We start from the raw sequence: 48,325 nt of genomic DNA on the forward strand, positions 1-48,325 counted from the left end.
CAGGGTTTTGCCCGCCAATGCCGTTCGGTGCTGGGTCAAGGCCGTACGCAACTGCTGCATAGGCACCGAGACCAACAGCAAGTCCGATTGGCACGCCTGATCGATCTGCGCCGTCACCGTGATCTGGGGCGGTAAAGGCACACCGGGCAGGCGTTGTGCGTTCTCGGGCGTCTCCTGCATGGCACGGGCTTGTGCGGCGTCGCGCGACCACAAGGTGACAGGCCCGTTGCCTGCCAAAGAAATCGCAAGGGCGGTTCCGAATGCGCCAGAGCCCAGTACCGAAACGCTCATGCCTTGGCCCCTTTCTTACCGCTGCCCAGCATCGCCGGGCTGGTTTGATCCAAGGGCCAGCGTGGATGTGCGGTCAGGTCCAGACCATCCCGCGCGCCGGTGCGAAAGCGTTCAAGCCCGGCATAGGCGATCATGGCCGCGTTGTCGGTGCACAAGGCCAGCGGCGGGGCGGTGAATGAAACCCCCTGCTCGGCAGATACCGTCTCTAACGCGGCTCGAATGGCGGAATTTGCGGCCACGCCCCCGGCCACTGCGATCACAGGATCGGCAGGGGTTTGTTCCAGATACAGACCAATCGCGCGACGGGTTTTCTCGGCCAGCGTATCCACAACCGCCTGTTGGAACCCGGCGCACAGATCAGCGCGGTCCTGTCGGGTCAGCCCGCCTTTTTCCGCCACGATCTGATCGCGCATCCGCATCAGCGCCGTTTTGAGCCCCGAGAAAGACAGGTCACATCCGGGCCGATCCAACAGGGGGCGCGGAAACCGGAACCGCTTGGGATCGCCCGAGCGCGCCTCGGCCTCGACCGAAGGACCACCGGGCTGCGGCAGGCCCAGCAAGCGGGCGGTTTTGTCGAATGCCTCTCCCGGAGCGTCGTCGATGGTGCCGCCAAGGCGGGTAAACGCCTCGGGGCCATGGGCGATCAGGTATTGGCAATGACCGCCCGAGACCAGCAGCATCAGATAGGGGAATGATACGCCATCGGTCAGGCGCGGGGTCAGCGCATGCCCGGCCAGGTGATTGACGCCGATCAGCGGCAGACCGGTGGCCGCACTGATTCCCTTTGCGCACATCACGCCGGACATGACCCCGCCGATCAGACCCGGCCCAGCGGTCACGGCAATGGCGTCCATGTCGCCCAGACCCAATCCCGCAGCCATAAGCGCCTGCACCACACAGGTGTCCAGCTTCTCGGCATGGGCCCGTGCCGCGATCTCGGGCACGACGCCGCCATAGGCGCTGTGCAGCTCGGTCTGGCCATGCACGACCGAGGACAGAATCTCGGCCCGCGCGCCCTCTGTCTGGCGCACCACGGCGGCCGCAGTATCGTCGCAGCTGCTTTCCAATCCAAGGACGGTAAGTGTTTGCACCATTGGCACGATCCGTTGCATCATGATTGGCAAGCGGGGTATCACCCTGCGCGGATGCAAACAATCCCAAGGCCAAAGGCGCCGATCGTTGTATTTGTTGATGACACGCCCGCGCGCTGCCTCGGAGAGGTTTGTGGCGCAGCTGCCGACCCGCACCAGATCACGGGTGACCGTCATCCATTCCCCCATTCTGGAAATCAAACCGCTGCCGGTGCAGGTTTCAACATCCGACGTGCGGGGGCTTATCTTCTCGTCAGCCAATGCGGTGAACGCGGCGGCATCGATGGGGGTGAGACGCGATCTGCCCGCCTATTGTGTGGGTCCGACCACGACCGGCACCGCCAAAGGCGCAGGCTGGACGGCGCAGATGGTTGGCGGCACGGCCGAGGAACTGGTGGCGGCCCTGCTACAGATCCGGCCGCACAGCCCGCTGTTGCATCTGCGCGGCGAACACAGCCGTGGAAACGTGGCCGAGCGTTTGACAGAACTGGGTGTCACAACGCGGGAACAGGCGGTTTACCAGCAACATCTGCGACCGCTGAGCGCCGAGGCTTTGGCGGTTTGCAACGCAGATCGGCCAATCATCGCGCCGATATTCTCACCCCGGACCGCGCGACAATTTGCCGACATCTGGGCCGGAACCGCGCCCCTTTGGCTGGCCGCGATCAGCCAGGCAACGGCGGAACCCCTTAAATCCTTGGGCTACACGCGCCTGAAGATCGCCAAAGAGCCGACGCCCGTAAAAATGCGCAAAGCCGTTAAAAAGCTTGTGAAACATGCGATGCGGGTTGAGGGCGAGCCGGGTGCAGATTAACTTGAACCAGTCTGTAGTTCTGGTGATTTTAGAATCGATAAGGGGAATGTGACGGTGGCGGGCAAAAAGAAAACCGATCAGGAACCGGTGGAAACCCCGAAATCGGACGACGTAGCCGAAGGCGCAACTGTCGATCCAACTGTCGAATCTGATGACGCGGCTGTTGACCAGAACGACGCCAGCGAAGACCTGACTTCCGAAGCCGAAGCCGAAGCCGAAGCCGAAGCCGAAGCCGAAGCCGAAGCCGAAGCCGAAGCCGAAGCCGAAGCCGAAGCCGAAGCCGAAGCCGAGATTTCGGCGGATACGGCTGAACCGGCGCAGGCACAAGAAAAGCCTGCCGAACCGGCCCCCGAAAAACGCGGCGGTTTTGTTCCGGCGCTGCTGGGCGGCGTAATTGCCGCCGGACTTGGTTTTGTGGCCGGGCAGGGCGGGCTGTTCTCGTCGGGCGGGTCGGACACTGCGCAATCGATTGCCGCGCTGGAATCGAAACTGGCTGATCAATCGGATCAGATCGCAGCCCTGACAAAATCGTTGTCGGATGCGCCGGATGTCTCTGGCCTGTCAGATCAGGTGCAGGCCCTGTCGCAAAAGCTGGATCCGGTTGATGCCGACCTGACCGCGATGAAGTCCAGTGTCGCGGCGCTGAGCGGTCAGATCGCGCCTTTGGCCGATCGATTGACCGAGCTTGAAAAAAACCCGATTGCCGAAAACACCTCACCCGAGGCGAATGCCGCTTTTGAGGCTGAGTTGAAGAAGCTACGGGACTCGCTGGCCGCACAGCGGGCCGAGGTTGAGAAGATGGTGGCCGATGCCCAGGCACTTGAGGCCAAAGCCTCGGCCGAAGCACTTGCGGCGACCAATGCCGCGATCCTGTCGCGCCTGCATGGCCAGTTGGATACGGGTGCGCCATATTCTGATCTGGTGACCGAACTGCAAGCAGGCGGTGTGACCGTGCCGGATGCTTTGTCCGGCCCCGCCGACAAGGGGGTCGAGACGCTGCCAGCGCTCCGCGCCTCATTCGCGCCCGCGGCGCGTACGGCACTGGCCGATGCGCGGGATGCGGACAAAGGCACTGGCCTTGTCGCCTTTTTGCAGCGTCAGACAGGGGCGCGGTCGGTGACCCCTCAGGACGGGGATGACCCCGATGCCGTTCTGTCGCGTGCGCAGGCCGCTCTGGCCTCTGGCGATCTGAGCGGCGCGCTGTCGGAATTGAAATCTTTGCCCGAAGCGGCGCAGACCGCGATGGCCGAGTGGGAGCAGGCGGCTCAGACCCGTGTCTCTGCCGTAGATGCCGCGAATACGCTCGCGTCCAGCCTGAACTCGAACTGAGGGACCTGCCATGCTGTGGTCATTGTTTAAAATCCTTGTTTTCGTTGCGATTATTGGCCTGCTGGCCTTGGGGGCGCAGGCCTTGATGCAAACCAGCGGCGGGGTGCAGATCACTGTTGCGGGTACGGAATACACTTTGGGGCCGCTGCAATCCGTGATCGCGCTGGGTGTGCTGGTCGTTGCGGTTTGGCTGTTCTTCAAACTGCTCAGCCTGCTGATCGCGACGCTGAAATTCCTCAATGGCGACGAAACCGCCCTGTCGCGTTATTTCGACCGCAGCCGGGAAAAGCGTGGTTATGAGGCTTTGGCGGATGGCCTGATGGCGCTGGCCTCGGGCGAAGGGCGCACGGCGATGACCAAGGCCAACAAGGCCGAGAAACTGCTGAACAAGCCTGAACTGACCAACCTTCTGGTGGCGCAGGCAGCCGAGATGACCGGCGACACCAAAAAGGCATCCGAGACCTACAAGAAGCTGGTGACCAACAATGCCACGCGTTTTGTCGGTGTGCGGGGGATCATGAAGCAGAAGCTTGCCGAAGGCGACGACGAAACCGCGCGCAAGCTGGCGGAAAAGGCGCTGGCGATCAAACCGCGTCACGAGGAAACACAGGACGTTCTGCTGGGCCTTCAGACCAAGGCGCAGGATTGGGCCGGGGCGCGGTCGACGCTGACCTCGAAGCTGAAGGCCGGGTATCTGCCGCGCGATGTGTTCAAACGGCGCGATGCGGTTCTGGCCCTATCCGAGGCCAAGGATATTCTGGACGAGGACGCGACAGTTGATCAGCAGGAGCGCGCGATTGAGGCCAACCGCCTGTCGCCCGATCTGGTCCCTGCAGCGGCAATGGCCGCACGCGCCTATATCGAAAAGGGCAAACCCAAAGCCGCGACCAAGATCCTGAAGAAAGCGTGGGAGGTGCAGCCGCATCCCGATCTGGCCCATGCCTTTGCCGAAATTGCGCCGGATGAAACACCAGACCAGCGGATCAAGCGCTTTACCGCCCTGACACGGATTCACCCGGAAAACATGGAAACCCGACTGATCCTGGCCGAGCTGAATATCGTGGCCGAAGACTTCCCCGAAGCGCGTCGCGCGCTGGGCGATGTGGTCGAAAAGCAGGCGGATGCGCGTGGGTACACCCTGATGGCCGCGATTGAGCGGGGCGAGGGTGCAACGGATGCGGTGGTGCAGGGCTGGCTGGCCAAGGCGCTGAACGCGCCGCGCGGGCCGCAATGGGTCTGCACCAACTGCCATGACATTCAGCCGGAGTGGGCGCCGGTCTGCCAGAATTGCGGCAGCTTCGACACGCTCAGCTGGCAGACCCCGCAAACGCCCGAGATCGCCAGCGCCACAGGCGTTCACATGCTGCCACTGATCGTCGGCGCGTTGGAAGACAAAACTGACGAGCCAGATGAGATGGAAGCGACCGAGCCCGAGGGTGCAGACGTCATCGAACTGGACGCCGAGCCGGTTGAGGAAAAGGTCGAAAAACAGGCCTGATCCCCGCGATTGCTGGGCAATTGTCCCGGACAGTTCGGTTTGCTAACGTCGCCCTTACGTCGGGGAGGGCGTACTGACCGAAATGCTGGACTACTCGCATAACCCGTGGCTTGTAGCGGCGTCACTGGCCGTGGCGCTGATGGCCGGGTTCACCGGGCTTTACCTGACGCACGGGGCCTCAAAGCTGGATGACCAAAGGCGCAAGTTCGTGGTGGCGCTGGCGGCGGTCATTTTGGGCGGCGGCATCTGGTCTATGCATTTTGTCGCCATGCTGGGCCTGCAACTGCCGATCCTCTTTTATTATGACGCGCTCATTACGCTGATTTCGGCCCTTGTGGCGATCCTGATGGTGGGACTGGCGTTGCTGTTGCTGCATTTCCGGCCTCGAACGATGCAGACCATGGTTTCAGCCGGGGTCATTGTCGGCCTTGGCATCGTGGTGATGCATTATGTCGGCATGGCAGGGATGGAACTGTGCCGCCCGGTCTACACGGTCTGGGACGTGGCGATTTCCACCGTGGCCTCGGTGGTTCTGTCGGTGCTGGCAATCTGGGTGGCCTATGACAACCGGACCCAGCGCAACATCCTGCTGGGCACCGTGTGTTTCGGGCTGGCCGTCTTCACGATGCATTTCGTGGCGGCGGGGCTGACCGATTTCATCGCCAGCGACAATGCAGGCGGGGCCGGGCCTGCACTGAACAATCAGGTGCTGGCGATGGGGGTCACGGTTTCGGTGTTTCTGATTTGTGGGGCCTTTCTGCTGACCGGGATCACTTTTATCGGGCCTCAGCCCGAAGTCGCACCGTCAGCGTCAGAACCCACGCAAGATCCTCAGCCCACCGCCTTGCGTGCCGGTGTTCCGTTCGAGCGTGAAGGTCAGACCTTCTTTACCGAACCCGCCAGCGTGGCCGCGATCCGGGCCGAGGGGCATTACACCGTTCTTTACATGGGGGCCGAGAAATTGTTTTGCCCCTGGTCGATCACCGAGGCTGAATCGCGCCTGAAACCCGATGGGTTTTTGCGGGCGCATCGCAGCTATCTGGTGAACCCCAAACATGTCTCAAGCTTTGAGCGGCACAAAGACAATGGCACCTGCTACTTCGACGGGGTCGATGCGCTGAGCAAGGTGCCGGTCAGCCGATCCCGCCTGACGGCGATCCGCGACGCGCTGGGCCTTTGATCGCAACTCGTGCAGCCTATTCGCAACTCGTGAAACAAGCCGCGCGCCCCGTTTCACGTGACTGGCGGCACTAGCGCCCGCTCCTCTTTTCTTTTCTCAGGTCCCCCACGGCATACCGCTTGGACCCAGGGAGGAAAAACATGATACCAGCCGGTTTTGAGTATCACCGGCCAGGCGACATCGCCTCGGCCATCGGCATATTGCAGGAACACGGAGATGAGGCGCGTGTGATCGCGGGCGGGCACAGCCTGATCCCGATGATGAAGCTGCGCATGGCCGAGATGGGCCACCTGGTCGATCTTCAGGCCATTGATGAACTGAAGGGTATTGAGGTCGGCGCTGAGACCGTGACCCTGGGCGCGATGGTCACGCAGCACGAGTTGATCACCCATGACGGGCTGGCCTCGGCCATTCCGCTGATCCGCGAAGCGGCGCTGCAGATCGCCGACCCACAGGTGCGGTATATGGGCACTGTCGGCGGCAATGTGGCGAATGGCGACCCGGGCAATGACATGCCGGGGCTGATGCAGTGTTTAAACGCGACGTTTGATCTGTCCGGTCCCGATGGTGACCGCAGCGTCGCTGCGCGGGAGTTCTACGAGGCCGCGTATTTCACCGCGCGTGAAGACGAAGAAATCCTGACCCGCATCTCGATCCCGGTGCCGGGTGCAGGCGTTGGTCAGGCTTATGAAAAGCAAAAGCGCAAGATCGGCGATTACGCGACGGCTGCTGCTGCGGTGATGGTGGGCAACGGAACGGCTTCGGTTGCGATGACCAATCTGGCTGACACGCCGGTCTGGTCCGAGGCCGCGAGCGCCGCTCTGGCAGGCGGCAATGTTGAGGGCTGCGTGGCGGCGATGCTCGACGCGATTGACCCGGTGGCCGACAACCGCGGCCCTGTCGAATTCAAGAAACACGTGGCCGCCGTGATGCTGCGCCGCGCCATCGACCGTGCGCAACGCCGCGCGGGGTGAGGAGGGGAACACATGTCGAAAATGCACGTCAAACTCACCGTGAACGGCAAAGAGGTCGAAGGTCTGGCCGAGCCGCGCACTTTGCTCATTCACTTCTTGCGGGAAGATCTGAAAATCACCGGCCCTCATATCGGTTGCGAAACCAGCCATTGCGGAGCCTGCACCGTCGATATCGATGGGAAATCCGTCAAATCCTGCACCACCTTTGTGGCACAGGTGAACGGGGCCGATGTCACCACTGTCGAAGGGCTGACCAATGACGATGGTAGCCTTGGGGTGTTGCAAGAGATGTTCCGCGAACATCACGGGCTACAATGCGGCTTCTGCACGCCGGGGATGATCACCCGCGCGCATCGCTTGCTGCAGGAAAACCCGAACCCGACCGAGGATGAAATTCGCTTTGGTATGGCGGGGAACCTGTGCCGCTGCACTGGATACCAGAATATCGTCAAGGCGATCTCGGCCTCGGCTGATTTGCTCAATGCGCAAAAGCCCTCAAGTAGCGAAGCGGTAGGGCAAACCAAAGTGGAGGCTGCGGAATGAACGACCAGACCCTGACCCCCGAAGAACGCGCCGCCAACCTAAAAGGCATGGGCTGCGCCCGAAAGCGCGTCGAGGATGTGCGGTTCACCCAAGGCAAAGGCAATTATGTCGATGACATCAAGTTGGACGGGATGCTGTTCGGCGACTTTGTACGCTCGCCCTACGCCCATGCCCGTGTCGTCAGTGTGAACAAAGAGGCGGCTTTGGCCGTGCCCGGCGTTGTCGCGGTTTTGACTGCCGAAGATCTGGCGCCGCTGGGTCTGCATTGGATGCCGACGCTGGCTGGCGACAAGCAGATGGTGCTGGCCGATGGCAAGGTTCTGTTCCAGGGCCAGGAAGTTGCCTATGTCGTGGCCGAAGACCGGTATATCGCGGCGGATGCTGTGGAACTGGTCGAGGTTGAATACGAAGAACTGCCGGTTCTGACCGACCCGTTCGAGGCGCTGAAATCCTCCGTTGTCCTGCGTGAAGATCTGGAAGGTCAGACCGAGGGCGCGCATGGCCCGCGCAAACATCACAACCATATCTTCACCTGGGAACAGGGTGACAAGGACGCGACCGAGGCTGTTCTGGATGAGGCTGACGTAGTGGCCGAAGAAATGGTCTATTACCACCGCACCCACCCCTGCCCGCTGGAAACCTGCGGCTGTGTGGCCTCAATGGACAAGGTGACCGGCAAGCTGACGCTTTATGGGACGTTCCAGGCCCCCCACGCGATCCGCACGGTTGTGTCGCTGATCTCGGGTCTGGCCGAGCACAATATTCGGGTGATCAGCCCCGATATTGGTGGCGGGTTTGGCAACAAGGTTGGGGCCTATGCGGGGTATGTCTGCTCGGTTGTCGCCTCGATTGTGACCGGCAAGCCGGTGAAATGGGTCGAGGACCGGATGGAGAACCTGATGTCCACTGCCTTTGCCCGTGACTACTGGATGCAGGGGAAGATCGCTGCGACCAAGGACGGGAAGATCACGGGTCTGTGGTGCCATACCACGGCGGACCATGGCGGCTTTGACGCCTGTGCCGATCCTACCAAGTTCCCGGCGGGGTTCATGAACATCTGCACCGGGTCCTATGACATCCCGACCGCCTATCTGGCCGTGGATGGTGTCTATACCAACAAAGCTCCGGGCGGGGTGGCCTATCGCTGTTCCTTCCGCGTGACCGAGGCGGCCTATTTCATCGAACGCATGATCGAGGTTCTGGCCATCAAGTTGAACATGGACGCGGCCGAGCTGCGCCGGATCAACTTCATTAGGGCCGATCAATTCCCCTATCAGTCGGCGCTGGGCTGGGAGTATGACTCGGGCGATTATCACACCGCCTGGGACAAGGCGCTGAAGGCCGTGGACTATGACGGACTGCGGGCCGAACAGGCGCAGCGGATTGAGGAGTTCAAGGCCGGCAATACTCGCAAGTTGCTGGGGATCGGCCTGACGCATTTCACTGAAATCGTGGGTGCGGGGCCGGTGAAGAACTGCGATATCCTTGGGCTGGGCATGTTCGACAGCTGCGAAATCCGCATTCACCCGACGGGCTCGGCTATCGCGCGGCTGGGGACGATATCGCAGGGTCAGGGCCATGCCACGACCTTTGCTCAGATCATCGCCAGTGAGATCGGCCTGCCCGCTGATGACATCACGCTGGAGGAAGGCGACACCGACACAGCGCCCTATGGGCTGGGGACTTATGGGTCCCGGTCAACGCCCGTGGCAGGGGCTGCAACGGCTATGGCTGCGCGCAAAATCCGCGCCAAGGCGCAGATGATCGCGGCCTATCTGTTGGAGGTTCACGACAACGACGTCGAATGGGATGTGGATCGGTTCTCGGTCAAAGGCGCGCCCGAGCGGTTCAAGACCATGAAGGAAATCGCCTTTGCCGCCTATAATCAGGCCATTCCGGGGCTGGAGCCGGGTTTGGAAGCCGTCAGCTACTATGACCCGCCGAACATGACCTACCCGTTCGGGGCCTATATCTGCGTCATGGAAATCGACGTGGATACCGGCGAGTGGGAGGTCCGGCAGTTCTACGCTCTGGATGATTGCGGTACGCGGATCAACCCGATGATTATCGACGGGCAGGTTCATGGCGGCGTGACCGAAGCGTTGGCCATCGCGATGGGTCAGGAAATTGCTTATGATGAGATGGGCAACGTGAAGACCGGCACGCTGATGGATTTCTTCCTGCCGACCGCGTGGGAGACACCGAACTATATTACCGACTATACGGTAACGCCGTCTCCGCATCATCCGATTGGGGCGAAAGGCGTCGGGGAAAGCCCGAATGTGGGTGGCGTGCCTGCGTTTTCGAACGCGGTGCATGATGCGTTCCGGCCCTTTGGTTTGGTGCAGAGCCATATGCCGCATGACCATTGGCGGATCTGGAAGATTGCCAATGGGCTGGGGATGCACGGGTAATTGGGTTCGGACCGGCTGTGGCCGGTCCGATCAGGCAAGGGGGCTCTGCCCCCTTGGACCCCCGAGATATTTTTGGCCAGATGAAGATTGGATCCTGGTTTTGACTTTGAGTGACGTGCAGAACGGATTGGCCGCGCAGGGCTATGTTGCCGATGATCGGTTGGCGATGGCATTGCATCTGGCGCAGGCGTTGGGGCGGCCCTTGTTGCTGGAAGGTCCGGCCGGGGTTGGCAAGACCGAGGTCGCCAAGGCGGTGGCGGCTTGGCGGGATACGCGGTTGATCCGGTTGCAGTGTTATGAGGGGCTGGATGCAAACCACGCGATCTATGAGTGGAATTATCAGCGTCAATTGTTGGCGATCCGAGCGAGCGAAGCGCAGGGTGGCACCAGCGAGGCGCAACTGTTTTCCGATGCGTATTTGCTGAAAAGACCTTTGTTAGAGGCCATTTCGGAAGAAGAACCTTCGGTTTTGTTGATCGATGAGATTGATCGGGCGGATGAAGAATTCGAAGCCTATCTGTTGGAAATCCTGTCGGATTTTCAGATCACGATCCCCGAGCTTGGGACGATCAAGGCGCGGGTTCGGCCCATTGTTATCCTGACCGCAAACGGGACGCGGGATCTGTCGGATGCTTTGCGGCGGCGGTGTCTTTACAGTTTCTTGGACTACCCAACGAAAGAAACGGAACTGGCGATCCTGCAGGCGCGGATGCCCGAGGTTGAAGGGGCGCTGGCGCGGCAGATCATCGGGGTCGTGCAGGCGCTGCGGCAGGAAGATCTGGAAAAGAAGCCGGGTGTGGCAGAGATGTTGGATTGGGCCGCCGCCCTGTCGGGGCTGGGGGTCAACGATCTGGCCAAGTCCCGGGACGAGGTGCAGGCGACCTTGGTGTGTCTGCTGAAAACCGCTGCGGATTACGATGCGGCCCCTGCGGAATTGATGGATCGATTGATCGGGAAGGTGGCGTGATGCAGGTGACGCGCTTTCCCTCTCGGGCTGATGGGTTGGCAGATCGCATGTCGGGGTTCATTGCCCATCTGCGCCTGAATGGCTTGCGGGTTGGCCCGAAAGAGACTTGCGACGCGTTGGTGGCTTTGTCCAAGGTCGAGGTTACGGATACCGATCAGGCCCGTCAGGCATTATGCGCGGTTCTGGCTGGGGATGCCGAAGATTGGCGGCGGTTCGACGGCCTGTTTGACGCCTATTGGTTCAATGCGGGCAAGCAGCGGTCCGGCGTCGCGCAGAATACGCATGTTCGCGTTCAGTCGGCAAAGCCGATGATCTGGCAAAGCCATGAACATGGCGCGGACGGCGCTGAGACCGGTTCAGGGGACACCACTCCGGACCCGAGCGACAGGGAGGCCGAGGGGAAGGACGGGAAGCTGATTGCAACCCGCACGGTCAACCTGTCGCGCCGGGATTTGCGTGAGCTGATGGACGAACACTCGTTGAAACAGGCGGAAGAGGCGGCGTTGAAGCTGGCGCGTGCCATACGCGACCGGCGTTCGCGCAGGCGCAAGCGGGCTTTGCGAGGGCCAACGCTGGATATGCGGCGCATTCAACGGGCCAGTCTCGCTCGGGGCGGTGAGCCCATCGATCTGTTTCGCCGCGCGCGGCCCCCTCGTCCGATGCGGATCGTTGCCTTGTGCGATGTCAGCGGATCGATGACCGTGTATTCGCGGGTCTTTCTGGCCTTTCTCAAAGGTCTGATCGGCAGCGGTACTGATGCGGATGCCTATCTGTTTCACACGCGTCTGATGCGGGTCACCGACGCGTTGCAGGACCATGATACGCTGTGCGCGGCTGGTCGGTTGTCGCTGATGGCCGAGGGGTTCGGTGGCGGTACGGATATCTCGGGCAGTCTGGAGCGGTTTCTAAATGGCTACGGCGCGCGTGCGCTGAATGGCCGGACGGTCGTTCTGATCCTGTCGGACGGGTACTGCACTCAGACCCCGGATCGGTTGGCAGACGCTTTGGCACGGATGCGGCGCAAAGCGCGGCGGATTGTCTGGCTCAATCCGCTGAAAGGGTGGAAGGGCTACCAGCCTATCGCGGCGGCCATGCAAGCTGCGGAACCTTATCTGGACGCCCATTTGCCCGCCAACACGCTGGACGCGCTCGCGGCCCTTGAACCTGAATTCCGAAAGCTCTGAAAAGGGTCTAACATGGGAAATTTTGACATATTCGACACCATTGAGCAGCTTCGGCAAACCGGTCAGCCATTCTGTGTCGCGACTGTTCTGCGGACGGCGGATGCGACCTCGGCCAAGGCGGGTGGAAAGGCGGCTGTGACGCGGGGTGGAGAGATTCTGGGCCATCTGGGTGGAGCGTGCGTACAGCGGGCGGTTCGAGCCTCGGCACAGCAGGCGTTGTCCAGTGGGACGCCGCAGATGATCCGCGTGAAACCTTCGGACAAGGTGGTGACGATGACGGACCCGGATGGCGTGCAAACCTTCAAAAGCGGATGCCCGTCCGGCGGTACGGTTGACCTGCTGGTCGAGCCGTATCAACAGGCGCCCCGGCTGGTGATCTTTGGTGCCTCGCCCATCGCATCGGCCTTGGCGGCGCACGGCACCTTGGCCGGGCTGCGCGTCTGTCTTGACGACGGCGCAGAGGCATCGGCTGAATGCACCCGATTCTCGTTGGATCAGGTGTGTGAACTTGGGATCGAGGCGCGGGATTTCGTGGTGGTCGCGTCCCAGGGCCAAAACGATGGCGCGGCGCTAAAGGCGGCGTTGGAGACACCAGCCGCGCGCGTCTCGATGGTGGCCAGCCGTCGCAAGGCCGATACGCTGGTGGCGAAACTGATCGCGCAGGGCATGGACCCGTTGCGCGTTGCGCGGCTGAAATCGCCTGCGGGGTTGGACATTCACGCCATCGATCCGCACGAAATCGCCTTGTCGATCCTGGCCGAGATTGTGCTTTGGCGGAACAGTGATACGACTAAGGAGGTCTCTCATGACGAAAAGCTTGCGTAGATGGTGCGCCGCACTCTGGCCCGCCCGCCCCGACCCCAACCCGGAAGACGCGGCCGAAATGGCGCTGATCGTCTTCCCAAGATGTTGTTGAACAAAGGAAATGCCTGAATGGAACTGAGCGACGAAATCCGTATAACCGCCCCCCGTGACGTGGTGTACCGCGCCCTGAATGATGCAGAGATTCTGAAAGAGTGTATTCCGGGTTGCGAGGAACTGGTTCAGAACTCGCCCGAGGATCTGGAAGCCATGGTTGTGCTGAAAATCGGCCCGGTCAAGGCCAAGTTCGCCGGTCAGGTGACGCTGGACACCTCCAATGCACCGGATGGGTTTTCCCTGAATGGCGAAGGCAAAGGCGGGGCCGCCGGGTTCGCCAAGGGCGGGGCCGAGGTGACACTGACCGAAGATGGCGATGAGACGGTGCTGGCCTACACCGCCAAGGTCGATATCGGCGGCAAGATCGCACAATTGGGCAGCCGCTTGATCGCAGGAACGGCCAAGAAACTGTCCGGTAAGTTCTTCACCCGCTTCGGTGAAATCGTGTCCGAGCAATCAGTGTCGTGAGATTGAAAATGACAGCAAACATCGCCCGCGCACGGGTGGTTTTGGAATAGCATCTTTGGGGGATTTGGTGCCCAGGAGAGGACTCGAACCTCCACGTCCATACGGACACTAGCACCTGAAGCTAGCGCGTCTACCAATTCCGCCACCTGGGCAGGTGTCGTGAGGGGGCGTTTAAGCCCAGTGGCGGGGGGCGTCAACCGGATTCGGGGAGATTTTTGAAAGTTTTTTGAACAAGGCCGATTACGCCCCCAATCAGGCATTGTGCCGATGTTGCCGCGTGGCGAATTAGCGCCTTGTTTCGAAGCGATCTGGGCGCTACGTCTTTTCCCCATAAAGTCAGCAGGAGGTCACCCATGTCCAAACTGGTCACGATTTACGGCGGATCGGGTTTTGTCGGGCGCTACATCGCGCGACGGATGGCGGGTGAAGGGTGGCGCGTGCGCGTGGCGGTGCGCCGGCCGAACGAAGCCATGTTTGTCAAACCCTACGGCGTGGTTGGTCAGGTCGAACCGGTCTTGTGCAATATCCGCGATGATGCGTCGGTTGCGCAGGCTATGCAGGGTGCGGATGCGGTCGTGAACTGCGTGGGCGTCCTGAACGAGCTTGGCAACAATGATTTTGCCGCCGTGCAGGCCGAAGGGGCCGAGCGGATCGCGCGTTTGGCGGCGCAGCAGGGTATCGCGCGTATGGTTCATATTTCGGCCATTGGTGCGGATGCAGATGCGGCCAGCACATACTCGCAGACCAAGGCGCGGGGAGAGGCGGGCGTGTTGCAGCATATGCCCGACGCCGTGATCCTGCGCCCGTCGCTTGTCTTTGGCACGGAAGATCAGTTCTTCAACCGCTTTGCGGGTATGGCGCGTCTGGGTCCGTTTTTACCTCTGGTCGGTGCCGATACGAAATTCCAGCCGGTCTATGTGGACGATGTCGCGCAGGCGGCGGTCAAAGGGGTTCTGGGTCAGGCGCAGGCCGGGGTTTACGAATTGGGCGGGCCCGAGGTCAAAACCTTCCGCGCCCTGATGCAGCAGATGCTGGAGGTCATTCACCGCCGCCGGATCATTCTGGGTGTACCGTTCTTTGTGGCCAAGATCATGGCCGGGGTTCTGGACATTGCGAAATTCGTCAGCTTCCAGCTGTTCCCCAACAACATCCTGACCCGCGATCAGCTGAAAAACCTGCGCCGGGACAATGTTGTGTCAGAGGGTGCAAAAACGCTGGAAGATCTTGGGATCGAAGCCACGACGCTTGCGTCGGTTCTGCCCGAGTACCTGTGGAAATTCCGCCCCTCGGGCCAGTATGACGACATCCAGAATTCCGCCGATAACCTGCGGACCTGATCAGCTGTAGGCAATCACCAGCAGGGTGATGCCCAGAAACACGCGGTAAATCACGTATGGGGTGAAGCTGACGCTGCGCAGCAGGCGCATCATCAGGCTAAGCGCCAAAAGTGCCGAGACAAAGGCGAAGGCAGCGGCAATCGCCCCGTCTTTGGCCAGATTGGTATCGGCCTGATGGATCACATCCGCTGACAACAAGACGCCCGAGGCGATGATCGTCGGGATCGACATCAGCATGGCAATGCGGGCCCCGTCCTCGCGCGTGTATCCCAGATGCCGGGCACCGGTGATGGTAATGCCGGACCGCGATGTACCGGGGATCAGGGCGATGGCCTGCCACAGGCCCATGATCGCCGCGTCCCGCAGGCCCCAATCCTTTGCCACCTTGGTTTGCGGGCCCTTTTGATCCATCCAATACAGCAACACGCCAAACAGCAGCATTGTCCAGCCGATCACAGCGATCGAACGCATCGCATCGCTCAGCCCGGTCAGAAACAGGACAAGCCCGGCAAGAACGGTTGGGATCGTCGCGATGATCAGCCCCAGGGCCAGCCTGGCCTGCGGGGTATCGGTTTGGCCTCTTAGGGCGCGGGGCACGCCGGAGAGGGCAGATTTCACGTCCGTCCAAAAATACAGCACAACCGCGCCCAGCGTGCCCACATGAACCGCGACGTCTATGGTTTGGCCCTGATCCTCCATCCCTGTCAGGCTGGGCAGCAGGATCAGATGGCCCGATGAAGACACCGGCAGGAATTCAGTTATCCCCTGAATTATCGCTACGAGAATCAAGTGAAAAAGACTCATTTAACCTGCTGCACTGCTACCAAATCGTTTTACTTTTTATGGGTATTCCGGTGGCTCTCAAAAGGAAAGTGCGTTGATAGGTCCGAATCGGAACTAAAATCACGCAGTAATTTCCCGAGATTAGCAAGATACCGCAAACTTTTCCAATTTAGGTCAGTACTTTTTACTTTTCATCCCAAACTGCATCTCTTAAACAGGCCCGACCAAGCCAATTCATGGAGTCTGACCCGTGGCCAAGCAACCGATGCTGAAATTTGTGCAGATCGACCGCGTCATGCCGGAAAAGCGTGCCGCTGATGACCGCAAGGAAGACTTTGACGAAATCTATGCCGAGTTCGCGGCGGACAAGGCGGCAGAGCAGGCCAGCCGGTGCAGCCAGTGTGGTGTGCCCTATTGCCAGTCGCACTGCCCGCTGCACAACAATATCCCCGATTGGCTGAACCTGACCGCGACGGGTCGTCTGGAAGAGGCGTATCAGACCAGTCAGGCCACCAACACCTTCCCCGAGATTTGTGGCCGCATTTGCCCGCAGGATCGCCTGTGCGAAGGCAATTGCGTGATCGAACAGTCCGGCCACGGCACCGTCACCATCGGGACGATCGAAAAATACATCACCGACACGGCATGGGACAAAGGCTGGGTCAAGCCCGTGGTTCCGGGGGCCGAGCGCAGCGAAAGCGTTGGCATCATCGGTGGTGGCCCCGGCGGGCTGGCGGCGGCGGATATGCTGCGTCGCGCCGGTGTTCAGGTGACGGTTTATGACCGCTATGACCGCGCCGGTGGGTTGCTGATGTACGGCATTCCGGGCTTCAAGCTGGAAAAGGACATCGTGCAGCGCCGCAACGACCTGCTGGCCGATGGCGGGGTTGAGTTCGTGCTGAACTGCGACGTGGACGCTGCCAAATTCGACGAGATTCGCGCCAAGCATGACGCCGTGATCATCGCGACCGGCGTTTACAAATCGCGCGACCTGTCGATGCCGGGCAGCGGGCTGAACGGCATCGAAAAGGCCATCGACTTCCTGACCGCCTCGAACCGCAAAAGCTTTGGTGACGCGGTCGAAGATTTCGACAATGGCCGCCTGAACGCCGATGGCAAGAAAGTCGTCGTGATCGGCGGTGGCGATACCGCGATGGACTGTGTGCGCACCTCGATCCGGCAAGGGGCCACTTCGGTCAAATGCCTGTACCGCCGCGACCGCGCGAACATGCCCGGCTCGCAGCGCGAAACCCAGAATGCCGAGGAAGAAGGCGTGATCTTCGAATGGCTCAGCGCGCCCAAGGGCTTTACCGGCGACGATACCGTCTCGGGCGTGATGGTGCAGAAAATGCGTCTGGGTCAGCCCGACGCCACGGGCCGTCAGGCCCCCGAGGTGATCGAAGGCGCGGATTATGTGGAAGAGGCCGATCTGGTCATCAAGGCGCTGGGCTTCGAGCCCGAAGACCTGCCCACCCTGTTCGGCCAGCCCGATCTGCCCGTGACCCGTTGGGGTACCGTCAAGGCCGCCTTCCAGACCGGTGAGACCGAGATGGACGGCGTTTATGCCATCGGTGACATCGTGCGCGGGGCCTCTCTGGTGGTCTGGGCCATCCGTGACGGGCGCGATTGTGCCGACGCGATCATCGACCGGTTCAACGCCAAAGCTGCTGTCGCAGCCGAATAAGCCAGATACCAAAGCGAATTAAGCCCCCTCGGAAGAAGGAGACAGCCAATGACCAAATATGATGCCGATTGGGTGCGGGCCGAAGAAGCCAAACGCCAGTGGATGGCGGAAAACGGTCTTTATTCCGAGGATGAGGAGCATTCGTCCTGCGGTGTGGGTCTTGTTGTCTCGGTCGATGGTAAGAAAAGCCGCAAGGTTGTGGATGCAGGGATCGATGCGCTCAAGGCGATCTGGCACCGGGGCGCGGTGGATGCCGATGGCAAGACCGGCGATGGCGCGGGGATCCACGTGCAAATTCCGGTTCCATTCTTCTATGACCAGATCCGCCGCACCGGGCACGAGCCCAATCTGGATCAGTTGATCGCCGTCGGTCAGGTGTTCTTGCCGCGTACCGATTTCGGGGCGCAGGAAAGCTGCCGGACCATCGTGGAAACCGAAGTTCTGCGCATGGGCTATTACATCTATGGCTGGCGTCACGTACCGGTCGATGTGACCTGTCTGGGCGACAAGGCCAACGCTACCCGGCCCGAGATCGAGCAGATCCTGATCTCGAATTCAAAAGGCGTGGACGAAGAGACGTTCGAGCGCGAGCTGTACGTGATCCGTCGCCGGATCGAAAAGGCTGCCCTGGCCGCTGGGATTTCCGGGCTGTATCTGGCGTCGCTGTCCTGCCGCTCGATCATCTACAAAGGCATGATGCTGGCCGAGCAGGTGGCCGTGTTCTACCCGGACCTGATGGATGAACGCTTCGAATCCGCATTCGCGATTTATCACCAGCGCTATTCGACCAACACCTTCCCGCAATGGTGGCTGGCGCAACCTTTCCGCATGCTGGCCCATAACGGCGAGATCAACACGCTGAAGGGCAACGTCAACTGGATGAAAAGCCATGAAATCCGGATGACCTCGGACAGCTTTGGCGACTATGCCGAAGACATCAAGCCGATCATCGCGGGGGGATCGTCGGATTCGGCTGCATTAGACTCGGTTTTTGAGGTTCTGGTGCGCGCGGGCCGCTCGGCCCCGATGGCGAAAACCATGTTGGTGCCGGAAAGCTGGTCCAAGCAGGCGGTGGAACTGCCGCAGGCGTGGCGCGATATGTATTCCTATTGCAACTCGGTGATGGAGCCGTGGGACGGCCCCGCCGCTTTGGCGATGACCGACGGCCGCTGGGTCTGTGCCGGTCTGGACCGCAACGGGTTGCGCCCGATGCGTTACGTTGTGACGGGTGACGGGCTGGTCATCGCGGGGTCTGAAACCGGTATGGTGCCAATCGATGAGGCCACCGTGACCGAAAAAGGCGCGCTTGGTCCGGGTCAGATGCTGGCAGTGGACATGAAGAAGGGCAAACTGTTCCGCGACAAGCAGATCAAGGACAAACTGTCCCGCGCGCTGCCGTTTGGCGACTGGGTGAGCAAAATCAACGATGTGGACGATACGCTGGCAGGTGTGTCCGAGGCTCCGATCTTCTCGGGCGATGAACTGCGCAAACGTCAGATCGCGGCAGGATACTCGGTCGAGGAACTGGAGCAAATCCTCGCGCCCATGGCCGAAGATGGGAAAGAGGCGTTGGCCTCGATGGGTGACGATACGCCCTCGGCGGTTCTGTCCAAGAAATACCGTCCGCTCAGCCATTTCTTCCGCCAGAACTTCAGCCAGGTGACCAACCCGCCCATCGACAGCTTGCGCGAATACCGTGTGATGTCGCTGAAGACGCGGTTCGGCAACCTGAAGAACGTGCTGGATGAAGACAGCAGCCAGACCGAGATCATCGTGCTGGAAAGCCCCTTTGTCGGTAACGCGCAGTGGGACAAGCTGGTTGAAAACTTCAACTCTCCTCTGGCCGAGATCGACTGTAGCTTTGAACCCGGCCGGGGCGCGCTCAGCGCCGCTTTGGCCCGTATCAGAGCCGAAGCGGAAGAGGCCGTGCGCTCGGGCGCGGGTCATCTGGTCCTGTCCGATCTGAACTCGGGTCAGGGTCGTGTGGCGATGCCGATGATTCTGGCGACCAGCGCGGTGCATTCGCATCTGACGCGGCAGGGGCTGCGGACGTTCTGTTCGCTGAACGTGCGGTCGGCCGAATGCGTCGATCCGCATTACTTTGCGGTTCTGATCGGTTGCGGCGCGACCGTGGTGAACGCCTATCTGGCCGAGGATTCGCTGGCCGACCGCATTGACCGCGGGTTGCTGGACGGGACGCTGACCGAAAACGTGGCGCGGTATCGCGAAGCCATCGATCAGGGCCTGTTGAAAATCATGGCCAAGATGGGGATTTCGGTGATCTCGTCCTATCGTGGCGGTCTGAACTTTGAGGCCGTGGGCCTCAGCCGCGCCATGGTGGCCGAGTATTTCCCGGGCATGACCAGCCGGATCTCGGGTATCGGCGTCACCGGTATTCAGGCCAAGGTCGAGGAAATCCACGCCAAAGGCTGGGACAGCGGTCTGGACGTGCTGCCCATCGGTGGTTTCTACAAAGCGCGCAAATCGGGTGAGACCCACGCGTGGGAAGCGACCTCGATGCATATGATGCAAATGGCCTGCAACCGCGCCTCATATGAGCTGTGGAAACAGTATTCGGCCAAGATGCAGTCGAACCCGCCGATCCACCTGCGCGACCTGATGGATTTCAAACCGCTGGGCAAGCCGGTGCCGATTGAAGAGGTGGAATCGATCACCTCGATCCGTAAGCGCTTTGTCACGCCGGGCATGTCGCTGGGCGCGCTGTCGCCCGAAGCGCATAAGACGCTGAACGTGGCGATGAACCGGATCGGTGCGAAATCCGACTCGGGCGAGGGTGGCGAAGACCCGGCGCATTTTGTGCCGGAACCCAATGGCGACAACCCCTCGGCCAAGATCAAACAGGTGGCTTCTGGTCGCTTCGGTGTGACTGCCGAATACCTGAACCAGTGCGAAGAGCTTGAGATCAAGGTCGCCCAGGGTGCGAAACCCGGTGAGGGTGGGCAATTGCCCGGCATGAAGGTCACCGATCTGATCGCGCGTCTGCGCCATTCAACCAAGGGCGTGACGCTGATCTCACCACCGCCGCATCACGACATCTACTCGATCGAGGATCTGGCGCAGCTGATCTATGACCTGAAACAGATCAACCCACGCTGCAAGGTGACGGTGAAACTGGTGGCGTCCTCGGGCGTTGGCACGATTGCCGCCGGTGTGGCCAAGGCCAAGGCGGATGTGATTCTGATTTCGGGCCATAATGGTGGTACCGGGGCTTCTCCGGCGACGTCGATCAAATATGCCGGTCTGCCGTGGGAGATGGGCCTGACCGAGGCGCATCAGGTTCTGGCGATGAACAACCTGCGGGATCGGGTGACTCTGCGCACCGATGGCGGGTTGCGCACCGGGCGCGATATCGTCATGGCCGCGATGATGGGGGCCGAGGAATATGGCATCGGCACCGCCGCCCTGATCGCGATGGGCTGTATCATGGTGCGTCAGTGCCAGTCGAACACCTGCCCTGTTGGCGTCTGTACGCAGGACGAATCCCTGCGCGCCAAGTTCACCGGCAATGCGGACAAGGTGGTGAACCTGATCACCTTCTACGCGCAGGAGGTGCGCGAGGTGCTGGCTAGCCTTGGTGCCCGGTCCGTGGATGAGATCATCGGGCGTGCCGATCTGCTGGCTCAGGTCAGCCGGGGCTCGGCCCATCTGGACGATCTGGACCTGAACCCGCTGCTGATCACCGTCGATGGCGCGCATGACATTGTCTATGACCGCGACAAGGATCGGAACGCGGTGCCGGATACTCTGGACGCTGAAATCGTGCGCGACGCGGCGCGGTTCCTGAAAGACGGTGAAAAGATGCAACTGTCCTACGCGATCCAGAATACGCACCGGACGGTCGGCACCCGTGTCTCCAGCCATATTGTGCAGAATTTCGGCATGCGGAACACGTTCCAGGACGACCATCTGCATGTGAAACTGCAGGGCTCGGCGGGGCAATCGCTGGGGGCCTTTGCCGCCCCGGGCCTGAAGCTGGAAGTGTCGGGCGACGCAAATGACTATGTCGGCAAGGGCCTGTCGGGCGGTACCATTGTCGTGCGCCCGCCGCAGGTCAGCCCGTTGAAGGCAGATGACAACACCATCATCGGCAACACTGTTCTGTATGGGGCCACCGATGGCCATCTGTTCGCGGCTGGCCGCGCGGGTGAGCGGTTTGCCGTGCGTAACTCGGGCGCCAAAGTGGTGATCGAGGGCTGTGGTTCGAACGGGTGTGAATACATGACCGGCGGCGTGGCCGTTATCCTTGGCGATATCGGGGCCAATTTCGGGGCCGGTATGACCGGCGGCATGGCCTATCTGTATGACCCCGAAGGCAAGGCCGAATTGCTGATGAACAAAGAGACTCTGGTGACCTGTCCGGTGACCGTGGATCATTGGGTGGATCAGCTGAAATCGCTGGTCGAGCGTCACGCGGCCGAGACCCACAGCCGCAAGGCCGCCGACATTCTGCAACACTGGGATGTGGAAAAAGCCAACTTCCTGCAGGTCTGCCCGAAAGAGATGCTGAACAAGCTCAGCCATCCGCTGACAAGCGAAGTTGCCGCTGTTCCGGCGGAATAGCCGCCAATTCAGCCAAAAACAGGGCCCCGCGTGACTTTTGAATCACGCGGGGCCTTTCTTATTGGCGTGGATCGTCTGCGCGTCTTGCTGGATCGCAACCATCCCGCCTAGCCTTTTGTTCACGCTTTAGTGATGAATAGCCATCATGCTGTGGCCGCGCTGCGGTGTCGAACAGGAGGTGCCGAATGCCGACCACTTACCTTGACCAGTTCTATGCGTTCGATCCGGCCAATCCGCCTCCGGCCGGGACGGCCATAACGGTCGAAAAGTACAATCTGGTCGATGATGATGACGATTTCGACATCGAAGCCGGCACTGGCGACACCGTGAACGGTCAGTTGGTGACCTCGTCCTGGCCGGGGGACACGGTGACCATCAACCTGACGGGCGGTGGCACCGCGACCTACACAGGAACGACCTTTTATCTGGCGGATGGCACACGTGTGTTCACACCCACGGACGGGTCCGTCCTGCAGCCCGGCACGCTGGCGTCCACAACGTTTGTGACCACGCAAGGCCCGCTGGACGTGACCACCGATCTGGGCCCGCCATGCTTTACGCCGGGCACCATGATCGCCACGCCGCAAGGCCCGCGTGCAGTGGAAACGCTGATGGCGGGCGACCTTGTCACCACCGTGGATCACGGCCCGCAACCGCTGATCTGGGTTGGGCGCACCACTGTTGAGGCCGAGGGCAAACTTGCACCCGTTCAGTTCCAGGCGGGTGTGCTGGGGCTGGACCAACCGCTGCTGGTCTCACCACAACACCGCATGCTGATCGAAGACTGGCGCGCGCCGCTGTTGTTCGGCCACCCCGAGGCATTGATTGCCGCCCATTGTCTGGTGAACGGGGATACAGTGAGGCGGATCGAAGGCGGACAGGTCGACTACATCCACCTGTTGTTCGAACGGCACGAGATCATCTTTGCCAATGGCGCTAAAAGCGAAAGCTATTACCCCGGTCACGCCCTGACGACGCCTGAACGGGAAACACAGGCCGAAATCCTGCATCTGTTCCCGGAATTGAAGGCGCGCGGGGCCAGGATGCCCGACACCGCCCGCCCGGTCGTACCTGCGCGCGAAGCACGGGCAATCGCGATTTAGGCCGTTTCAAAGCGGCCTCGTGCGTCGTATAGCTGAGATATGGCAAAGAAAGCAGCCCGCAAATCGAGCGGTAAGAAAAGCAAGGCACGCAAAAAGACAACGCCATTGGGTCAGAAACTGCGCCGTTGGGTAACGCGCGCGGCGCTGGGCATTGTGTGTTTCTTGATTGGACTGATCTTGCTCTATTCGGTCGTGAACCCTCCGATCACCCACACGATCTGGTCGGAATGGCGGCGGTTGGGCAAGGTCGAGCGCGAATGGGTGCCGATCGAAGAGATCAATCCGGTCATGGCCCGGTCGGTTGTCGCGGCCGAGGACGCGAATTTCTGCCTGCATTGGGGGTTTGACGTCGAAGCGATCCGGGATGCGTTGGAGGATGGCGGCAGTCGAGGGGCCTCGACCATAACGCAGCAGGTGGTGAAGAATGTGTTCCTGTGGCAGGGCCGCAGTTGGGTGCGCAAGGCGATGGAAACCTCGATCACGCCGGTGGTCGAAATATTCTGGAGCAAGCAGCGTATACTTGAGGTCTATCTGAACGTCGCCGAGACCGGGAACGGTATCTTCGGGGTCGAGGCTGCGGCGCAGCGCAATTTCGGTGTCAGCGCGGCGAATATGACCCCGACGCAGGCGGGGCGGATTGCGGCTATCCTGCCCTCACCGCGCAATCGCTCGGTCACGGACCCGTCGGTTTTCACCCGCAGACGGGCCGCGGCGATTCTTGAGGGGGCGGCCACCATCCGCGCAGATGGTCGCGCGGATTGTTTCGAGGATTGAAACCTGACGCCTCTCGGGGCTAAAGCAGAAGAGTATTCACTGGTTCGATTGGAAGTCCATGGCGCGTCTGTTTCACGTTCCCCTGTCCCCCTACTGCCGCAAGGTTCGGCTGTCTTTGGCAGAAAAGAAGATCGAGGTCGAACTGGTCGAAGAAAGATATTGGGAGCAAGACCCGGATTTCCTGCGTCGCAACCCGGCAGGCAAAGTGCCTGTGTTGCGGCTGGACGGCCAGATCATGTCGGAAAGCGCTGCGATCTGTGAATATATCGAAGAAACCCGACCCGAACCGCCGCTGATGCCAAAAACGCCCGAAGCCCGGTTTGAAGTGCGTCGGCTGGTTGGCTGGTTCGATGACAAGTTTCATAACGAGGTGACCTCGAAGCTTCTGTATGAGCGGGTCAACAAGAAGATGACCGGGCAGGGCTATCCCGACAGCAAGAACGTCAAGGAAGGTGCGCGGGCGATCAAGTATCATCTGGATTACATGGCGTGGCTGCTGGATCACCGGCGCTGGCTGGCCGGGGATCAGATGACCCTGGCCGATTTCGCTGCGGCGGCGCATCTGTCGGCGCTGGATTATATCTCGGATGTAGATTGGAATCGCAGCGCGGCGGTGAAGGACTGGTACGCCAAGATCAAGTCGCGCCCGGCGTTCCGCTCGATCCTGGCGGATCAGGTGCCGGGATTCCGGCCCCCGCCCCATTACGCCGATCTGGATTTCTGATAGGGTGGTGAGGGGGCTGTCTGCCCCCTCTTGGCCTTGAAGGCCAATTCACCCCCGAGGATATTTTTGGCCAGATGAAGAGCGGATCGGGTTTAAAAGACAAGTTGGTAGAGCAGGCTTTGGCCGAGGGGTTTGTGTCCTGTCGGGTCTGTCGGCCTTGGGATGTACCGCAAGTGCCGGACCGATTGGCGGCGTTTCTGGACGCCGGTTATCACGGGCAGATGGGTTGGATGGCCGAGCGGACCCATTGGCGTGGCGATCCGGCGGCGCTGTGGCCCGAGGCGCGTTCGGTGATCATGTTGGCCGAGAGCTATACGCCCGAGCATGACCCGACCGAAGTGTTGGCACATCCCGAGCGCGGGGTGATTTCGGTTTATGCTCAGAACAAGGATTACCACGATCTGGTCAAGAAGCGCCTGAAGCGGTTGGCGCGGTGGCTGATTGCTGAAGCCGGGGGTGAGGTGAAGGTGTTTGTCGATACTGCTCCGGTGCCCGAAAAGGCCTTGGGGCAAGCGGCAGGGTTGGGATGGCAGGGCAAGCACACCAATCTGGTCAGCCGGGATTGGGGCAATTGGGCTTTCATAGGGTCTGTTTTCACGACTTTGGACATTGCATCGGACATGGCCGAGACGGATCATTGCGGATCGTGTCGTGCCTGTCTGGACAGTTGTCCGACCGATGCATTCCCGGCCCCGTATCAGTTGGATGCGCGGCGGTGCATTTCCTATCTGACCATCGAGCACAAAGGTCCGGTGGACGAAGAATTGCGCGGCAAGCTGGGAAACCGGATTTATGGCTGCGATGATTGTCTGGCGGCGTGTCCCTGGAACAAGTTTGCAGTTGCTGCAAGTGACCTCCGATATGCGGCTCGCGATGATCTGAAGGCCCCTGCGCTGGCGGAGCTGGCGGTTTTGGACGATGCCGCCTTCCGGGCGAAGTTTTCGGGATCGCCGATCAAGCGGATCGGGCGGGATCGGTTTGTGCGCAATGTGCTCTATGCGATTGGCAATTCCGGGCAGGCGGCGTTGCGCTCCGTGGCGCAGGGTTTGACCGACGATCCTGATCCGGCAGTGGCAGATGCGGCGCGCCGGGCGGTGAATCGACTGCCGTGAATGCCGCAAACAGGCTGGACGTCGCGATCCAAACCTCTAAACCCATGTGAAGCGAACAGATGGAGGACCCGATGGCGTTGGCTTTGGGGGTGGATACGGGCGGAACCTACACCGATGCGGTGTTGATCCGGGATGAGAGTGAGGTAATCGCCTCGGCCAAATCCCTGACAACACGAACCGATCTGGCGATCGGGGTGGGCAAAGCAATTTCGGCCGTGTTGGACGAGGCGAAGGTCACGCCCGATCAGATCTCGATGGCGTCGTTGTCGACCACATTGGCAACAAACGCTCTGGTCGAGGGGCAGGGTGGCCGCGTGGCGCTGATCTATATCGGATTCAAAGAAAGTGATCTTGAAAAGCACGGGCTGAAGGATGCGCTGAAGGGCGATCCGGCGTTGGTCGTTGCTGGTGGGCACAGCCATGCGGGCGGTGAAGTAAGGCCGCTGGATACAGAGACGCTGGAGGCGTTCTTGGACTCTCACAAAGGGATTTCAGGCTTTGCCGTTGCCGCCCAATTCGCGACCCGCAACCCGGCGCATGAGTTGGAGGCGGCGCGGATCATCGCGGAAAAGACCGGGGCGCCGGTCACGTGCTCTCATCACCTGTCGGCCAAGCTGAACGGGCCTAAACGCGCTGTGACGGCGGTGCTGAATGCCCGGCTGATCGGGATGATCGACCGTCTGATCGGGCGCGCGCAGGATCAGTTGCTGGCCTTGGGCATTACCGCGCCGATGATGGTGGTGCGCGGCGATGGCGCGTTGATGAGCGCCGAACAGGCCCGCGAACGACCCATTGAGACCATCCTCAGCGGCCCTGCCGCGTCGATTGTGGGGGCGAAGTGGTTGACGGGGGCCGAGAATGCGTTGGTCTCGGATATTGGCGGGACGACCACTGACGTGGCGCTGATCCGGGACGGCAAACCGGCGATTGATCCGGCGGGCGCACAGGTTGGCGGGTTTCGCACCATGGTCGAAGCGGTCGCCATGCGGACCCATGGGCTGGGCGGCGACAGTCAGGTGCATGTGGTGACCGAAGGTTTGGGCGGAGGTGTGTTCCTTGGGCCGCGCCGAGTTTTGCCTGTGTCACTGATTGCATCCGAAGCGCCAGGGGTCGTTCACGCCGTTCTGGACGAACAACTGCGCGCAACAACGGTCGGAGAGCATGACACGCGGTTCGCCCGCCGTGTGCCGGGTGTCCATGCCGATGGGGTCGGCGCGCGGGAAGTGGCGCTGTTGGACAGGTTGGGCGATCAGGTTCTGCCGCTTGGTGCCTTGTTGCGGACGCGGATGGAAAACGGTGCGCTGACCCGGTTGGTGGATCGCGGAATTGTTCAGGTCTCGGGGGTGACACCATCCGATGCCAGCCATGTGCTGGGGCGGGTCGATGCGTGGGATGCAAGTGCTGCGCGCAAGGCGCTGGAACTGGTGGCGCGCAAGCGGGTCGGGTCGGGCGTCATGCTGGCCACATCGCCCGAGCAGCTGGCGCAAATGATCATCGACCAACTGACCGAACAGACCAGTTTGACCTTGTTAGAGGCTGCTTTTGCCGAAGAGGCCGATGATTTCGGCCTCGCACCCAAGGACCTGGCCCGGCATGTTCTGACCAAACGCGGGCTGGCGCAGCACCGGGGTTTGTTGGCGCTGGATGCAGCGCTGAACGTGGATGTGGTGGGGCTGGGCGCCTCGGCCCCCAGCTACTACCCTGCGGTGGGGGATCGGCTGCGTTGCCAGATGGTGCTGCCGGACCATGCGGGCGTCGCCAACGCCATCGGTGCGGTTGTCGGGCGGCTGACTTTGCGGCGGTCGGGAACAGTGACCTCTCCGACCGAAGGCCGGTACCGCGTTCATCTTGAGGACGGCCCGCAGGATTTCGGCGCCTCGGATGAAGCGCTGGCCCTGTTGGAACGGGTCCTGCGCGCCGAGGCTGAGGGTGCCGTACGCGATGCCGGGGCCGAGGACATCCGGGTCGTCGTCGACCGCGACATCCGAACGGCGCGGGTGGAAGAACGGGATGTGTTTGTCGAGGCGATGCTGACCGTTGAAGCCAGCGGTCGCCCTCGGGTGGCCACGGGTTAGACCCCCTCAGAAGTCTGAGGGGAGATTGTTATTCAGCCGCGTCGCGCTTGGGCAGGACCCAGTCCTTGCGCGGGAAATGGCAGGTGTAGCCATGCGGGATGCGGACCAGATAGTCCTGATGTTCCGGCTCGGCTTCCCAGAACTCGCCGACAGGTTCGACCTCGGTCACGACCTTGCCGGGCCACAGGCCGCTGGCGTCCACATCGGCAATCGTATCCAGAGCCACCTGTTTCTGGGCATCATCCACAAAATAGATGGCCGAGCGATAGCTCATCCCGCGGTCATTGCCCTGTCGGTTTGGTGTGCTCGGGTCGTGGATCTGAAAGAAAAACTCCAGAAGCTCACGATAGGTGATTTGCGTCGGGTCGAACCAGATCTCGATCCCTTCGGCATGGGTGCCGTGGTTGCGATAGGTGGCGTTGGGCACATCGCCGCCGGTATAACCGACGCGGGTGCGGGATACGCCGGGCAGTTTGCGGATCAGGTCCTGCATGCCCCAAAAGCAACCTCCGGCCAGAACGGCGCGTTGTTCGGTCATCAGATATCCTCCACATGAATCAGGTATTCGCCATAGCCTTCGGCTTCCATCTCATCGCGATGGACGAACCGCAGCGAGGCGGAATTGATGCAATATCGTAGCCCACCATGTTCACGAGGGCCATCGGGGAACACATGCCCCAAATGGCTGTCGCCATGTTTCGAGCGGACCTCGGTCCGGATCATGCCGTGGGTGGTGTCGCGAAACTCTTCCACATGCTCGTAGATGATCGGCTTGGTGAAGCTGGGCCAGCCACAACCGGATTCGTATTTATGGGTCGAGGCGAACAAAGGCTCGCCCGATACGATGTCCACATAGATGCCGGGTTCCTTGTTTCCCAGATACTTGCCGGTTCCCGGGCGCTCGGTGCCGTTGCGCTGGGTTACATGGAATTCTTCGGGGGAAAGAGCGGCAATGGCCTCGGGGTCTTTGCTATAGCGGGTCATGGCGTCTCCGGGTCTTGTTTCTTTGAGCCAATATTTGGGGTGCGGGATCGCGAATGCAAAGGCATATTTCAACCGCCTCTCGGCTTCGTGCAAGTGATCTGCTGGTCGGGTTCAGGCGTATTATTAACAAAAGGAGGACAGCCCATGCTCAGAGTACTGCTTTTGACCGCATTGATTCTGGTGGGTCGGTCCGTTCAGGCGGCCCCGCTAACGGGCGAGTTTGCGTCGATTGATGGCGGCACTTTGTCCATCGAGGATTGGCGCGGACAACCCGTGTTGGTGGTCAACACCGCCTCGCAATGCGGATTCACCGGCCAATACGCCGCCTTGCAGGACGTGCACGAGGCGTATTCGCCGCGCGGTCTGGTGGTGCTGGCCGTTCCGTCCGATTCCTTCAATCAGGAGCTGGGTTCCGCAGATGAGGTCAAACAGTTCTGCGAGATGAACTATGGTCTGACCCTGCCAATGACCGATATCACACCGGTCACCGGTGGGGATGCGCATCCGTTTTACAAGGCTGTGGCCCAGCAGACGGGCTTTGTGCCCAATTGGAACTTCAACAAGATCCTGGTCGATCCAGAGGGCGAAGTTGCCGCCACCTACGGGTCGAATGTCAGGCCGGATTCGCGCAAATTGCTGACCAGGGTCGAAGGCATGTTGCGCTGAACGCCTCGGCCCTGAACCTTCCAGACTTAAGCTGCGTTTTCTGATCCCAAAGTGGGATCAGATCGGCTAATACTTGGCCGTAACGATCATTTCGTCCATTTTTGTTGATTGACCAGCCAATTAAACATACAAAGGTGCGATCTGACCAAATAAGGGAGGTGTGTCAGTGCTACTGGAGTACATTCTATCTTTCGGCGTCCTGCTGGCCCTGGGCCTGGTCGCTTTCTTCGTGGTGAAATGGTGGAACCTGCGCTGTGTCGGCGTCACCCCCGTCCACCTGTTCACCTTTATCGCGATCCTGTTCACGTCCGGGCTGGACGTTGGCCTGATCATGTTCCCCCTGACCGAGTTCGGCGGCTATGCTGAAGAGCCGGCCTACGCCTTCGCCAACCCGTTGGCGATCGAGTTCGGGTTCTGGGGCTTCCTGATCTGGGCGTTCTACTTCCTGACGGCTTTCTATTTCTGCGTGATCGAACCACGTGTGAAGTTCTTTGAGATCCCGCTGGTCAAACTGATCAACAACGTGGTGATCATCGGTACCTGTGCCTTCACCGCCAGCCTGTTCCTGATCTATCTGCCCGGCTACATCCCCGAAATCGGCGATGGTCAATCCGTGGTGACGACCTTCTATGTCATTGTATTCGTGGTTATTCTGGCGGCGGCCTATTCGTCGACCGACCTGAAATATGTGCGGATCCTGTCGGTGGGCTCGACCTTCCTGTTCCTGTCGCTGATCATCGGCATGTGGATTGCAGGCGGCATGGGCCTGACCGGGTTCTTTGAAACCGGCAGCAATATCGGCGCGTATTTTGCCAACATCCACAAGTTCGTTCTGCCGCTGACCGACTATCACGCCTTCTACCTGTTCTGGTGGTTTGCATGGTCAATCATGATCGGCCAGTTCACCTCGCGCTTTGTCGGTGGTCTGACCACATGGCAGTTGCTGGCGGCGCTGCTGATCTTCCCGTCGATCCCGCTGGGGATCTGGTTCACCGTTCTCTACTACTACCACCTGAACGGCATCGACACGGCGGGCATCACCAATATCGCCATGGTGATCGTGGGCGTGACCTTCGTGATCAACTCGCTGGACTCGCTGATCCGCCTGTACACGGACAACCTGAACATGACGGTCGAACGGTTCGGCAAGCTGCCTTACGTGGCCGGCAACGTTGCCATGCTGTTCATCTTGACCCTGCTGTTCCAAAGCCAGTGGCTGCAGATCCAGTGGATCGGCGCGGTTGTGGTCGGCCTCTATCTGGCTTGCGTGGTCTATATCCTGATCACCAAGCGCAAAGAGGTGCTGAGCATCGATTCAATGCCCGAAGGCCGCGATCTGGACTTCCACAAGGTTGAGACGGTTCACTGATCCAAACCACACGAAGCCAATAGCGGGCGCCTCGATGGGCGCCCGTTTTCTTTCCCCGGGCTTGGAAGCCCGCGGCTGCGCGCTATCCTTCTCTCCGGGAGATCGGGAAAGCTTTGTAATGTTGGAAGAAAACAGAAAAGATCTGGATGCAGAGAAGCAGAAGAAAACTCTGTTGCGTCTGATTGAGGTGCTCAGCGCATCTGATCCCGATCTCTACTACCGACCCACCAGTGACATTGCGGCCTATCTGGAGAAATACACCCGTAAAAACGCACGCCTAACAGCAGAAGAGCGTGCCCTGATGGAAAGTCTCAGCCGTCGCGACCTGGAGGTTCTGCTGAGCCTCCATTGAAAAAGGGCCCCCAAACGGCGGCCCTTCGTCATTGTCCGTAAAGACTGAAATCAGCCGTTCACGCTGTCTTTCAGTGCCTTCGCGATGGTCATTTTGACCACCTTGTCGGCTTCTTTCTTGAACTGCTCGCCGGTGGCGGGGTTGCGCACCATGCGCTCGGGGCGTTCGCGGCAGTAGATTTTGCCAACGCCGGGCAGGGTGACGGCACCGCCAGCCGAAACTTCGCGGGTGATCAGGCCGGTGATGGCCTCCAGCGCGGAGTTTGCGGATTTCTTGTCGGTTCCCATTTCCTCAGCGAGAGCAGCAACCAGCTGAGTCTTTGTCATAGGCTTTGCCATTTCTTGGTCTCCTTAACGTGCCCGATAAATAGGGCCTCACCGCGTAACTGTAACGGGATATTGTGGGTGAACACAACGAATAGTAGCGCTGAAACCCCTAAAAATATGGGGATTTCGTTGCTTTTTTGCGTCACAGGAAGGCTGTTTCGTCGAAAGACCGCAATTTCCGGCTGTGCAAACGCTCTAGCGGCATACCGCGCAGGTGTTCCATCGCTCGTATTCCAATTGCCAGATGGCGGCTGACCTGCGTCGTATAGAAGGACGAGGCCATGCCGGGAAGCTTCAATTCCCCATGCAGCGGCTTATCCGACACACATAGCAAAGTGCCGTAGGGCACCCGGAATCGATAGCCATTTGCGGCGATTGTGGCGCTTTCCATATCCAGCGCAATCGCGCGGGATTGGCTGAGCCGCTGCACCGGGCCGGATTGATCGCGCAGTTCCCAATTGCGGTTATCGACCGAGGCAACTGTGCCGGTGCGCATGATCCGCTTCAGCTCATACCCTTCAAGCTTGGTAACCTCGGCCACGCCATGTTCCAACGCCACCTGAATCTCGGCCAATGGCGGGATCGGAACCCAGACGGGCAGGTCATCGTCCAGCACCTTGTCTTCGCGCAGATAGGCATGGGCCAGAACAAAATCCCCCAGCGCCTGCGTGTTACGCAGACCGGCGCAGTGCCCGACCATCAGCCAGGCATGGGGGCGCAGAACAGCGATATGATCGGTCGCGGTTTTGGCATTCGACGGGCCAACCCCAATGTTGACCAGCGTGATCCCCGAGCCATCAGCCCGTTTCAGGTGATAGGTCGGCATCTGCGGCAGTTTCAAAGGCTGTTCCAGCGTCGCGTCCGCGGTCGTGATCTCGACATTCCCGGTCGAGACAAAGCTGGTATAGCCGCTGTTCGGATCAGCCAGTTGTTCGCGCGCGTAATTCTCGAATTCCGAAACGTAGAACTGGTAGTTGGTGAACAGAACGTGGTTCTGGAAATGGCTGGGGTCGGTGGCTGTGTAATGCGACAGGCGCGCCAGCGAATAATCCACGCGCTGGGCGGTGAACAGAGCCAGCGGGCCGACCTCATCATGGTCATGCACGCCGTTGACGATGTCGTCATTGGTGGTGGTCAAATCCGGTACGTCGAACACGTCGCGCAGGGTGAACCCGGCCGCGCCCTGATGCGGAACCACCAGATCGGGGTTGTTGGCCACTGCGAAATGCACCGGGATCGGGGTGTCTGATGCGCCGATGGTCACCGGCTGGTCGTGGTTCTTGATCAGCAAAGCGATCTGTTGCGTCAGGTAGGACCGGAACAGATCAGGCCGCGTCACGGTTGTTGCGTGGATGCCGGGCTCGGACACGTGACCAAAGCTCAGCCGGCTGTCGACCTGCGCGTAAGAGGACGTTTTTATACGAATTTCCGGATAATAGGCTCTGAATCGTTCAGACGGCGCGCCGCTTTGCAGGGCCGAGGCAAAGCTGTCGCACAGAAACTCGGTGGCTTGCTTATACAGCAGCTCCAGCCGCGCGACGGCGGCGTCCGGGTCGGTGAATTGTTCCGATTTTGGTGCGTCAGGTGTTTTTATTGTTGTCATGCCAGTGGTTCCAGAAGGTCTATCTTTTCAAATGTCCGCACATCCACCAGCCCCAGGTCGGATATCCTGAGTTCCGGGATCACGACCAGCGCCAGAAGCGAGTGCTGCATATACGCGTTGTTCAGTTGGCATCCGCAGGCCTTCATCGCCTCGACCATCTGTTCTGCCTTCGCCGCGACCTGCGTGGCGGGGCTGTCGGACATCAAGCCGGCGATGGGCAGTTCGACCAGCGCAATCTCTTGCCCGTCGCGGAACAGGGTGATCCCGCCGCCAACTTCGGCCAGACGGTTGGCGGCAAGGGCCATTTGATCGCGGTCGGTGCCCACGACGATCATATGGTGGCTGTCATGCGCCACAGTCGAGGCCATGGCCATTTTGCCCTGGTACCCGAAGCCAGAGACAAAGGCGTTGGTCACGCCGCCCGTGGCGCGGTGCCGTTCCACCAATGCAATCTGGCAGACATCGCCTTCACCCTCGACCAGCCCACCGATGATCGGCAGCTCTGCCTTCAGCGCTTTGGTCGGGGCCTGATTCTCGACAACACCGATGACGTTGGCCTGAACCCTGTTCGCCCCCGCAGGCGGTTTGATTTCGAAATCGCCTGAGGTCAGGTTATGCCCCAAATGCACCGTGTTGCGTGCCTTGTCGGGCCAGTTCAGATGTGGGCAGTCCACGGTGATGACGCTGTTCTCGGCCACAACGTTCCCCCGGGCGATCACCGTCTCAATCGGCAGCGTGCTAAGGTCGGAACTGAGGATAATGTCGGCCCGCCGCCCGGGCGTGACCGAGCCGATCTCACGCTCCAGCCCAAAATGGCTGGCGGTGTTGATCGTGGCCATTTGCAACGCCACCAGAGGATCGCAGCCGCAGGCAATCGCGTGGCGCACGACCCGGTTCATGTGGCCTTCATTGACCAGCGTGCCCGAGTGGCAGTCATCCGTGCACAGAATGAAATTGCGCGGGTCCAGCCCCTTTTCAGTGACAGCGGTGATCTGGCTTTCCACGTCATACCAGGCCGAGCCCAGCCGCATCATCGACCGCATCCCCTGCCGCACGCGCGCAATGGCGTCGGCCTCGCAGGTGCCTTCGTGGTCGTCCGCAGGCCCACCTGCGACGTAAGCTGCAAAATCAGGCCCTAAATCAGGCGATGCATAATGCCCGCCCACGGTTTTCCCAGCGCGCTGGGTGGCCGCAATCTCGGCCAGCATCTTCGGATCACCGTGGATCACACCGGGGAAATTCATCATCTCACCCAGCCCGATGATCCCCGGCCAGTTCATTGCTTCGCGGACATCCTCGGGCGTGATTTCATAGCCGGTCGTTTCCAATCCGGGGGCCGAGGGCGCGCAAGAGGGCATCTGGGTGAAGATGTTCACCGGCTGCAGCAGCGCCTCGTCATGCATCATGCGCACACCGTCCAGACCCAGCACATTGGCAATCTCGTGCGGATCAGTGAACATCGAGGTGGTACCATGCGGGATCACGGCCCGCGCAAATTCGGCCGGGGTCAGCATGCCGGATTCGATATGCATATGACCGTCACACAGACCGGGCAGGATATAGCGCCCCTGCGCCTCGATGATTTGGGTGTCAGGGCCAATGCAGTGCCCGGCGTCCGGTCCGACAAAGGCAATCCGCCCCTCGGCAATGGCGACGGAATGTCCCGGCAACAGCTCGCGGCTGTGCACATTCACCCAGATGCCACTGCGAATGACCGTATCTGCCGCCTCGCGACCGGCTGCTACGGCAATCAAACGAGGGGCGACATCGGGCCAGCTTGGGAAAGGTGAGTATTCCATGGCTCAACTTTCCCGAATGCGCGGTCAGGTGCAACCCCGGTAATCCCGTATCATGAAATCATCATATGGCTCGCCCGCCGCGCGCCAGCGCTGCCCGGCCCAACCAGAGAAGCTGCCCCGCAAGGGGCCGCGACGATGGGCGGGAGGTCCCCCGCCCCGATCTTGCGCCGACCTCAATTGGCGCAAACGTCCATAGATGTGCGAACCGAACCTGAACGCAATAGGGGTGAATCGAACCAACATAACTCTGGCATAAGTTCTACTAATGGAACGGGGGAAAATTATTTGTTGGTCAAACACCCCGACGCAAGGCAGGCTTTGCCAAGGTCAGCCGCCAAAGGAGCGTTTCCATGAGTGTCGCCAATCTCCGCCCCAATATCGACCACTGGTCCGAGCGTGTCGATATGGCCGCAACTTTCCGCTGGACCGAGCGTCTGAACATGCACGAGGCCGTGGCCAACCATTTCAGCCTGGCGGTGAATGACGACGGCACGCAGTTCCTGATGAACCCCAATCAGATGCATTTCAGCCGAATCCGCGCCTCGGACCTGTTGTTGCTGGATGCCAATGACCCCAAGGTGATGAGCCTGCCCGGCGCGCCGGACCCGACCGCCTGGGGCCTGCACGGCTCGATCCACCGCCATTGCGCCCATGCCCGCTGCGTGATGCATGTGCATTCGATCTTCGCCACGGTTCTGGCCTCGCTGGCCGACAGCAATCTTCCGCCGATCGATCAGAACACCGCCACGTTCTACAACCGCTATGTCATTGACGAGGAATTCGGCGGGCTGGCGTTTGACAGCGAAGGGGAACGCTGCGCCTCGATGCTGTCGGACCCGAAGAAAAAGGTCATGATCATGGGCAACCACGGTGTTCTGATCATCGGCAGCGACCCTGCGGACACGTTCAACCGGCTGTTTTATTTCGAACGCGCTGCCGAAACCTATATTCGCGCGCTGCAAACCGGCCAGCCCCTGCGCGTACTGTCCGATGAGATCGCCGAAAAGACCGCGCAGGAACTGGATGACTATCCCGGTCAGGCCGAGGCGCATCTGCGCGAGATCAAAGCGGTTCTGGACGCCGAAGGCTCGGACTACGCAACCTGATCAAGGCGTCAGCCCGCCCAACCCGATCCCCGCTGGCGGCAGGACCGGGTGTGAAAACCAGCGCGACAAAGGAAAGCTGACATGTCGGACAACGCACCGATGCAGGACATGAGCAAAGAGTGGAACTATCACCCGGATTTGCCGCTTCGGAACCCATCCATTTTCCAGTGGCCGCCGCGCCCGGCCTTCCTGCTGGGCTGGGTGGCCAGAAACTGGCTGACGCTCAGCGAACGGGTATTGATGCTGGCCCTCGCAATCGCGCTTTGGGCGTTCTTTTATCCGTCGCTTGAGACTGCGCAAACATTTGCCTTTGGTTGGATATTTCAGATCTGGCTGGTGAACTTCGCAATGATCTTCGCGGTGGCTGGCGGGCTGCACTGGTATTTCTACATCCGCAAGTCACAGGGCAAGAAGCTGAAGTTCGAACGTCGGGAACAGGGCCGAAACAACGCGCTGTGGAGCTTCAGCGATCAGGTCAAGGATAACATGTTCTGGTCACTGGGGTCCGGCGTTCTGCAACTGACCGGTTTTCAGGTGGTGACGATGTGGCTGATGGCCAACGGATATGTGCCGGTCATCACCTTCGCCCAAAACCCGGTCTGGTTTTTGCTGTGGCTGATCCTGATCCCCATGTGGTCGGCCTTTCATTTCTATTGGGTGCACCGGCTGCTGCATCAGCCGTTTCTGTACAAGAAGGTCCACAGCCTGCATCACCGGAACGTCAATATCGGCCCATGGTCCGGCCTGTCGATGCACCCGGTCGAGCATTTCTTTTACCTGACAACGCTCTGCATTCACTGGATCGTGCCTTCGCACCCCATTCATCTGTATTTCCACATCGTGTTTCAGGGCGCCGGAGCCGCGATGAGCCATACGGGCTATGAAGAGCTGCTGATCAAAGACAAAAAACGTCTGGCGCTGGGCACGTTTTATCACCAGCTGCACCACCGCTACTACGAATGTAACTATGGCAATCAGGAAATGCCGTGGGACCGTTGGTTCGGGACGTTCCATGACGGATCCCCCGAAGCAACCGCCGACACGCGGGCCCGGAAAAAGCGGATGTTTGGATAACCGAACTTATCCCCGTGTCTGCGACAGACGCAGCGCGCGGGGGGTGATGGTAAACTCGGCCTTGAATGCCCGTGTCAGCGCGCTGGGGTCGTCATATCCGGCGCGCAGGGCGATCTCACCTATGGTCAAATCCGTCTCGGCCACCAGCTTGCGGGCAAGGTTCAGCCGCAGACGCCGATAGACCTGCGCGGGCCCGACCCCCAACTCGGCCTGCATCCGCACCGAAAGTGCCTTTTGCGACCGACCCACCCGGCTGGCAATTTCGGAGATCGGCAGCGGGCGTTCCAGATGTTCCTGCATCAGCGCCAAAGCCTTGTTGACATAGCCGCTGGTCGCACCCGCGCCGCCCTCATGCGACCGGGCGGAATCGCGGGTCATGAACAATTGCGCCACTTCCAGCGCCAGTGCCTGCCCCTGATCCCGGCCGATCAGGTGCAGAACCAGATCAAAGGCGGCCATCGCGCCGGAACAGGTGATGCGGTTGCGGTCGATCACGTATCTTTCGCGGACGGTGTTGATGTCGGGAAACCGTTCGGTGAAGCCTGTCAACTCCTCCCAATGAATCGTCGCGCGGTGCCCGTCCAACAACCCCGCCAAAGCCAACAGCCAGCTTCCGGTGTCCAGCCCGGCCAGCGTGTCATAGCGTTCGGCCGCGGACCGCAGCCCAGCCTGTGTCTGCCAGTTGCCATGGGTGCGAAACCCATAAGACGGCATCACCATCAGGGTGTCGCCGTTGGCGGTTTGCAACGGGCCATGAGGTGCCACCTGCAGGCCCGAGGATGAGGTTACCGGCCCCGAGGTCAGCGACAGAAACCGCCACTGATACAGACTGCGCCCCGACAGCGTATTGGCGGCCCGCAATGGTTCGACCGTGTTGGCCAGACAATGGTTCGAGAATCCCTCGAACAGAAGCACACCGATTTGCTGCGGTGCAGAGGGGGATTTAGTCCATTTCTGCATGATAAACGTCTATTCTCGCACGAGGCGTTTCTCAACCCCGGTCACGATACGCGCACGACCAGATGTGGAGAATTCAGATGCAATATGGCCTGTCCGACGAACAGGAGATGATCGCCTCGACCGTGCGCAGCTTTGTCGAGAACGAGATTTACCCGCATGAAGAGCTGGTCGAACGCACCGGCGAAGTCCCGCATGAGATTGCGGAAGAAATCAAGCGCAAGACCATCGAGTTGGGCTTTTACGCCTGCAACTTCCCCGAAAGCGTCGGATGCGCGGGTCTGAACCATCTGGAATTTGCGCTTGTTGAACGTGAACTGGGGCGCGGTTCGATGGCGTTGAACCATTTCTTCGGGCGTCCGCAGAACATCCTGATGGCCTGCGAAGGCGAGCAGGTCGAGCGTTACCTGATGCCCGCCGTTCGTGGCGAGCGGATGGATGCGCTGGCGATGACCGAACCCGGTGCAGGCTCGGATGTGCGAGGCATGAAATGCGCCGCCGTGCGCGATGGCGGGGACTGGGTGGTCAATGGCACCAAACACTTCATCTCGGGGGCCGAGCACGCCGATTTCATCATCGTCTTCATCGCGACGGGTGAGGATCAGACGCCCAAAGGGCCGAAAAAGCGGATCACCGCGTTTCTGGTGGATCGCGGCACGCCGGGGTTCACGATCAGGGATGGATACAAGTCGGTCAGCCATCGCGGCTACAAGAACATGGTGCTGGATTTCGACGATTGCCGCCTGCCCGACGCGCAGGTTCTGGGCGAGGTCGATGGTGGGTTCGAGGTAATGAACACCTGGCTCTACGCCACGCGCATTACCGTTGCGGCCATGTCCGTGGGACGCGCCCGCCGGGCCTTTGACTACGCGCTGGATTACGCGGCGACGCGCGAACAGTTCGGCCAGAAGATCGGCAAGTTTCAGGGCGTGTCCTTCCAGATCGCCGACATGATCACTGAAATCGATGCGGCGGACCTGCTGACGCTGGCGGCGGCGGACCGGCTGGACAAAGGGCTGCCCGCGAATCGCGAGATTGCGTCAGCCAAGCTTTACGCATCCGAGATGCTGGCGCGGGTAACGGACGCCGCAATACAGGTTCATGGTGGGATGGGCCTGATGGATGACTATCCGCTGGAACGGTTCTGGCGCGATGCACGGGTCGAGCGCATCTGGGACGGCACCAGCGAGATCCAGCGCCATATCATCAGCCGGGACCTGCTGAGGGCGCTGGGCGCATGAGGCCACTCGGGCGTGTCTTAAACCCTGCGTCCATGGCCGTGATCGGCGGCGGGGCCTGGTGCGCGGAAGTAATCAAACAGGCCCGAAAGTTCGGTTTCTCCGGGGATATCTGGCCGGTTCACCCCAAGGCGCAGCAAGTGGCGGGTATGCCCGCCTTTGCCACCATCGAAGACCTGCCCAACCCGCCGGATGTGGCCTTTATCGGTATTAACCGGCACGCGACGATCTCGGCCGTTGCGGCTTTGTCCTCGGCGGGGGCAGGTGGCGCTGTGTGCTTTGCGTCCGGCTTTACCGAGGCGCGGGCCGAGGATGATCAGGGCGCTGATTTGCAGGCGCAGCTGGTTGCGGCAGCGGGGGATATGCCGATCCTCGGGCCCAACTGCTATGGGTTCGTCAACGGGTTGGAGCGCGCGGCAGTCTGGCCGGATCAGCACGGAATGCGCCCCGTGGATCGCGGGGTGGCGATCCTGACCCAAAGCTCGAACATTTCGATCAACATGACGATGCAGCGCCGGGCCCTGCCTTTGGCGTTCATGCTGACCTGCGGGAATCAGGCGCAGACGCATCAGGCGGATGTGGCCTCGGCCCTTTTGGACGATGACCGGATCACCGCGATTGGCGTCCATATCGAGGGCTTCGGCGATTTGCGGAAATGGGAAGCCTTGGCGCGAAAAGCGCGCGACCGGGGTGTTCCTGTTGTCGCGCTGAAAATGGGCCGCTCGGACCACGCGCAGGCGGCCACGATTTCGCATACGGCGTCGCTGGCGGGTGGGGATGCCGGGGCGCAGGCTTTCCTGGATCGTCTGGGGATCGCGCGGCTGGACGATATCCCGAGCTTTCTGGAATGCCTCAAACTGCTGCATGTCACCGGGCGTTTGGACGGCAACGGGCTGGCCTCGATCAGTTGTTCAGGCGGCGAGGCGAGTTTGGCGGCAGATATGGCCGAAGGGCGTGACCTGCATTTCCCACCGTTGACGGACCAGCAGCGCACGGATCTGCGCGCCGCACTTGGCCCGATGGTGGCGCTGGCCAACCCGTTGGATTACCACACTTATATCTGGCGGGACACGGATGCGATGACGCGTGCGTGGTCCGGGATGACCGGGCCGGATAAGGCGCTGACCATGGCGATTGTCGATTATCCGCATACGGATCCGACGGATTGGGCGTGCGCGACACAGGCAGCGCTGAACTGTGTGGCGCAGACCGGGCGACCTTTTGCAGTGACCGCGACCCTGCCCGAGTTGATGCCCGAACATGTTGCGCAGCGTCTGTTGGAAGGTGGGGTTGTTCCGTTCTCGGGCCTTCATGAGGCGCTGTCCTCTGTCGAAGCGGCGGCGCGACCGTTGCCGGAACTGTCAGAGCCGGTGCTGTTGCCTGCGGATGCAGCTGCTGATTATGTGCTGACCGAGGCTGAGGCCAAGTCGGCTTTGGCCGCGTTTGGCTTGCCCATCCCTCGCAACCGGGTGGTTGCAGTTGAGGACGTGGGGTGCGTGGCCGGTGAACTGGTTGGCCCCTTTGCAGTGAAGGGCGTCGGGCTGGCGCATAAGTCGGAACATGACGCGGTGCGTCTTGGGGTTTTGTCCTGCGATCTAGCCAAGACCGCGAAGTCGATTGGCACCCAGACGGTGTTGATCGAGGAAATGGCGACAGGCGGGGTAGCCGAGCTATTGATCGGGGTCACACGAGACCCGGCGCATGGCTATGTGCTGACCATGGGAGCCGGAGGGGTGCTGACCGAGATTCTGCGCGATACGGTTTCGGTTTTGATCCCGTCCCCGCGCGCGACGGTTGAGCAGGCGCTGGGCAAACTGGCCTGCGCGCCGCTGCTGGCCGGGTACCGGGGCAAACCGCCTGCCAATATGGACGCGATTCTGGACGCGGTCGAGGCCGTTCAGAACTATGTCATTGCCAATGCCGCGACAGTTGAAGAAGTTGAGATTAACCCGCTGATCTGCACCGCCGAGGGCGCGGTTGCAGTCGATGCGCTGATCCGAAAGGCAAGTTCATGAGTCCGATCAAAACCCGTCGCGACGGTGCCATTCTCGAAGTCATTCTGGACCGGCCCAAGGCCAACGCGATCGATCTGGCCACCAGCCGCATCATGGGCGAGGTGTTTCGCGACTTTCGGGACGATCCGGAACTGCGTGTTGCGATCCTGACCGGGGGCGGCGAGAAGTTCTTTTGCCCTGGCTGGGATCTGAAGGCCGCAGCCGACGGTGATGCGGTGGATGGCGATTACGGCGTTGGCGGTTTCGGCGGGTTGCAGGAACTGCGCGATATGAACAAGCCGGTGATTGCGGCAGTCAATGGCATTGCCTGCGGCGGCGGTCTGGAACTGGCGCTGAGCGCCGACATGATCATCGCCTCGGAAAACGCCAGCTTTGCCCTGCCCGAGATCCGCTCGGGCACTGTGGCTGATGCGGCCAGTGTCAAGCTGCCCAAACGCATTCCCTATCACATCGCGATGGAACTGCTGCTGACAGGGCGTTGGTTCGACCCGGAAGAGGCCCATCGTTGGGGGCTGGTCAATGAGGTCGTGCCCGCAGATCAGTTGATGGACCGCGCGTGGGAACTTGCCCGGTTGCTGGCCAGCGGCCCACCCCTTGTTTATGCGGCGATCAAGGAGATTGTGCGCGAAGCCGAGGATGCCAAGTTTCAGGACGTGATGAATCGGATCACCAGGCGGCAATTGGCCAGCGTGGATGTGCTGTATGGATCCGAGGACAATCTGGAAGGCGCGCGCGCCTTTGCCGAAAAGCGCGATCCGGTTTGGAAAGGGCGATAGGGGGCTCTGCCCCCGTCGCGGCACGCCGCGACTCCCCCGGGATATTTTTGGCCAGATGAAGGGCGGATCAGCTGCGCTCGAACAACGCGATGAACGCGGTGTCGTCTTTGTTGGGGCCGGCGGCGAGGTCGCCGTAGATGCGGACCTCGGGCAGGGTCAGGTTGCGGATGCGGTCGTGTGCGAGCTGGTGCAGCGCGTCGGCGAACCCCAGTTTTTCGAAATGTCTGGCATTGATCGAGAGCGCAAACTGGGCACCCGGGCGGGCGACGCGCAATAGGGCGGGCAGTACCTCGGGGCCAAGGTGGCCGTGGGTGAAAGTGCCTGAGGATACGATGCCGGAATAGCTGTGGCGCGGCACCGGGATACCGTGGTTCAGGTCGGCTTCGATGGCGTCGCGATAAATGTCCTTGCGCATGGCCTGGTCCAGCATTTCGGCGCTGATATCCGTGGCATCGATGGGGCCGACGCCCAACCCGGCCAGAATCGCACCGCAGAGGCCGGTGCCTGCGCCCACATCCAGCACCGGGCCTTGTCCGAAGGCACTGACAAAGGCGCGGGCGGTGTGGATGTGAAGTTGATAATCCTCACGCGCGGCGAAGCTGTCGTCATAATCGCCCGCCCATTCGGCATAAAGGCGCCTGTTGTCCTCGGGCGAGGTCAGCGCATAGGCGGTGTGCAGGTCGGGTGTTTTCTGGCTCATACCTAAAAGAAAGGCGCATGAGGGGATTCGAATCAAGTGCGTCTATGCGGCGCTTGCATCCCGGACCGGCTCGGATCATCTAGGGGGTATGACACAGACGCTTTTTTCCTTTGGACATGGGTATTCGGCGCAGGCGCTGTCGCGCAGGCTGGCGGCGGACGGGTGGCGCGTGATCGGCACGACACGGGACGAGGCCGGTGCCGATGCAATTCGGGCGTCGGGCGCAGAACCGATGGTCTGGCCCGGTGAAGTGCCGGATCTGGATGGGGTCACGCATGTGTTGATCTCGACCGCGCCAAGCGAGGAGGGCGATCCGGTTCTGAAGGCGCTGGGCGACGAGATCGCAGCGCGGGCCGGACAGTTCGAATGGGTCGGTTATCTGTCGACCACTGCAATCTATGGGGATCATCAGGGCGATTGGGTGGATGAAGCCACGCCGCCTGCCCCAACTGCAAAACGGGGCCGGTGGCGATTGCAGGCCGAGCAGCAATGGTCGGCCATTCCCGGCCTGCCCGTTCACATCTTTCGCCTGGCCGGAATCTACGGCCCCGGACGCGGACCGTTTTCCAAACTCAAACGCGGCGGATTGCGGCGGATCATCAAACCTGGGCAGGTGTTTTCGCGGATCCATGTGGATGACATCGCGCAGGTTCTGGCGGCGTCGATCGCCGCGCCCAATCCCGGCGCGGTCTACAATGTCTGCGATGACGAGCCGGTGCCGCCTCAGGACGTGATCGGCTACGCCGCCGAGCTTCAGGGTCTGCCCCTGCCGCCTGCCGTTCCGTACGAAGAGGCGGACCTGACCCCGATGGCGCGCAGTTTTTACAATGAAAACAAGCGCGTGCGGAACAACCGCATCAAGGATGAACTTGGGGTGCGGTTGCTGTACCCCAATTACCGGGTCGGGCTAGAGGCGCTGATGAACGCTTACTGAGCGGCCTTGATCATGTCGGCCGCTTTTTCGGCGATCATAATGGTTGGCGCGTTGGTGTTGCCGGATACCAGCGTCGGCATGATCGAAGCATCGACAACGCGCAGCCCTTGAACCCCACGCACACGCAATTCTGGGTCGACCACGGCCATATCGTCCACGCCCATTTTGCAAGTGCCCACCGGGTGATAGATCGTATCGGCGCGGTCGCGAATATGGCGTTCCCAATCCGCATCCGTTTTGGCCGTTTCGGTCCCGAACATCTCTGAGTGTCGGAATTTGGCCAGCGCGGGGGCGTCCATGATCTGACGCATCATGCGAGCACCCTTGATCAGCGTCTCAAGATCGCGATCGTCAGACAGAAAGTTCGGGTCGATGGCGGGGGCGGCAAAGGGGTCGGCGCTGTGCAAGCCGACAGTTCCGCGGCTTTCGGGTCGCAGTTTGCAGACATGGCAGCTGTAGCCATAGCCGTAATGCAGCTTTCTGGCGTGATCGTCGACCATGGCGATGGCGAAATGCAATTGGATGTCGGGGCGGTCCAGATCGGCTGAGGTTTTCAGGAAACCCGCCCCTTCGGCGAAGGGGGTGGCAGCCATGGACACTCCGGTTTTGCGCCAGCGCCATATGTGGCCCAGAAGGCGGGCGGCGCCGATAAGGCCGATGCCGAAATTGTCGGTGTCCTTGCTGCGATAGGTCAGAATGAAATCCAGATGATCCTGCAGGTTCTTGCCGACACCGGGCAGGTCGTGCCGGACGGGAATCCCGTGCTGGCGCAGCTCGTCCGCCGCACCGATGCCGGACAGTTGCAACAGCTGTGGCGACTGCAGTGCGCCGGCGCACAGAATGACCTCGCGTTTGGCCGAAACCGAGTGGTCAGCGCCCTTTGCTTTTCTCTTGTAGATCACTCCGGTTGCGCGTTTGTCCTGTAAGGTCAGTTCTTTGGCATGAGCATGAGTGATCACGGTCAGATTCGCGCGGTCCATGACCGGATGGACATAGGCGGCTGCGGCGGAACACCTCTCGCCATTCCTGGCGGGGTCGTGAAACTGCGTCACCTGATACAGTCCGACGCCTTCATTGTCGCCGCGGTTGAAGTCCTGAATGCGTCGATGTTGCAGTTGTTCGGCTGCTTCCAAAAAGGCATGTGTGACGGGGCGCGGCTCTTTCTGATGTGACACCTGCAGCGGGCCGCTGTCCCCGTGCATCTCATCCGCGCCCTGTTCGTTGTTCTCGGCCCGTTTGAAATAGGGCAGGACGCTGTCCCAATCCCAGCCGGCGCAGCCTTGCGCGGCCCAGCCGTCATAATCCTGCTTTTGGCCCCGGATATAAAGCATCGCGTTAATTGCGCTGGATCCACCCAGGGCCTTGCCGCGCGGCTGGTACCCTTTGCGGCCATTCAGACCCGGTTGCGGAACTGTTTCAAACGCCCAGTTGCTGATCTTTGGACGCCCCGGCAAAGACGCGACAATTGCGGCGGGCATACGGATGCCGATATGGTCCCCTTTTCCCCCGGCCTCAAGCAGGCAGACCGTTATGTCGGGATCCTCGCTGAGGCGATTGGCCAAGACCGAGCCTGCGGATCCGCCGCCTACAATGACGTAGTCAAATTCCATTTATGTGCCTTTATCAATTGATTGCGCCAACTGGCCAAAGGGTCCGGACAAACGACGCAAGGGAATGGGTCCGACTGTGCCCGACTTACGGGAAAATTCAATCAGCATTTCAACTGTTGACACTAGGTAACTGTGCCCGGCTCACAACCAGGTCAAGTTGGAACCCCGGCGAGCTGCGGCCCACCATAGGAAAAAGCTATCACAACAATCCAAAAACAAAACTTATTCTCATGGCGCGGTTTTGCTATACCGGGCGCGACGCGAGATGGCAGAGATTGAGGTGCACGGTGTCGCAAGGTTCTGTTTTCCAAGACAGGAAATTGAAAACGACATCGGCGACATCTTACTGTGATCTTGTCGCGTAAATTTTGACCGCGCTAAGCCGCAAGACCTGAGCCAGGATTGGAGATCGATATGGACGGAAGTGATAACCCCAAAACAGGTGGATGCCCTGTGATGCATGGCGCGGGGACCCGGTCGAACCGGGACTGGTGGCCAAACCAGGTGAACCTGTCGATCCTTCATCAGCACGCGCCCGCGTCGAACCCGTTGGGTGCGGATTTCAACTATGCCGAAGAGTTCCAGAAGCTGGATATGAAGGCGTTGAAAGAAGACCTCTATGCGCTGATGACAGATTCGCAGGATTGGTGGCCTGCGGATTATGGCCATTACGGTGGTCTGTTCATCCGTATGGCGTGGCACAGCGCCGGGACGTACCGCACGGCGGATGGCCGTGGCGGGGCCTCGACCGGGAACCAGCGCTTTGCGCCGCTCAACAGCTGGCCGGACAATGGCAACCTAGATAAGGCGCGCCGCCTGCTGTGGCCGATCAAGCAGAAATACGGCAACCAGATCTCCTGGGCCGACCTGATGATTCTGGCGGGTAACTGCGCCATTGAATCGATGGGCGGCAAGACTTTTGGTTTCGCCGGTGGCCGCGAAGACATCTGGGCGCCCGAGGAAGACATCTATTGGGGGTCCGAGACCGAATGGCTCGCCCCGACCGACAACCCCAACAGCCGTTATTCGGGCGAGCGTGATCTGGAAAACCCACTGGCTGCCGTGCAGATGGGCCTGATCTACGTGAACCCCGAAGGCCCCGATGGTGAGCCGAACATTCTGGCCTCGGGCCGCGATATCCGCGACACCTTTGGCCGGATGGCGATGAATGACGAGGAAACCGTCGCTCTGGTCGCGGGTGGTCACACCTTTGGCAAGGCGCATGGCGCGGGTGACCCCGATCTGGTCGGCCCTGATCCCGAAGCCGCCCCGATCGAGGACATGGGCTTTGGCTGGATCAACAAGTTCGGTTCAGGCAAGGGTGACGACACCACCACCAGCGGTATCGAGGGCGCGTGGACCGCGAACCCGATCAAATGGGACAATGGCTATTTCGACCTGCTGTTCGGCTATGACTGGAACCTGACCAAAAGCCCCTCGGGCGCGTGGATCTGGGAACCGGTTGGCGTGAAAGAGGAAGACATGGCCCCGGCGGCGCATGATCCGTCGAAAAAGGTCAAGACCATGATGACCACCGCCGACATGGCGATGCGCATGGACCCGATCTATGGCCCGATCTCGAAACGCTTCCATGAAAACCCCGACCAGTTCGCCGATGCCTTCGCCCGCGCCTGGTTCAAGCTGACCCACCGCGATATGGGTCCGCGGTCTGCCTATATCGGCCCGGAAGCCCCGACCGAAGAGCTGTTGTGGCAGGACAACGTTCCCGCTGTGGATCACGACCTGATTGACGATGCGGATGTGGCCGACCTGAAAGCCAAGATTGCGGCAACTGGTCTGTCGGTGTCCGAACTGGTCTCGACCGCATGGGCCTCGGCCTCGACCTTCCGTGGGTCGGACAAGCGCGGCGGTGCCAATGGGGCCCGTATCCGCCTTGCGCCGCAGAAAGACTGGGACGTCAATGAGCCGATGAAACTGTCCAAGGCGCTGGAGGCGCTGGGAGGCGTTCAGGCGGCGTTCAACGGTGCGCAATCCGGTGGCAAGAAAGTTTCGCTGGCGGATATCATCGTTCTGGCCGGTGCTGTTGGTGTCGAACAGGCGGCAAAAGCTGGCGGTCAGGATGTCGAGGTTCCGTTCGCCCCGGGCCGCACCGACGCGACGCAGGAACAGACGGATGTGGACAGCTTCTCAGTGATGGAGCCCATCGCAGACGGGTTCCGCAACTACCAGAAGGCCGACTACACCGTCTCGCCCGAAGAACTGCTGGTCGACCGCGCGCAATTGCTGAACCTGTCCGCGCCCGAGATGACGGTGCTTGTCGGGGGGCTGCGTGTGCTGGGTGCCAATTTCGGCGACAGCAAGCATGGTGTGTTCACCGCTCGCGTGGGAACGCTCAGCAATGACTTCTTCACCAACATTCTGGATATGAGCACGGAATGGAAGCCGTCGGGCAAAGGCGTCTATGAAGGCCGCGACCGTGCCAGCGGTGAGGTCAAGTGGACCGGCACCCGCGTTGATCTGGTCTTCGGCTCGAACTCGCAACTGAGGGCGCTGGCCGAGGTCTATGGTCAGGCCGGTGCCGAGGGCAAATTCGTCTGCGACTTTGTCTCGGCCTGGAACAAGGTGATGAATGCGGACCGCTTCGACCTGAAGTAATTCCGCGTTGATCGCAGGAATAGCGCCGCCCGAGGAGACTCGGGCGGCGTTTTTGTTGGCCCGACTCTCGGGCGCATACCAAGCATTGGGTACGATTCCGCTGAATGGCCATTCCTTGCCGTGTTTCCAGGAATGGAGAAGACCGTTGTTGACGGGATTTTTTAAGCTAACATGTTGTTTTCATTAAGATTGGTAAGTTTCTGCCGAGAAATGTGAAGTTTTTTCAAAATGGGGGTTGCAGGTCCCGGGCCCAATCCGTAAATACCCCTTCACCGGCGCTGCTGAGGCGCTGGGACGCGGCGGAAGCGGCGGAGACGCATCGGAGAGACGGTGGGCATTCGGAGGTTTTTGATTGG

40 protein-coding genes and 1 tRNA gene (1 of these 41 running past the window's edge) are annotated in these 48,325 nt (G+C 60.7%); 29 read left to right on the plus strand and 12 right to left on the minus strand.

Translation table 11 applies throughout. From position 1 onward, the window contains the following. Both ACR0C9_RS09045 and tsaD read right to left on the minus strand, forming a co-directional pair. Positions 1–291: the 5' portion of an NAD(P)H-dependent glycerol-3-phosphate dehydrogenase gene (locus ACR0C9_RS09045; RefSeq protein WP_480780836.1), read on the minus strand. The gene continues 672 nt to the left of window position 1, outside the view; 291 of the gene's 963 nt are visible here — the first part of the coding sequence; it begins with the start codon at positions 289–291; the stop codon falls past the left edge of the window. Beyond that, on the minus strand, positions 288–1,385 hold the full coding sequence (gene tsaD / locus ACR0C9_RS09050; RefSeq protein WP_480780864.1) for a tRNA (adenosine(37)-N6)-threonylcarbamoyltransferase complex transferase subunit TsaD: 1,098 nt from the start codon (positions 1,383–1,385) through the stop codon (positions 288–290). The genes ACR0C9_RS09045 and tsaD overlap by 4 nt, the downstream gene beginning before the upstream one ends. A gap of 130 nt (positions 1,386–1,515) precedes the next feature. Between tsaD and ACR0C9_RS09055 the strand changes: the two genes are divergently transcribed. The 11 genes from ACR0C9_RS09055 (at position 1,516) to ACR0C9_RS09105 (ending at position 13,671) form a co-directional block, all read left to right on the plus strand. Beyond that, entirely contained in the window at positions 1,516–2,196 is a 681-nt protein-coding gene (locus tag ACR0C9_RS09055; RefSeq protein WP_480780837.1) for a uroporphyrinogen-III synthase, read from the plus strand. A 54-nt stretch (positions 2,197–2,250) separates the two neighbouring features. Next, positions 2,251–3,525 (plus strand): COG4223 family protein, encoded by a 1,275-nt coding sequence (locus ACR0C9_RS09060; protein WP_480780838.1) that lies wholly within the window; start codon positions 2,251–2,253, stop codon positions 3,523–3,525. A gap of 10 nt (positions 3,526–3,535) precedes the next feature. Further along, positions 3,536–5,023: a heme biosynthesis HemY N-terminal domain-containing protein gene (locus ACR0C9_RS09065; RefSeq protein WP_480780839.1), complete on the plus strand. Its 1,488-nt coding sequence runs from the start codon at positions 3,536–3,538 to the stop codon at positions 5,021–5,023. Between the two features lie 82 nt (positions 5,024–5,105). Continuing rightward, positions 5,106–6,203, plus strand: coding sequence for an MHYT domain-containing protein (locus tag ACR0C9_RS09070; protein WP_480780840.1), 1,098 nt, complete (start codon positions 5,106–5,108; stop codon positions 6,201–6,203). Between the two features lie 140 nt (positions 6,204–6,343). After that, positions 6,344–7,177, plus strand: a complete 834-nt coding sequence (locus tag ACR0C9_RS09075; protein ID WP_480780841.1) for an FAD binding domain-containing protein — start codon at positions 6,344–6,346, stop codon at positions 7,175–7,177. Between the two features lie 12 nt (positions 7,178–7,189). Next, a complete protein-coding gene (locus ACR0C9_RS09080; protein WP_170520814.1) occupies positions 7,190–7,720 on the plus strand; it encodes a (2Fe-2S)-binding protein in 531 nt (176 codons plus the stop codon). Continuing rightward, positions 7,717–10,134 carry an aerobic carbon-monoxide dehydrogenase large subunit gene (locus ACR0C9_RS09085; RefSeq protein WP_480780842.1) on the plus strand — a complete coding sequence of 806 codons (2,418 nt, stop codon included), beginning with the start codon at positions 7,717–7,719 and terminating at the stop codon, positions 10,132–10,134. Before ACR0C9_RS09080 ends, ACR0C9_RS09085 begins: the two co-directional genes overlap by 4 nt. 100 nt (positions 10,135–10,234) lie before the next feature. Continuing rightward, a complete protein-coding gene (locus tag ACR0C9_RS09090) occupies positions 10,235–11,101 on the plus strand; it encodes an AAA family ATPase (RefSeq protein ID WP_480780843.1) in 867 nt (288 codons plus the stop codon). After that, complete coding sequence (locus ACR0C9_RS09095; protein WP_480780844.1) at positions 11,101–12,285, plus strand: vWA domain-containing protein; 1,185 nt, start codon at positions 11,101–11,103, stop codon at positions 12,283–12,285. The genes ACR0C9_RS09090 and ACR0C9_RS09095 overlap by 1 nt, the downstream gene beginning before the upstream one ends. A 12-nt stretch (positions 12,286–12,297) precedes the next feature. Continuing rightward, complete coding sequence (locus ACR0C9_RS09100; protein ID WP_480780845.1) at positions 12,298–13,110, plus strand: XdhC family protein; 813 nt, start codon at positions 12,298–12,300, stop codon at positions 13,108–13,110. 108 nt (positions 13,111–13,218) lie between these two features. Next, entirely contained in the window at positions 13,219–13,671 is a 453-nt protein-coding gene (locus ACR0C9_RS09105; protein WP_480780846.1) for an SRPBCC family protein, read from the plus strand. 65 nt (positions 13,672–13,736) lie between these two features. On the opposite strand, the gene ACR0C9_RS09110 is transcribed toward ACR0C9_RS09105, so the two are convergent. Next, positions 13,737–13,823, minus strand: a tRNA-Leu gene (locus ACR0C9_RS09110). Between the two features lie 201 nt (positions 13,824–14,024). Here ACR0C9_RS09110 and ACR0C9_RS09115 point away from each other — a divergent pair. Beyond that, complete coding sequence (locus tag ACR0C9_RS09115) at positions 14,025–15,008, plus strand: complex I NDUFA9 subunit family protein (protein ID WP_170520803.1); 984 nt, start codon at positions 14,025–14,027, stop codon at positions 15,006–15,008. Here ACR0C9_RS09115 and ACR0C9_RS09120 read toward each other — a convergent pair whose 3' ends face one another. Continuing rightward, the gene (locus tag ACR0C9_RS09120; protein WP_480627334.1) at positions 15,009–15,812 is read right to left on the minus strand and encodes an undecaprenyl-diphosphate phosphatase; all 804 of its coding nucleotides are present in this window, start codon (positions 15,810–15,812) and stop codon (positions 15,009–15,011) included. It lies immediately after the preceding gene. 229 nt (positions 15,813–16,041) lie between these two features. Here ACR0C9_RS09120 and ACR0C9_RS09125 point away from each other — a divergent pair, with 229 nt between their 5' ends. The 7 genes from ACR0C9_RS09125 (at position 16,042) to ACR0C9_RS09155 (ending at position 27,844) form a co-directional block, all read left to right on the plus strand. Continuing rightward, positions 16,042–17,475 carry an NAD(P)-dependent oxidoreductase gene (locus tag ACR0C9_RS09125; protein WP_170623577.1) on the plus strand — a complete coding sequence of 478 codons (1,434 nt, stop codon included), beginning with the start codon at positions 16,042–16,044 and terminating at the stop codon, positions 17,473–17,475. Positions 17,476–17,523: 48 nt separating this feature from the next. Continuing rightward, positions 17,524–22,056, plus strand: coding sequence for a glutamate synthase large subunit (gene gltB / locus ACR0C9_RS09130; RefSeq protein ID WP_480780847.1), 4,533 nt, complete (start codon positions 17,524–17,526; stop codon positions 22,054–22,056). A gap of 185 nt (positions 22,057–22,241) precedes the next feature. After that, complete coding sequence (locus ACR0C9_RS09135; protein ID WP_480780848.1) at positions 22,242–23,159, plus strand: Hint domain-containing protein; 918 nt, start codon at positions 22,242–22,244, stop codon at positions 23,157–23,159. Positions 23,160–23,198: 39 nt separating this feature from the next. Then, positions 23,199–23,933 (plus strand): monofunctional biosynthetic peptidoglycan transglycosylase, encoded by a 735-nt coding sequence (mtgA, locus tag ACR0C9_RS09140; RefSeq protein WP_480780849.1) that lies wholly within the window; start codon positions 23,199–23,201, stop codon positions 23,931–23,933. Between the two features lie 58 nt (positions 23,934–23,991). Next, positions 23,992–24,657, plus strand: a complete 666-nt coding sequence (gene fzlA, locus ACR0C9_RS09145; RefSeq protein WP_170453282.1) for an FtsZ-binding protein FzlA — start codon at positions 23,992–23,994, stop codon at positions 24,655–24,657. 74 nt (positions 24,658–24,731) lie between these two features. After that, positions 24,732–25,769: a tRNA epoxyqueuosine(34) reductase QueG gene (queG, locus tag ACR0C9_RS09150; RefSeq protein WP_480780850.1), complete on the plus strand. Its 1,038-nt coding sequence runs from the start codon at positions 24,732–24,734 to the stop codon at positions 25,767–25,769. Positions 25,770–25,840: 71 nt separating this feature from the next. After that, a complete protein-coding gene (locus ACR0C9_RS09155) occupies positions 25,841–27,844 on the plus strand; it encodes a hydantoinase/oxoprolinase N-terminal domain-containing protein (protein ID WP_480780851.1) in 2,004 nt (667 codons plus the stop codon). A gap of 28 nt (positions 27,845–27,872) precedes the next feature. Here ACR0C9_RS09155 and msrA read toward each other — a convergent pair whose 3' ends face one another. Together msrA and msrB are read right to left on the minus strand one after the other, a co-directional pair. Then, positions 27,873–28,382: a peptide-methionine (S)-S-oxide reductase MsrA gene (msrA, locus tag ACR0C9_RS09160; protein ID WP_170735397.1), complete on the minus strand. Its 510-nt coding sequence runs from the start codon at positions 28,380–28,382 to the stop codon at positions 27,873–27,875. Further along, complete coding sequence (gene msrB, locus ACR0C9_RS09165) at positions 28,382–28,828, minus strand: peptide-methionine (R)-S-oxide reductase MsrB (RefSeq protein WP_480780852.1); 447 nt, start codon at positions 28,826–28,828, stop codon at positions 28,382–28,384. The genes msrA and msrB overlap by 1 nt, the downstream gene beginning before the upstream one ends. A gap of 144 nt (positions 28,829–28,972) precedes the next feature. On the opposite strand from msrB, the gene ACR0C9_RS09170 reads away from it, so the two are divergent. From ACR0C9_RS09170 to ACR0C9_RS09180, 3 genes are all read left to right on the plus strand, one after another. Beyond that, the gene (locus ACR0C9_RS09170) at positions 28,973–29,494 is read left to right on the plus strand and encodes a glutathione peroxidase (protein ID WP_480780853.1); all 522 of its coding nucleotides are present in this window, start codon (positions 28,973–28,975) and stop codon (positions 29,492–29,494) included. Positions 29,495–29,666: 172 nt separating this feature from the next. Continuing rightward, positions 29,667–30,863, plus strand: a complete 1,197-nt coding sequence (locus tag ACR0C9_RS09175) for a BCCT family transporter (RefSeq protein ID WP_170521370.1) — start codon at positions 29,667–29,669, stop codon at positions 30,861–30,863. Positions 30,864–30,897: 34 nt separating this feature from the next. Beyond that, the gene (locus ACR0C9_RS09180; RefSeq protein WP_480780854.1) at positions 30,898–31,215 is read left to right on the plus strand and encodes a hypothetical protein; all 318 of its coding nucleotides are present in this window, start codon (positions 30,898–30,900) and stop codon (positions 31,213–31,215) included. 50 nt (positions 31,216–31,265) lie between these two features. On the opposite strand, the gene ACR0C9_RS09185 is transcribed toward ACR0C9_RS09180, so the two are convergent. The 3 genes from ACR0C9_RS09185 to ade all read right to left on the minus strand — a co-directional run bounded on the left by ACR0C9_RS09185 (position 31,266) and on the right by ade (position 34,943). Then, the gene (locus tag ACR0C9_RS09185; RefSeq protein ID WP_170453278.1) at positions 31,266–31,553 is read right to left on the minus strand and encodes an HU family DNA-binding protein; all 288 of its coding nucleotides are present in this window, start codon (positions 31,551–31,553) and stop codon (positions 31,266–31,268) included. Between the two features lie 130 nt (positions 31,554–31,683). Then, a complete protein-coding gene (locus ACR0C9_RS09190; RefSeq protein ID WP_480780855.1) occupies positions 31,684–33,144 on the minus strand; it encodes an AMP nucleosidase in 1,461 nt (486 codons plus the stop codon). Next, entirely contained in the window at positions 33,141–34,943 is a 1,803-nt protein-coding gene (gene ade, locus ACR0C9_RS09195) for an adenine deaminase (protein ID WP_480780856.1), read from the minus strand. Before ade ends, ACR0C9_RS09190 begins: the two co-directional genes overlap by 4 nt. Before the next feature lie 350 nt (positions 34,944–35,293). Between ade and ACR0C9_RS09200 the strand changes: the two genes are divergently transcribed. Both ACR0C9_RS09200 and ACR0C9_RS09205 read left to right on the plus strand, forming a co-directional pair. After that, the gene (locus ACR0C9_RS09200; protein WP_170453275.1) at positions 35,294–36,049 is read left to right on the plus strand and encodes a class II aldolase and adducin N-terminal domain-containing protein; all 756 of its coding nucleotides are present in this window, start codon (positions 35,294–35,296) and stop codon (positions 36,047–36,049) included. Between the two features lie 81 nt (positions 36,050–36,130). Beyond that, positions 36,131–37,123, plus strand: a complete 993-nt coding sequence (locus ACR0C9_RS09205) for a sterol desaturase family protein (protein ID WP_480780857.1) — start codon at positions 36,131–36,133, stop codon at positions 37,121–37,123. A gap of 6 nt (positions 37,124–37,129) precedes the next feature. Here ACR0C9_RS09205 and ACR0C9_RS09210 read toward each other — a convergent pair whose 3' ends face one another. Further along, the gene (locus ACR0C9_RS09210) at positions 37,130–38,083 is read right to left on the minus strand and encodes a GlxA family transcriptional regulator (protein ID WP_480780858.1); all 954 of its coding nucleotides are present in this window, start codon (positions 38,081–38,083) and stop codon (positions 37,130–37,132) included. Between the two features lie 77 nt (positions 38,084–38,160). Here ACR0C9_RS09210 and ACR0C9_RS09215 point away from each other — a divergent pair, with 77 nt between their 5' ends. From ACR0C9_RS09215 to ACR0C9_RS09225, 3 genes are read left to right on the plus strand one after another with little or no spacing between them, the layout of a single operon-like run. Next, positions 38,161–39,321 carry an acyl-CoA dehydrogenase family protein gene (locus ACR0C9_RS09215; protein ID WP_170521368.1) on the plus strand — a complete coding sequence of 387 codons (1,161 nt, stop codon included), beginning with the start codon at positions 38,161–38,163 and terminating at the stop codon, positions 39,319–39,321. After that, positions 39,318–41,333 (plus strand): acetate--CoA ligase family protein, encoded by a 2,016-nt coding sequence (locus ACR0C9_RS09220; RefSeq protein WP_480780859.1) that lies wholly within the window; start codon positions 39,318–39,320, stop codon positions 41,331–41,333. The genes ACR0C9_RS09215 and ACR0C9_RS09220 overlap by 4 nt, the downstream gene beginning before the upstream one ends. Then, entirely contained in the window at positions 41,330–42,109 is a 780-nt protein-coding gene (locus ACR0C9_RS09225) for a carnitinyl-CoA dehydratase (protein WP_170453271.1), read from the plus strand. The genes ACR0C9_RS09220 and ACR0C9_RS09225 overlap by 4 nt, the downstream gene beginning before the upstream one ends. A gap of 67 nt (positions 42,110–42,176) precedes the next feature. Here ACR0C9_RS09225 and ACR0C9_RS09230 read toward each other — a convergent pair whose 3' ends face one another. Then, a complete protein-coding gene (locus ACR0C9_RS09230) occupies positions 42,177–42,809 on the minus strand; it encodes a class I SAM-dependent methyltransferase (protein WP_170453270.1) in 633 nt (210 codons plus the stop codon). Between the two features lie 88 nt (positions 42,810–42,897). On the opposite strand from ACR0C9_RS09230, the gene ACR0C9_RS09235 reads away from it, so the two are divergent. Beyond that, positions 42,898–43,743: an SDR family oxidoreductase gene (locus ACR0C9_RS09235; RefSeq protein WP_170453269.1), complete on the plus strand. Its 846-nt coding sequence runs from the start codon at positions 42,898–42,900 to the stop codon at positions 43,741–43,743. Here ACR0C9_RS09235 and ACR0C9_RS09240 read toward each other — a convergent pair. After that, complete coding sequence (locus tag ACR0C9_RS09240) at positions 43,737–45,353, minus strand: GMC family oxidoreductase (protein WP_480780860.1); 1,617 nt, start codon at positions 45,351–45,353, stop codon at positions 43,737–43,739. The two genes, ACR0C9_RS09235 and ACR0C9_RS09240, sit on opposite strands and share 7 nt — an antisense overlap. A gap of 414 nt (positions 45,354–45,767) precedes the next feature. Here ACR0C9_RS09240 and katG point away from each other — a divergent pair, with 414 nt between their 5' ends. Next, positions 45,768–47,969 (plus strand): catalase/peroxidase HPI, encoded by a 2,202-nt coding sequence (gene katG, locus ACR0C9_RS09245; RefSeq protein WP_480780861.1) that lies wholly within the window; start codon positions 45,768–45,770, stop codon positions 47,967–47,969. Positions 47,970–48,325: the final 356 nt, after the last annotated feature.

The organism is Ruegeria sp. C12 (genome assembly GCF_056537745.1).

Excerpts from the sequence above, each read along its gene's own strand:
- ade (WP_480780856.1), bottom strand. The coding sequence starts at position 34,943 with ATGGAATACTCACCTTTCCCAAGCTGGCCCGATGTCGCCCCTCGTTTG.
- queG (WP_480780850.1), top strand. The coding sequence starts at position 24,732 with ATGAAGAGCGGATCGGGTTTAAAAGACAAGTTGGTAGAGCAGGCTTTG.
- ACR0C9_RS09215 (WP_170521368.1), top strand. The coding sequence starts at position 38,161 with ATGCAATATGGCCTGTCCGACGAACAGGAGATGATCGCCTCGACCGTG.
- ACR0C9_RS09100 (WP_480780845.1), top strand. The coding sequence starts at position 12,298 with ATGGGAAATTTTGACATATTCGACACCATTGAGCAGCTTCGGCAAACC.
- ACR0C9_RS09135 (WP_480780848.1), top strand. The coding sequence starts at position 22,242 with ATGCCGACCACTTACCTTGACCAGTTCTATGCGTTCGATCCGGCCAAT.
- ACR0C9_RS09225 (WP_170453271.1), top strand. The coding sequence starts at position 41,330 with ATGAGTCCGATCAAAACCCGTCGCGACGGTGCCATTCTCGAAGTCATT.
- mtgA (WP_480780849.1), top strand. The coding sequence starts at position 23,199 with ATGGCAAAGAAAGCAGCCCGCAAATCGAGCGGTAAGAAAAGCAAGGCA.
- ACR0C9_RS09155 (WP_480780851.1), top strand. The coding sequence starts at position 25,841 with ATGGCGTTGGCTTTGGGGGTGGATACGGGCGGAACCTACACCGATGCG.
- ACR0C9_RS09120 (WP_480627334.1), bottom strand. The coding sequence starts at position 15,812 with ATGAGTCTTTTTCACTTGATTCTCGTAGCGATAATTCAGGGGATAACT.
- ACR0C9_RS09095 (WP_480780844.1), top strand. The coding sequence starts at position 11,101 with ATGCAGGTGACGCGCTTTCCCTCTCGGGCTGATGGGTTGGCAGATCGC.
- gltB (WP_480780847.1), top strand. The coding sequence starts at position 17,524 with ATGACCAAATATGATGCCGATTGGGTGCGGGCCGAAGAAGCCAAACGC.
- ACR0C9_RS09185 (WP_170453278.1), bottom strand. The coding sequence starts at position 31,553 with ATGGCAAAGCCTATGACAAAGACTCAGCTGGTTGCTGCTCTCGCTGAG.
- ACR0C9_RS09235 (WP_170453269.1), top strand. The coding sequence starts at position 42,898 with ATGACACAGACGCTTTTTTCCTTTGGACATGGGTATTCGGCGCAGGCG.
- ACR0C9_RS09240 (WP_480780860.1), bottom strand. The coding sequence starts at position 45,353 with ATGGAATTTGACTACGTCATTGTAGGCGGCGGATCCGCAGGCTCGGTC.
- katG (WP_480780861.1), top strand. The coding sequence starts at position 45,768 with ATGGACGGAAGTGATAACCCCAAAACAGGTGGATGCCCTGTGATGCAT.
- fzlA (WP_170453282.1), top strand. The coding sequence starts at position 23,992 with ATGGCGCGTCTGTTTCACGTTCCCCTGTCCCCCTACTGCCGCAAGGTT.
- ACR0C9_RS09065 (WP_480780839.1), top strand. The coding sequence starts at position 3,536 with ATGCTGTGGTCATTGTTTAAAATCCTTGTTTTCGTTGCGATTATTGGC.
- ACR0C9_RS09075 (WP_480780841.1), top strand. The coding sequence starts at position 6,344 with ATGATACCAGCCGGTTTTGAGTATCACCGGCCAGGCGACATCGCCTCG.
- ACR0C9_RS09105 (WP_480780846.1), top strand. The coding sequence starts at position 13,219 with ATGGAACTGAGCGACGAAATCCGTATAACCGCCCCCCGTGACGTGGTG.
- ACR0C9_RS09180 (WP_480780854.1), top strand. The coding sequence starts at position 30,898 with ATGGGCGCCCGTTTTCTTTCCCCGGGCTTGGAAGCCCGCGGCTGCGCG.
- ACR0C9_RS09230 (WP_170453270.1), bottom strand. The coding sequence starts at position 42,809 with ATGAGCCAGAAAACACCCGACCTGCACACCGCCTATGCGCTGACCTCG.
- msrB (WP_480780852.1), bottom strand. The coding sequence starts at position 28,828 with ATGACCCGCTATAGCAAAGACCCCGAGGCCATTGCCGCTCTTTCCCCC.
- ACR0C9_RS09085 (WP_480780842.1), top strand. The coding sequence starts at position 7,717 with ATGAACGACCAGACCCTGACCCCCGAAGAACGCGCCGCCAACCTAAAA.
- ACR0C9_RS09210 (WP_480780858.1), bottom strand. The coding sequence starts at position 38,083 with ATGCAGAAATGGACTAAATCCCCCTCTGCACCGCAGCAAATCGGTGTG.
- ACR0C9_RS09115 (WP_170520803.1), top strand. The coding sequence starts at position 14,025 with ATGTCCAAACTGGTCACGATTTACGGCGGATCGGGTTTTGTCGGGCGC.
- ACR0C9_RS09205 (WP_480780857.1), top strand. The coding sequence starts at position 36,131 with ATGTCGGACAACGCACCGATGCAGGACATGAGCAAAGAGTGGAACTAT.
- ACR0C9_RS09080 (WP_170520814.1), top strand. The coding sequence starts at position 7,190 with ATGTCGAAAATGCACGTCAAACTCACCGTGAACGGCAAAGAGGTCGAA.
- ACR0C9_RS09190 (WP_480780855.1), bottom strand. The coding sequence starts at position 33,144 with ATGACAACAATAAAAACACCTGACGCACCAAAATCGGAACAATTCACC.
- ACR0C9_RS09170 (WP_480780853.1), top strand. The coding sequence starts at position 28,973 with ATGCTCAGAGTACTGCTTTTGACCGCATTGATTCTGGTGGGTCGGTCC.
- ACR0C9_RS09220 (WP_480780859.1), top strand. The coding sequence starts at position 39,318 with ATGAGGCCACTCGGGCGTGTCTTAAACCCTGCGTCCATGGCCGTGATC.
- tsaD (WP_480780864.1), bottom strand. The coding sequence starts at position 1,385 with ATGGTGCAAACACTTACCGTCCTTGGATTGGAAAGCAGCTGCGACGAT.
- msrA (WP_170735397.1), bottom strand. The coding sequence starts at position 28,382 with ATGACCGAACAACGCGCCGTTCTGGCCGGAGGTTGCTTTTGGGGCATG.
- ACR0C9_RS09070 (WP_480780840.1), top strand. The coding sequence starts at position 5,106 with ATGCTGGACTACTCGCATAACCCGTGGCTTGTAGCGGCGTCACTGGCC.
- ACR0C9_RS09200 (WP_170453275.1), top strand. The coding sequence starts at position 35,294 with ATGAGTGTCGCCAATCTCCGCCCCAATATCGACCACTGGTCCGAGCGT.